Origin of the sequence: Maricaulis maris MCS10, assembly GCF_000014745.1 — a bacterium.
GTDB lineage: Bacteria > Pseudomonadota > Alphaproteobacteria > Caulobacterales > Maricaulaceae > Maricaulis > Maricaulis maris_A.
The window spans coordinates 2,451,586-2,507,017 of sequence record NC_008347.1 but is presented as its reverse complement, the minus strand read 5'-3'; the positions used below and the strand labels follow the sequence as shown (position 1 = coordinate 2,507,017).

Annotated in this window: 55 protein-coding genes (2 of these 55 running past the window's edge); 30 read left to right on the top strand and 25 right to left on the bottom strand. The window is 64.2% G+C overall.

What is annotated here, in order from left to right; all coding sequences use genetic code 11:
• Positions 1-1,471: the 3' portion of an EAL domain-containing protein gene (locus MMAR10_RS11930; RefSeq protein WP_150099773.1), read on the top strand. 1,094 nt of this gene lie to the left of the window's left edge; the window shows 1,471 of its 2,565 coding nt (coding positions 1,095-2,565); its start codon lies beyond the left edge, outside the window; its stop codon occupies positions 1,469-1,471.
• Positions 1,472-1,512: 41 nt separating this feature from the next.
• Here MMAR10_RS11930 and MMAR10_RS11925 read toward each other — a convergent pair whose 3' ends face one another.
• Positions 1,513-2,163 (bottom strand): 2-hydroxychromene-2-carboxylate isomerase, encoded by a 651-nt coding sequence (locus tag MMAR10_RS11925; protein ID WP_011644237.1) that lies wholly within the window; start codon positions 2,161-2,163, stop codon positions 1,513-1,515.
• 90 nt (positions 2,164-2,253) lie between these two features.
• Positions 2,254-2,802 (bottom strand): methyl-accepting chemotaxis protein, encoded by a 549-nt coding sequence (locus MMAR10_RS11920; RefSeq protein WP_011644236.1) that lies wholly within the window; start codon positions 2,800-2,802, stop codon positions 2,254-2,256.
• Between the two features lie 156 nt (positions 2,803-2,958).
• On the opposite strand from MMAR10_RS11920, the gene MMAR10_RS16385 reads away from it, so the two are divergent.
• Positions 2,959-3,888: a thermonuclease family protein gene (locus MMAR10_RS16385; protein ID WP_011644235.1), complete on the top strand. Its 930-nt coding sequence runs from the start codon at positions 2,959-2,961 to the stop codon at positions 3,886-3,888.
• A gap of 124 nt (positions 3,889-4,012) precedes the next feature.
• On the opposite strand, the gene MMAR10_RS11910 is transcribed toward MMAR10_RS16385, so the two are convergent.
• The 7 genes from MMAR10_RS11910 to MMAR10_RS11875 all read right to left on the bottom strand — a co-directional run bounded on the left by MMAR10_RS11910 (position 4,013) and on the right by MMAR10_RS11875 (position 11,137).
• A complete protein-coding gene (locus MMAR10_RS11910; RefSeq protein ID WP_011644234.1) occupies positions 4,013-4,930 on the bottom strand; it encodes an RNA polymerase factor sigma-32 in 918 nt (305 codons plus the stop codon).
• A 596-nt stretch (positions 4,931-5,526) separates the two neighbouring features.
• Positions 5,527-6,036: a CarD family transcriptional regulator gene (locus MMAR10_RS11900; RefSeq protein ID WP_011644233.1), complete on the bottom strand. Its 510-nt coding sequence runs from the start codon at positions 6,034-6,036 to the stop codon at positions 5,527-5,529.
• A gap of 220 nt (positions 6,037-6,256) precedes the next feature.
• On the bottom strand, positions 6,257-6,598 hold the full coding sequence (fdxA, locus tag MMAR10_RS11895; RefSeq protein WP_011644232.1) for a ferredoxin FdxA: 342 nt from the start codon (positions 6,596-6,598) through the stop codon (positions 6,257-6,259).
• Positions 6,599-6,673: 75 nt separating this feature from the next.
• Positions 6,674-7,123, bottom strand: a complete 450-nt coding sequence (locus tag MMAR10_RS11890) for a TerB family tellurite resistance protein (protein WP_011644231.1) — start codon at positions 7,121-7,123, stop codon at positions 6,674-6,676.
• Between the two features lie 16 nt (positions 7,124-7,139).
• Positions 7,140-7,469, bottom strand: coding sequence for an RNA-binding S4 domain-containing protein (locus tag MMAR10_RS11885; protein ID WP_011644230.1), 330 nt, complete (start codon positions 7,467-7,469; stop codon positions 7,140-7,142).
• A gap of 10 nt (positions 7,470-7,479) precedes the next feature.
• The gene (locus tag MMAR10_RS11880) at positions 7,480-10,257 is read right to left on the bottom strand and encodes a helicase-related protein (protein ID WP_011644229.1); all 2,778 of its coding nucleotides are present in this window, start codon (positions 10,255-10,257) and stop codon (positions 7,480-7,482) included.
• Between the two features lie 67 nt (positions 10,258-10,324).
• Positions 10,325-11,137, bottom strand: coding sequence for a DUF3108 domain-containing protein (locus tag MMAR10_RS11875; protein ID WP_150099772.1), 813 nt, complete (start codon positions 11,135-11,137; stop codon positions 10,325-10,327).
• A gap of 190 nt (positions 11,138-11,327) precedes the next feature.
• Between MMAR10_RS11875 and rpmB the strand changes: the two genes are divergently transcribed.
• Entirely contained in the window at positions 11,328-11,612 is a 285-nt protein-coding gene (rpmB, locus tag MMAR10_RS11870) for a 50S ribosomal protein L28 (protein ID WP_011644227.1), read from the top strand.
• 105 nt (positions 11,613-11,717) lie between these two features.
• A complete protein-coding gene (locus tag MMAR10_RS11865) occupies positions 11,718-13,457 on the top strand; it encodes an amidohydrolase (RefSeq protein ID WP_011644226.1) in 1,740 nt (579 codons plus the stop codon).
• Between the two features lie 801 nt (positions 13,458-14,258).
• Here the strand turns inward: MMAR10_RS11865 and MMAR10_RS11860 are convergent.
• Together MMAR10_RS11860 and cobT are read right to left on the bottom strand one after the other, a co-directional pair.
• A complete protein-coding gene (locus MMAR10_RS11860) occupies positions 14,259-15,152 on the bottom strand; it encodes an esterase-like activity of phytase family protein (RefSeq protein WP_041636966.1) in 894 nt (297 codons plus the stop codon).
• 133 nt (positions 15,153-15,285) lie between these two features.
• Positions 15,286-17,184 (bottom strand): cobaltochelatase subunit CobT, encoded by a 1,899-nt coding sequence (gene cobT, locus MMAR10_RS11855; RefSeq protein ID WP_011644224.1) that lies wholly within the window; start codon positions 17,182-17,184, stop codon positions 15,286-15,288.
• Between the two features lie 186 nt (positions 17,185-17,370).
• Here cobT and MMAR10_RS11850 point away from each other — a divergent pair, with 186 nt between their 5' ends.
• Both MMAR10_RS11850 and MMAR10_RS11845 read left to right on the top strand, forming a co-directional pair.
• Complete coding sequence (locus tag MMAR10_RS11850; protein ID WP_011644223.1) at positions 17,371-18,219, top strand: flagellin; 849 nt, start codon at positions 17,371-17,373, stop codon at positions 18,217-18,219.
• 66 nt (positions 18,220-18,285) lie between these two features.
• Positions 18,286-19,230, top strand: coding sequence for an NAD(P)/FAD-dependent oxidoreductase (locus tag MMAR10_RS11845; RefSeq protein ID WP_011644222.1), 945 nt, complete (start codon positions 18,286-18,288; stop codon positions 19,228-19,230).
• Here MMAR10_RS11845 and MMAR10_RS11840 read toward each other — a convergent pair.
• A complete protein-coding gene (locus MMAR10_RS11840; RefSeq protein WP_011644221.1) occupies positions 19,218-19,514 on the bottom strand; it encodes a metal-sensitive transcriptional regulator in 297 nt (98 codons plus the stop codon). The genes MMAR10_RS11845 and MMAR10_RS11840 overlap by 13 nt on opposite strands.
• Before the next feature lie 40 nt (positions 19,515-19,554).
• Here MMAR10_RS11840 and MMAR10_RS11835 point away from each other — a divergent pair, with 40 nt between their 5' ends.
• From MMAR10_RS11835 to MMAR10_RS11825, 3 genes are read left to right on the top strand one after another with little or no spacing between them, the layout of a single operon-like run.
• Entirely contained in the window at positions 19,555-20,916 is a 1,362-nt protein-coding gene (locus MMAR10_RS11835) for a TolC family protein (protein WP_011644220.1), read from the top strand.
• Entirely contained in the window at positions 20,916-22,295 is a 1,380-nt protein-coding gene (locus MMAR10_RS11830; protein WP_011644219.1) for a multicopper oxidase family protein, read from the top strand. Before MMAR10_RS11835 ends, MMAR10_RS11830 begins: the two co-directional genes overlap by 1 nt.
• Positions 22,292-22,642: a copper-binding protein gene (locus tag MMAR10_RS11825; RefSeq protein ID WP_011644218.1), complete on the top strand. Its 351-nt coding sequence runs from the start codon at positions 22,292-22,294 to the stop codon at positions 22,640-22,642. The genes MMAR10_RS11830 and MMAR10_RS11825 overlap by 4 nt, the downstream gene beginning before the upstream one ends.
• Here MMAR10_RS11825 and cobS read toward each other — a convergent pair.
• The 3 genes from cobS to MMAR10_RS11810 form a co-directional block, all read right to left on the bottom strand.
• Positions 22,639-23,625 (bottom strand): cobaltochelatase subunit CobS, encoded by a 987-nt coding sequence (gene cobS, locus MMAR10_RS11820; protein ID WP_011644217.1) that lies wholly within the window; start codon positions 23,623-23,625, stop codon positions 22,639-22,641. The genes MMAR10_RS11825 and cobS overlap by 4 nt on opposite strands.
• Positions 23,626-23,754: 129 nt before the next feature.
• A complete protein-coding gene (locus tag MMAR10_RS11815) occupies positions 23,755-24,174 on the bottom strand; it encodes a hypothetical protein (protein WP_011644216.1) in 420 nt (139 codons plus the stop codon).
• A 72-nt stretch (positions 24,175-24,246) separates the two neighbouring features.
• Positions 24,247-24,861 (bottom strand): J domain-containing protein, encoded by a 615-nt coding sequence (locus MMAR10_RS11810; protein WP_011644215.1) that lies wholly within the window; start codon positions 24,859-24,861, stop codon positions 24,247-24,249.
• A gap of 65 nt (positions 24,862-24,926) precedes the next feature.
• Here MMAR10_RS11810 and MMAR10_RS11805 point away from each other — a divergent pair, with 65 nt between their 5' ends.
• Together MMAR10_RS11805 and MMAR10_RS11800 are read left to right on the top strand one after the other, a co-directional pair.
• Positions 24,927-25,196 (top strand): BolA family protein, encoded by a 270-nt coding sequence (locus MMAR10_RS11805; RefSeq protein WP_011644214.1) that lies wholly within the window; start codon positions 24,927-24,929, stop codon positions 25,194-25,196.
• A gap of 52 nt (positions 25,197-25,248) precedes the next feature.
• Positions 25,249-26,037, top strand: a complete 789-nt coding sequence (locus tag MMAR10_RS11800) for a DUF3313 family protein (RefSeq protein WP_011644213.1) — start codon at positions 25,249-25,251, stop codon at positions 26,035-26,037.
• Between the two features lie 33 nt (positions 26,038-26,070).
• Here MMAR10_RS11800 and MMAR10_RS11795 read toward each other — a convergent pair whose 3' ends face one another.
• The 3 genes from MMAR10_RS11795 to MMAR10_RS11785 are packed head-to-tail and all read right to left on the bottom strand — an operon-like array spanning position 26,071 to position 28,996.
• Complete coding sequence (locus MMAR10_RS11795) at positions 26,071-27,360, bottom strand: HlyC/CorC family transporter (RefSeq protein ID WP_011644212.1); 1,290 nt, start codon at positions 27,358-27,360, stop codon at positions 26,071-26,073.
• Positions 27,357-28,460 carry a 3-dehydroquinate synthase gene (gene aroB / locus MMAR10_RS11790; protein ID WP_011644211.1) on the bottom strand — a complete coding sequence of 368 codons (1,104 nt, stop codon included), beginning with the start codon at positions 28,458-28,460 and terminating at the stop codon, positions 27,357-27,359. The genes MMAR10_RS11795 and aroB overlap by 4 nt, the downstream gene beginning before the upstream one ends.
• On the bottom strand, positions 28,457-28,996 hold the full coding sequence (locus tag MMAR10_RS11785) for a shikimate kinase (RefSeq protein ID WP_011644210.1): 540 nt from the start codon (positions 28,994-28,996) through the stop codon (positions 28,457-28,459). Before MMAR10_RS11785 ends, aroB begins: the two co-directional genes overlap by 4 nt.
• A 107-nt stretch (positions 28,997-29,103) precedes the next feature.
• Between MMAR10_RS11785 and MMAR10_RS17080 the strand changes: the two genes are divergently transcribed.
• From MMAR10_RS17080 to MMAR10_RS11770, 4 genes are all read left to right on the top strand, one after another.
• Positions 29,104-29,244, top strand: a complete 141-nt coding sequence (locus MMAR10_RS17080) for a hypothetical protein (protein ID WP_190273920.1) — start codon at positions 29,104-29,106, stop codon at positions 29,242-29,244.
• On the top strand, positions 29,228-30,856 hold the full coding sequence (locus tag MMAR10_RS17160; RefSeq protein WP_041636965.1) for a hypothetical protein: 1,629 nt from the start codon (positions 29,228-29,230) through the stop codon (positions 30,854-30,856). The genes MMAR10_RS17080 and MMAR10_RS17160 overlap by 17 nt, the downstream gene beginning before the upstream one ends.
• Complete coding sequence (locus tag MMAR10_RS11775) at positions 30,853-31,818, top strand: site-specific tyrosine recombinase XerD (protein WP_011644208.1); 966 nt, start codon at positions 30,853-30,855, stop codon at positions 31,816-31,818. The genes MMAR10_RS17160 and MMAR10_RS11775 overlap by 4 nt, the downstream gene beginning before the upstream one ends.
• A 92-nt stretch (positions 31,819-31,910) precedes the next feature.
• On the top strand, positions 31,911-32,882 hold the full coding sequence (locus MMAR10_RS11770; protein ID WP_011644207.1) for an acetyl-CoA carboxylase carboxyltransferase subunit alpha: 972 nt from the start codon (positions 31,911-31,913) through the stop codon (positions 32,880-32,882).
• 172 nt (positions 32,883-33,054) lie between these two features.
• Here MMAR10_RS11770 and MMAR10_RS11765 read toward each other — a convergent pair whose 3' ends face one another.
• Positions 33,055-33,471 (bottom strand): GNAT family N-acetyltransferase, encoded by a 417-nt coding sequence (locus MMAR10_RS11765; protein ID WP_049755732.1) that lies wholly within the window; start codon positions 33,469-33,471, stop codon positions 33,055-33,057.
• A gap of 49 nt (positions 33,472-33,520) precedes the next feature.
• Positions 33,521-36,388, bottom strand: a complete 2,868-nt coding sequence (gene secA / locus MMAR10_RS11760; protein ID WP_011644205.1) for a preprotein translocase subunit SecA — start codon at positions 36,386-36,388, stop codon at positions 33,521-33,523.
• A gap of 209 nt (positions 36,389-36,597) precedes the next feature.
• Between secA and MMAR10_RS11755 the strand changes: the two genes are divergently transcribed.
• Genes MMAR10_RS11755 through MMAR10_RS16700 form a run of 3 tightly spaced genes read left to right on the top strand, consistent with a single transcriptional unit; the run spans position 36,598 to position 38,149 of the window.
• Positions 36,598-37,521 carry a peptidylprolyl isomerase gene (locus tag MMAR10_RS11755; protein ID WP_049755731.1) on the top strand — a complete coding sequence of 308 codons (924 nt, stop codon included), beginning with the start codon at positions 36,598-36,600 and terminating at the stop codon, positions 37,519-37,521.
• A 50-nt stretch (positions 37,522-37,571) separates the two neighbouring features.
• The gene (mutT, locus tag MMAR10_RS11750; RefSeq protein WP_011644203.1) at positions 37,572-37,988 is read left to right on the top strand and encodes an 8-oxo-dGTP diphosphatase MutT; all 417 of its coding nucleotides are present in this window, start codon (positions 37,572-37,574) and stop codon (positions 37,986-37,988) included.
• Positions 37,988-38,149 (top strand): Flp family type IVb pilin, encoded by a 162-nt coding sequence (locus tag MMAR10_RS16700; protein WP_083759561.1) that lies wholly within the window; start codon positions 37,988-37,990, stop codon positions 38,147-38,149. Before mutT ends, MMAR10_RS16700 begins: the two co-directional genes overlap by 1 nt.
• Positions 38,150-38,163: 14 nt before the next feature.
• Here MMAR10_RS16700 and MMAR10_RS11745 read toward each other — a convergent pair whose 3' ends face one another.
• Positions 38,164-39,081, bottom strand: coding sequence for a methyltransferase domain-containing protein (locus tag MMAR10_RS11745; RefSeq protein ID WP_011644202.1), 918 nt, complete (start codon positions 39,079-39,081; stop codon positions 38,164-38,166).
• Positions 39,082-39,134: 53 nt separating this feature from the next.
• Between MMAR10_RS11745 and MMAR10_RS11740 the strand changes: the two genes are divergently transcribed.
• The 4 genes from MMAR10_RS11740 to MMAR10_RS11725 are packed head-to-tail and all read left to right on the top strand — an operon-like array spanning position 39,135 to position 41,446.
• The gene (locus MMAR10_RS11740; protein ID WP_011644201.1) at positions 39,135-39,902 is read left to right on the top strand and encodes a ComF family protein; all 768 of its coding nucleotides are present in this window, start codon (positions 39,135-39,137) and stop codon (positions 39,900-39,902) included.
• Positions 39,903-39,932: 30 nt separating this feature from the next.
• Positions 39,933-40,190 carry a glutaredoxin 3 gene (gene grxC, locus MMAR10_RS11735; RefSeq protein WP_011644200.1) on the top strand — a complete coding sequence of 86 codons (258 nt, stop codon included), beginning with the start codon at positions 39,933-39,935 and terminating at the stop codon, positions 40,188-40,190.
• Between the two features lie 5 nt (positions 40,191-40,195).
• The gene (locus tag MMAR10_RS11730) at positions 40,196-41,014 is read left to right on the top strand and encodes a carbon-nitrogen hydrolase family protein (RefSeq protein ID WP_011644199.1); all 819 of its coding nucleotides are present in this window, start codon (positions 40,196-40,198) and stop codon (positions 41,012-41,014) included.
• A 9-nt stretch (positions 41,015-41,023) separates the two neighbouring features.
• On the top strand, positions 41,024-41,446 hold the full coding sequence (locus tag MMAR10_RS11725) for a DUF1178 family protein (RefSeq protein ID WP_011644198.1): 423 nt from the start codon (positions 41,024-41,026) through the stop codon (positions 41,444-41,446).
• Positions 41,447-41,487: 41 nt separating this feature from the next.
• On the opposite strand, the gene ubiG is transcribed toward MMAR10_RS11725, so the two are convergent.
• Positions 41,488-42,252: a bifunctional 2-polyprenyl-6-hydroxyphenol methylase/3-demethylubiquinol 3-O-methyltransferase UbiG gene (gene ubiG / locus MMAR10_RS11720; RefSeq protein WP_011644197.1), complete on the bottom strand. Its 765-nt coding sequence runs from the start codon at positions 42,250-42,252 to the stop codon at positions 41,488-41,490.
• A 192-nt stretch (positions 42,253-42,444) separates the two neighbouring features.
• Here ubiG and MMAR10_RS11715 point away from each other — a divergent pair, with 192 nt between their 5' ends.
• The 6 genes from MMAR10_RS11715 to MMAR10_RS11690 all read left to right on the top strand — a co-directional run bounded on the left by MMAR10_RS11715 (position 42,445) and on the right by MMAR10_RS11690 (position 49,666).
• On the top strand, positions 42,445-43,662 hold the full coding sequence (locus MMAR10_RS11715) for an aspartate kinase (RefSeq protein WP_011644196.1): 1,218 nt from the start codon (positions 42,445-42,447) through the stop codon (positions 43,660-43,662).
• Between the two features lie 2 nt (positions 43,663-43,664).
• Entirely contained in the window at positions 43,665-45,956 is a 2,292-nt protein-coding gene (gene ptsP / locus MMAR10_RS11710; protein ID WP_011644195.1) for a phosphoenolpyruvate--protein phosphotransferase, read from the top strand.
• Positions 45,957-46,033: 77 nt separating this feature from the next.
• Entirely contained in the window at positions 46,034-46,891 is an 858-nt protein-coding gene (locus MMAR10_RS11705) for a helix-turn-helix domain-containing protein (RefSeq protein WP_011644194.1), read from the top strand.
• Positions 46,892-47,017: 126 nt separating this feature from the next.
• Positions 47,018-48,178: a flavodoxin-dependent (E)-4-hydroxy-3-methylbut-2-enyl-diphosphate synthase gene (gene ispG / locus MMAR10_RS11700; protein WP_011644193.1), complete on the top strand. Its 1,161-nt coding sequence runs from the start codon at positions 47,018-47,020 to the stop codon at positions 48,176-48,178.
• A gap of 31 nt (positions 48,179-48,209) precedes the next feature.
• A complete protein-coding gene (locus tag MMAR10_RS11695) occupies positions 48,210-48,569 on the top strand; it encodes an ArsC/Spx/MgsR family protein (RefSeq protein ID WP_041637665.1) in 360 nt (119 codons plus the stop codon).
• Entirely contained in the window at positions 48,566-49,666 is a 1,101-nt protein-coding gene (locus MMAR10_RS11690; RefSeq protein ID WP_011644191.1) for a threonine aldolase family protein, read from the top strand. Before MMAR10_RS11695 ends, MMAR10_RS11690 begins: the two co-directional genes overlap by 4 nt.
• Here the strand turns inward: MMAR10_RS11690 and MMAR10_RS11685 are convergent.
• Positions 49,648-50,763 carry a PDZ domain-containing protein gene (locus tag MMAR10_RS11685; protein ID WP_011644190.1) on the bottom strand — a complete coding sequence of 372 codons (1,116 nt, stop codon included), beginning with the start codon at positions 50,761-50,763 and terminating at the stop codon, positions 49,648-49,650. The two genes, MMAR10_RS11690 and MMAR10_RS11685, sit on opposite strands and share 19 nt — an antisense overlap.
• Positions 50,764-50,830: 67 nt before the next feature.
• Here MMAR10_RS11685 and MMAR10_RS11680 point away from each other — a divergent pair, with 67 nt between their 5' ends.
• Positions 50,831-51,412 carry a TIGR00730 family Rossman fold protein gene (locus MMAR10_RS11680; RefSeq protein ID WP_041636963.1) on the top strand — a complete coding sequence of 194 codons (582 nt, stop codon included), beginning with the start codon at positions 50,831-50,833 and terminating at the stop codon, positions 51,410-51,412.
• Between the two features lie 774 nt (positions 51,413-52,186).
• Here the strand turns inward: MMAR10_RS11680 and MMAR10_RS11675 are convergent.
• On the bottom strand, positions 52,187-53,695 hold the full coding sequence (locus MMAR10_RS11675) for a UbiD family decarboxylase (RefSeq protein ID WP_011644188.1): 1,509 nt from the start codon (positions 53,693-53,695) through the stop codon (positions 52,187-52,189).
• Between the two features lie 205 nt (positions 53,696-53,900).
• On the opposite strand from MMAR10_RS11675, the gene MMAR10_RS11670 reads away from it, so the two are divergent.
• Entirely contained in the window at positions 53,901-54,338 is a 438-nt protein-coding gene (locus MMAR10_RS11670) for a BLUF domain-containing protein (RefSeq protein ID WP_083759560.1), read from the top strand.
• 6 nt (positions 54,339-54,344) lie between these two features.
• Here MMAR10_RS11670 and MMAR10_RS11665 read toward each other — a convergent pair whose 3' ends face one another.
• Positions 54,345-55,432, bottom strand: partial view of a serine hydrolase domain-containing protein gene (locus MMAR10_RS11665; RefSeq protein ID WP_011644186.1) — the 3' portion only. The gene runs 319 nt beyond the window's last position; only the last 1,088 of its 1,407 coding nucleotides appear in the window; its start codon lies beyond the right edge, outside the window; the stop codon is at positions 54,345-54,347.

The window sequence follows — 55,432 nt, the reverse complement described above, 5'->3', positions numbered from 1 at the left end:
GTTCGATTTCACCGAACAGGAACTCGAGATCCAGCAATTGCGATCGGCCGGCCTCGAGCAGGCGCTCGCCCTGGCCCGGGCCCGGCAGAGCCGGAACCTGATGATCGCCTTCGGCATCGGAGCCGCGTGTCTGTGCCTGGCCGGCTTCGTGTATGCGAGAAGCCGGGTGGCGCGCGCCAAGGCACAGGCCCTGTCCGAAGTCCTCTACACGGATGCCAGTACCGGACTGCCCACCCATGCCGCCATGCTCCGCGACCTGGCTGAGATCACTGCCAAAACCGGTGCGGCGCCGGCCGTCATCGCGGTTCAGATCAAGCGCCGCAAGCATTTGTCCGGTGCCCTTGGCTATCACATCTATGCCCGCTTCGAGGCCGCCATCGCCGCGCGCCTTGCCGGTGGAAATTATCCGGTGACAGTGTACCGGCTCCTGCCCGGACTGTTCGGACTCCTGCAGCCATCCGAAGATACGCGCGACGCAAGTGTCGTGGCTCGCGATGTGACCGGATTGTTCGACACGCCGGTCCAGGTTGACGATCTCAATATAGACGTCGGCATCATCTGTGGCCTGGCGCAGGGCGAGGATGCGGAGACCGCCATTCGTCAGGCCCATCTGGCGATTGATCAGGCGCGCCGTCTCAATCTGACCCAAGCCGTGTTCGACAAGGACATGTACGGCAATCCCGCTGCGAACCTGTCATTGATGAGCGAAATGATGCGGGCGACGGAAAAGGGTGAGATGTCGCTCTATTACCAGCCAAAGCTGAAAGTTCGCACCGGGCGGTATGAATCCGTGGAAGCGCTCAGCCGCTGGTTCCATCCCGATCGAGGCTTCATTTCGCCGGATCAATTCATTCCACAAGCCGAGGAAACCGGGCATATCCGGCCCTTCACCGAGTGGGTTATCCGGCAAAGCATCGAGGATCAGAAACGTCTGCTTGCCGAAGGCAAGCCGATTGCCGTCGCCATCAATATCTCCGGCGCCCTGGTCGGCGATCCGGAATTCGCGCGCAAAGCCCGTTCCATGATTGTCGGTGCCAGCGGACCGATCACGCTCGAAATCACCGAGACAGCCGTGATGACCAATCCGGAGAAGGCGATCGAGCACCTCAATGCGTGGCGTGAATCCGGTGCCCGGATCTCCATCGATGATTATGGTACCGGCCAGTCCTCATTGGCTTATCTGCAGATGATCCCCAGCGATGAGCTGAAGCTGGACCGCCAGTTCGTGTCCAACCTGAATGCCAATGCGCGCGGCCGCATGCTGATAAAGTCGACCATCGACCTGGCGCACAATCTTGGTTTGGAGGTTGTGGCTGAGGGGGTCGAGACAGAGACGGATCTCGCCGCGCTGAAGCTCCTCGGCAGCGACTGGATCCAAGGTTATCACCTGTCCAGACCCTTGCCGATTTCCGAGCTGGCCGAGTTTCTGGCTGTGCCGGAAGAGACGATGCTGAGGTCTCAATCCTCCTGACGGCCCGGCGGGAAAGTGGTGCCTGTCTCGGGCCTACACTGTCACGGGCCTGCAGGCTGAACCCCGTCTTGCTTCAGGCGCCAGACAAGCAGGTCGATTCTGTCTTGTCCGAAGAAGGGCTCGCCCTTGTAGGCCAGGGTCGGGACACCCCAGTGTCCGGCGGCCGTGAGGGCGGCTTCATTGGCCATGAGGATGGCATCGAGGCGGTCCGCGTCGGTTTCGGCGGTCGAGATCAGGGCGCTCGCATCCAGGCCGCAGCCCGTCAGTGCGGTCTCAAGAACGCCATCCGCGGTCCAGTCCTCGCCGGTCCAGATTTTCGACGACATGGCGTGCAAGGCGGCGAGGCCGGCCCCGGTCTCCGCTGCGGCCAGTCCGATCCGTGTCAGGCGGTGGATATGCGGCTGGTCGGGCGCGGCGCGCTTGCGGTCGGCCTGCATCAATACCGGGTCGGGCGAGGGCAGGCCGATCGGCATGCCGAGATAGTCGGCCAGGCGCAGGACATCGGTGAGTAAATAGCCCATCCACATCGGGTCTTCACGTTCGAAGAAGTCCGGCTGGCGCAGGGCCAGTGGCCGGACCGGCCGGACATGGATGGTGATATCCCACTCCGCTTCCAGCGCCATGAGGCGCGGCAGGGCGAGATAGGAATAGGGGCTGCGAAAGGACCAGAACAGGTCGACAAGATGGGTCATGCCGGCAGTCTAGGCTGCACTGGCGCCCACACAAGCAAAAGGGCGGGGCCTTGCGGCGCCCGCCCTTGCTGTTCGGCTGTATGGCCGGGTCTAGCGGACCTGGTCGCGCAGCGTGTTGAGCTGGCTGGCCACTTCCTGGGTCGCCTGGGTCATCTGGTCGACGGCTTCCTTGCCGCGCGCCACCGACTGGCCGGAACCGCGAACACCGTCGAGGATTTCCTTGACCTCATTGTCGAGCGCCGAGATGCGCGAGGCAATGTCTTCGGTAGCCTTGGCGGTCTGGCCGGCCAACGCTTTCACTTCACCGGCAACAACCGCGAATCCGCGACCGGCATCGCCGGCACGGGCGGCCTCGATGGTTGCGTTCAGGGCCAGAAGATTGGTCTGGCTGGCAATCGCTTCAATCGTCGAAAGGATGGCGTTGATGCGCTGGGAAGCGTCGGTGAGGGCTTCGACCCGGCGCTCGAGCACCTGGCTCGATTCCTCGACCTGGTTCATCGCGTCACGGGCGACCTGTGCGGCCTCGGCACCCTGTGACGCGCGGGCAGCTGATTCGCCGACGGCTTCAGCGATGGCATTGGCGTCGGTGGTGGCGCCCTCATGGGCAGAAGCATCGTCGGTGTAAGCGTAGGCGTTCATCGGAGGGGTGTCCCTGATTGAAATGTCAGCCATCAGCATTAGCCACAGATGGTAAACGGAATGGTAAACGCCGGGGAATTTTCCAGAACAGGTAAGGGTGCCGTATTGCATCTTGCAACTTATAAGTGCATTATGGGTTTCTTCAAGGAGGCCGTTATGAGATTGCTCGTCCTGTCTTTGCTTTGTCTGGCAGCCTGTGGACCGTCGGCAGCGGTCCAGACCGGTCAATCCGGCGGCGAGGCGGCCTCTGGCGGAAATCCGCCGTCATCCACGCAAGCGCAGGATGTCTCACCATCCGGCCAGGCCGGCGAGGCCGGGTCTGCTGGCAATCTGTTGCCACGCGGTGGGGAACAAGGCGAGCGCGGGCGTATCCTGTCGACCTCCGGGGCACTCACGCTGGTGGTCGAGACTGCGGCCGGCCCGATAGAGGTCCGGCTCGCCGAGATAGACACGCCAGTGCCGGAGCTGACCCAGGCCTGGCTGGCGGACCATGTTGTCGGGCGGGAGATTGAACTGGTCTATTCCGGCCTGCGCCGGGACCGGTATGAGCGGGCCCTGGCCCATGTCCTCATGCCGGATGCGAATGTGGGCGAGGAGCCCGCGCAGGACGCTGCATGGCTGCAATATAGGCTGATCGATGCCGGGTTGGCACGTGTCATGAGCCATGCTGACAACCAGGCGCAGGCCGCCCTGTTGCTTCCCGTGGAAGCCGGTGCGCGTCAGGCCGGGCGGGGGCTGTGGGCCGACCCGGCGCATCAGGTGCGTGATCCTCACCCTGATGCCCGGGCCCAAGATGTCGGCTCGGCCCAAATTGTCGAAGGCCGCGTGCTGGACGCCGTCCAGCTCAATTCCGGACGCATCTATCTCAATTTCGGCAGCGACTACCGGACCGACTTTACCGTCCGGATTGACGCGGCGGACAGTCAGGCTTTCCTGGATGCGGGGCTGACGCCAGCGGCGCTGTCCGGCCAGCGCATCCGGGTCCGTGGATGGGTGACCGATGAAAACGGCCCGATGATCGCCCTGGATCATCCGGCCCGTCTGGAATTGCTGGGAGAAGACGCCAGTGCCGCGCGAGCGCGATGAGCCTGCACCGAATGATTGGCGAAGAGGCGGCAGGATTGCCGCCTCTTCCAGTACCAGCGAGTTATTCCTGTCCGCCTGCAGGCGTCGTGGTCACTTGGCCAGTCGGGCCGGATGGGTCGCCGGATCAGGCATCGGGAAGCAAGCCGGCTTCATGAGGGTCGCCGACGTTTGCGGTCAGATGGTCGCGCAACTTGGCGAGTGCGGCATTTTCAATTTGACGGACCCGTTCCTTCGAAATGCCCAGGCTGTCGCCGAGGCTTGCCAGGGTAGACCCGTCTTCACGCAATCGCCGTTCCCGGATGATGAATTGTTCCCGCGAGTTGAGACCATCAAGGGCCAGTCCGAGCCAGGCACTGCGGCGTTCGCTATCGGTCCGGTTCATGACTTCGGTCTCCGGAGCCGCGGTGTCGTCGACCAGGAAGTCCTGCCACTGGGAATCCTCGGCGTCGCCGACCGGGGCATTGAGAGAGCGGTCTGACGCACTCAACCGAAGTGCCATGTTCTCGACATCCCGTTCGCGTACCCGCAAATCCTTGGCAATCTTCTGACGATTGTCGGGCGTGATAGAGCTGCCGTCGAGATCACCGATATTCGCGCGTATCCGGCGCAGGTTGAAAAAGAGCGATTTCTGGGCGGATGTTGTTCCGGTTCGCACGATCGACCAGTTTCGCAGCACATAGTCCTGGATGCAGGAGCGGATCCACCAGGTCACATAGGTCGAGAAGCGTACATCGCGCTCGGGGTCGAAACGGTCGGCCGCTTTCATCAGGCCGATATTGCCTTCCTGGATCAGATCGGAAAACGGCAGGCCGTAACGCTTGAATTTGGCGGCCACGGCGATGACCAGACGCATATGGGCTTCGGTCAGTTCGTGGAGTGCCTTTTCGTCGCGATCATCTTTCCAGCGGCGGGCGAGATCGGCCTCGTCCTCGCGGGACAGCAGATCCCGGGCCATGGCCGATTTCACAAAACGCTGTTCGCCGGCATCGCGGGCGGCAGTCGGGTGGGCAGAACGTGCAGTGGCGGCCTTGGCGGTCGTCATGGTGGTCCTCCTTGGTTTCAGGAGGAATACGCCCGTACCGGATGTTCGGATCACATGGCGGGAAAGCCGGGCAGATCACGGGCGCATCATTTTCCCCGGGCGCAGACCCGGGGCCGACGAAACCGTCCAGCCCGCGATGAGCCTCGCGTCGGTCCCGGATCGCGCTGACGCGCGTCCGGGAAAAGTGGACGGAGGCGCTAAGAAGGATTGGCGCCGCGGCGCCCACTAAACCATACATCCCTTGCCGGGATGTCGCCGTATCCGGTTTTCCAGGTCAAGGGCCGCGCAGCGGCCGCTTCGCGGTTTCACCCTTGAGCTGGAAAACCGGATACGGCCCGCTGGCTGACAAGGAATTTATGGACGGCTCCCGCGCACCGTGCGCGAAAAATGGTGCGTGTCCCCATTTATTCGAGAAGCGGGGATGGTGAGGCGAGGGCGGCTTCCCGGGTGGTCGAGGTCCCCCGGATGTCCGCTTTGCGGCCACCGGGGGATGACGGCCAGATTGTGCGGAACGCGTTGAAAGCCACGCTCAAAACGAAAACGCCCGGCCAATCGGCCGGGCGTTTCGTGTCAGTCTCGCGATTTGGTCACCTGGATCAGGCGGCGACTTTCTTGGCGAGGGAGGTCGACAGCATTTCGCGGGCAGCCTCGTGCTCGATTTCCTCGACGGCAGCCAGTTCGCGGACCATGCGGTCCAGTGCCGACTCATAGAGCTGGCGTTCGGAATAGGACTGTTCCGGCTGGTCTTCGGCCCGGTGCAGGTCGCGAACGACTTCGGCGATCTGGATCAGGTCACCGGAATTGATCTTGGCTTCGTATTCCTGGGCCCGGCGGCTCCACATGGTCCGCTTGACCTTGGCCTTGCCCTTCAGGGTCTTCAGCGCGTCCTTGACGATCTTGTCGCTGGAGAGGGGCCGCATGCCGGATGCTTCGGTCTTGGCTGTCGGTACGCGCAGCGTCATCTTGTCCTGCTCGAAGGTGACGACATAAACTTCAATGTCGAAGCCTGCAACGCTGTCTTTTTCAACACCCGTCACCCGGCCTACGCCATGCGCGGGATACACAATAAAGTCGCCCTTTTTGAAAGACTTGTCGTTTTTCGTCATGGATGCTCTCTCGTTGGGCCTTGCTGCCACGGAAACACAAAAAGTCGCAGATCGCTCTCAAAGGAATTCCGGCACCCACCCGGCTCTGAGATCGAATTTTCTGCGCGCAAATCACCGTGTAGAAAGGCGGGCGGCGCGACAGGCGCCTCCCATCAATGTGTCCAACATAGCATAAAATTCGGCTATTTCCAAACGGTAGCGCTTGGTTAACCCGAAACGGCTAGTCGCCGCTTCCCGGTTTCTCGGAGAAATATTTCTCGTATTTGCCGGTTTCATCCGCCATCGCATCAGCGTCGGCCGGGGCGTCCTTGCGGAGCGTGATATTGGGCCAGGTCTCGGCGAATTTCGAGTTGATCGCCAACCACTTGCCGTCCTTGTCGTCCTCGGTGTCGGGCTTGATCGCCTCGACCGGGCATTCCGGCTCGCAGACGCCGCAATCAATGCACTCGTCCGGATGGATCACGAGAAAGTTCTCACCCTCGTAAAAACAGTCAACGGGGCAGACTTCCACACAGTCCGTATACTTACAGCGCACGCATGCGTCGGTGACAATATAGGTCATGTTGGCCGGGACTTCGTTTGGGACAAGGGCAGAGGCAGGGTTGCTGGCGGGACATGGGCCGCGAGGGCGTTTTTGTCAACGGGTACGCAGTCGCGCTTCTGCACGTGTGCGGGCAAAGATACGGTCCCGATCATCGACCGCCAGCAAGGGTCCGATACGCCGGATGAAGGCGTCCTCGAAGGGCGACTTCTCGCCATCGGCCAGGGCCACCAGCCATAATTGCTCGACCAGGGCGATCCGTTCCTGGCGGGACAGGCAGGCTTTGACAACCTTGGTGAAGCGGTGGTGGTCGACGGCGCTTTCGGCCAGCTCCTCGCCCTGCTCCAGGACATGCGCAACGCGCGCATCAGACAGGCCGAAGGCGCCGGTCAGGATGTCGCGAATCTGGTCCTGCTCGCAATCGGCATAGATGCCGTCGGCCAGGGCGGCTTCCACCAGCAATGTGCAGGCGGCGACATGCGGATCGGTTTCGGGCCGCAGATCGGCTTCGGCCGAGGCGAAGAAATTGCGGATGGCTTCAAACATGGCTCGCGTCCATTGGTCAGGCGGGTGTGCGTGTCTGTGCAGTCGGTCTTGTGGCGGCCTGGGCGTCATCGATCAGGCGATAGAGCGCCTGCGCTTCACTCGCCGGGCCGCGCCGCGTGCCCAGCGCCAGGATCTCCAGCCGCACGATCCCGCCATTGCGCGGCAGGGTCAATGTGTCGCCTGCGCGCACCAGTGTGGACGGCTTGCTGATCTTGCGGGTCAGACCGCCGCTGGTTATCCGCAGGCGTCCTTTCTGGACGATCGCGGTCGCGAGGCTGCGGGTCTTGAACTGCCGCGCCTGCCACAGCCAGACATCTATCCGGATTCCGGTTCCCGCTTCGCTCACTGCCCAGCCTTCATGCTTCTTTGTCCGTTGCTGGTTCGACAGCCGGCGCCTCCGGGGCCTCCGGGGCGGCTGTGGAGCCGGCCTCGGCCCGGGCATCGGCCTTCATCTGGGATGTCGCTTCGGCGGCCTGTTCCGGCTTGGCGTCGGCCTTGGCGCCCGCCTTGCGACGTTTGCGGGGCGGGCGGGGCTTGCGTTTGGGGGCTTCGGGCAGGGCCAGTGCCGCCAGCGCCGCGAACGGGCTGTCGGACAGGTCAACCGCAGCCGGCGCGGCGGCGACCGGCTTTCGGCCGCCCTGGTGCTGCCCATCTTTTTGCGACCCGCCCTGACGGCCCGCGCCGGGATGTTTGTTGCGACGCCGGTCCCAGCGTTCGCCTTCAGCCTTTTCCGGGTCCGGGCCCTGCTGGATGCGGCGATAGCCAAGCGCTGACAATGTGCCGCGCAAATCCTCCACCGAGCAGCCAAGAACCGCCGTCATGTCGGCGGTCAGCGGAAAGCCCTTGTCCTCGTCCTTGCCGGCTTCGCGCAGCGTGTCGGCCAGGCGTTCCAGCATGTCGAAGCGGACGGCGCGCGGACCGCAGGGATGGAAGCCGACGGCGGCATAGTCGGCCCGGGTGCGCGAGCGGTCATTGGCGATCGAGGTCAGACCCGGGGCCGGCATCCAGGCCAGGTCCGTCCGACCGGCCGCGACCGCGTGCAGCAATGCGTTGAGGCGCGCCGGTGCCGGTTTGACCAGTTCGGGGACATAGATCATGTGCTCACCGATGCGCACGCCGGCGGCGCGCAGGGCGCGTCGTTCGACCTGGGACAGGTTGCGGACATCATCGCTGACCGTCAGGCGGGCCAGGGCGCCGCCTGCCTCGTACAGACGCCAGGCGAGACCGCGGGCGAGACCGGGCATGTCGTCGGCCTGGCCGGCATCACGCAGCCGGAACAGCGGTGCCAGCCGGGTTTCGATATGGGTTGTCAGACTGGCTTCCAGGCCGGCCCGGGCGCGTGACTGGGCTTCCGGGGCGCCAAGGTCGCCGCCGATCAGCTTGATGGCGGGCTTGAGGGGCGTCGGGCCGGCAATGAGCTGGGCGACGGCTTCGCCGCCCACGCTGATCTGGCCGTCATCGGAGAAAGTAAGATCGTCCATGGTGATTGTCGCCAGCGCTCCCAGCCGTCGGTTTATTTCAGGGCGCAACGCGCGGAGCGCTGCCGATTTCAGGGTCCGGGCCGCGAGCTCGCGACCCTGGGCATCCGGTTTGAATGTAAGGCCGACCAGACGGCCGACGAAATGGCCTTCTACCGTAACCTCGCCATTGCTGGCGACCCCTGCCAGCAAATCTCTCTCATCGCGCAGCCCTTTCACAAGGGCGCTGGTGCGACGGTCAACGAAGCGCTGCATCAGGCGTTCGTGCAGGGCGTCGGACAGGCGGTCCTCGATTTCGCGGGTGACGCCGCGCCAATGGGCCGGGTCGCGGGTCCAGTCGGCGCGGTGGGCGGCATAGGCCCAGGTGCGCACATGGGCGAGCCGTGCGGCCAGGGCGTCGACATCGCCGGAGGTCTTCTTGAAGCGTTCCAGCTGACCGGCCATCCAGTCATCAGGCAGGCGCCCGCCGGGCCCGGTCAGGTGCAGATAGATCGACTTGATGAGCCGGGCATGGGCGTCGAGCGTCGCCTTGCGGAAGTCGGGCAGGCGGCAGGCATCCCACAGCCGGCGCACGGCGGCGGGGGAGGTGACGCGGTCGCGGATCTCGCGATCGGACGCCAGCACGCCCAGCGCCTTTTCGTCAGACGCCTCTGCGACCCGTTCCAGCAGGCGGTCGCGCGACGGTTTTCCGAGGGTGAACTGGAGCGCTTCCAGTGATCGTTCGTCGAGGTCGGGATTGCGCCATTGCAGCTTTTCAACCGGCGCGAAGCGGTGGCTTTCAATGGCTTCGACCAGATCGGGATCGAAAGGGCGGCAGTCGGCGGTCTCGCCGAACGTCCCGTCATTGCGGAAGCGACCGGCGCGGCCGGCGATCTGGGCCATCTCGGCGGCGGTCAGGCGGCGACGTCGGCGGCCATCAAACTTGCGGCTCTCGGCGAAGGCGACATGGTCAATATCCATGTTCAGCCCCATGCCGATGGCGTCGGTGGCGACCAGGAAATCGACCTCGCCGGACTGGTAGAGCTCGACCTGGGCATTGCGGGTGCGCGGTGACAGGCCGCCCATCACCACCGCTGCCCCGCCGCGGCGACGCCGCAGCAATTCCGCGATCGCATAGACCGCCTCGGCCGAGAAGGCGACGACGGCCGAGCGGCGCGGCAGACGGGTGAGGTTGGCGGGGCCGGCATAGGTCAGTTGCGAGAAGCGCTCGCGATAGGTGATCTCGGCCTCGGGCACGAGCTCGCGTACCATGCGATACATGGTGCCTGCACCCAGCAGCATGGTCTCCTCGGTGCCGCGGGCCCGCAACAGCCGGTCGGTGAAGACATGGCCGCGCTCGGTGTCGGCCCCCAGCTGGATCTCGTCGACGGCGACAAAGGCGACCCGTTTCTCCACCGGCATGGATTCGACCGTGCAGATGAAATAGCGGGCATTGGGCGGGACGATCTTCTCCTCGCCCGTGATCAGGGCGACCGCCGCTTCGCCCTTGGCCTTGACTACCCGGTCATAGATCTCCCGGGCCAGCAGCCGCAGCGGCAGGCCGATCATGCCGGAGGCGCGACCCAGCATGCGCTCGACAGCGAGATGGGTCTTGCCGGTATTGGTGGGGCCCAGGGCAGCCGTGACCTGGCCGGGCTCATTGCGGTGAAGCGCCATGTGGCTACTCCTCACACACAAGACCCGGTCCGGGCAATCCTGCGCGACCTTGCGGGCCGCGCCGGGATCAGTGTTCGGCGATCGAGCGGGCGACGATGGTCACACCGCCAAAGCCGGCATTGGTGCGAATCCGGACAGGGACATGGATGTCGCCGCCATGCACGGGGGCCATCCAGAAGGTGATCGGACGGGAGATGTCGTCCTCGGTCGGGAATTCATCGGCCTCATAGCCAGATACCGGCTCGTAATAGGCGTGACAGACCACGGCATCGCCTGTCCAGGCACGGGTGCGGACACGGTCCGTGCCGCCATCCTCGAAGCGCAGATTATAGCGTGCGCGGCCATCAAAAACCGGAAGGGTGCCATCGCAATGGGAGGTTCCGCGCTCAACCGCGCCCAATCCCATTGCCAGAAGGGTCGACAGCGGATCAGCGGCGCCGGCACGCTCCTCGTCGGTCGCCGGTGGCTCGCCCATCGAGCCAAAGGGCGGTTCGATGTCAGGCGTGGCGACGCCTTCAGGGAAATCGATCGCGACGACCCGGTTTTTCGAGCTGGCGTGGTTGAGATGGCTGTAACGCCAGGGCTGCAATTGTTCGCCTTCGCGATAGCCGCTCACACCGGCCTCGATGTCGGCATCGGTGAAAAGGGCGGCCAGTCCGGCGGCAGTGAAACGGGCCGAGGCCTGGTAGGTCTCGTCGGCAAACTGGCTGGACACGACGATATTGGCGACCTGGAACACCATGACCGAGCCGGCATACTGGACTGTGACACCCTGCATGGTGGCTGCGGAATCTGTGACGGCGGCGTCATCCGCCGCTGCGGTCGCGGGGACAGCCAGGGCTGCCATGGCCATCGCCCCGTAAATCCAAGTCTTTTTCACGCGGTACTCTCCCGATCTGAGCCCCCAAGGCCCTAACCCATATGGTGGTTCAACTGCAATAACTGATCCAAACCGGCTGCAAGATGAACGCGGCAAGCTTGACGGCCCGCAATACCTCCTTTATTTCGCCCGCTCTCGCACTGGTCGCAATACCGGTGCGCACGGATTTTTATATTTGAAAGGTGCGATTATGGCGCGTCGTTGCGAACTGACGGGAACTGGCGTTTTGACGGGAAACAATGTTTCTCACGCTCAGAACAAGTCCCGCCGCCGTTTTCTGCCGAACCTGTGCGATGTGACCCTGGCTTCTGAAAAGCTCGGTCGTGGCTTCAAACTGCGCGTTGCGGCCAAGGCCCTGCGCTCGGTTGACCATGTCGGTGGTCTGGACGTCTATCTCCTCAAGGCCCGTGACGAGAAGCTCTCGGACAAGGCCCTGAAGATCAAGCGCGACCTGAAGAAGGCCATGGCTGCCTAGGCACCGGACGGTCTGACGGATTTACAACGCCCGCGGCTTGCTGCGGGCGTTGTCGTGTCTGGCGACGCGATATAGCCTCCCGGCGACAAGCGGGGAGGCTTTCTCATGAGTGCCAAGACATGGATGATTTCGCTGGCCGTTCTGGCCGTGGCCGGGTGTGGCCAGACCGAACCGGTTGAAGCGGTCGATGAAGGCGGCGACGAAGCGCCAGCCAGCAATATTGCGGACCTCGTGATCTGGGGCGGCCCGATCTACACCGCCGTGGATGATCAGCCCATGGTTCAGGCCGTCGCCGTGCGCGGCAACCGGATTGCCTTCGTCGGTGACGACGCTGCCGCCCAGGCCTGGATTGGCGAGGAGACCCGCCTTGTCGATCTCAATGGCGGCGCGATGTATCCGGGTTTCACCGACAGCCATATCCACGTCTATAATGTCGGTCAGCGCGAGCGCACGCTCAATCTGGACGATGTGACCTCGGTGGCGCAGCTGGTCTCGCGTGTTGAAGCCGCGATTGCCGAAACGCCCGCAGGCGAAACACTGGCCGGTCGTGGCTGGATCGAGACGCACTGGCCGGAAGGCCGTTTCCCGACCCGTCAGGATCTGGACCCGGTCTCGCCGGACAATCCTGTCATCCTGCGCCGCGCCGACGGGCATGCCCTGATCGCCAACAGTGCGGCTCTGGACGCCGTGGGCATAACCCGCGACAGCGTCGCTCCATCGGGCGGGGAAATCCTGTTTGACGAGGCCGGTGAGCCGACCGGCCTCCTGGTCGACACCGCCATGGGCGCGATGTCCTCACTGGTCGAGGCGCCGTCTCCGGAAGTCGTCCGCGAGACCTATGCCGAGGGCGCGGAGCGTCTGGTCAGCCTGGGCTGGACCGGGGCCCATGACATGTCGGTGCCGTGGTCCATCGTGCCGATCATTGAAGACCTTGCGATCAGTGGCGAGCTGCCCCTGCGCAGCTATCTTTCGGTGGGGCCGGAAGGGTATGCGCCGCTGGCGGCCGGTGGGCACCGTGATGTCGCCAGCGGGCGTGTCATCACGCGCGCGGTCAAGCTCTATATGGACGGGGCGCTCGGTTCGCGCGGGGCGGCCCTTCTGGAGCCCTATGCCGACCGTCCGGAAACCTCCGGCCTCGCCATCGCGGAAGCCGACGAGACGATCGGCCTCTTCACCGACGCGCTGCGTCAGGGCATCCAGATGAATGTCCACGCAATCGGTGATCGGGGGAATCGCTACCTCCTGGACTGGGTCGAGGAAGCGCGCGCCCAGGTGCCGGAGGAAGAATGGGCGCTGGCTGATCCGCGCTGGCGTGACGAGCACAGCCAGATCGTCGATCCGGCCGATATTCCCCGCTTTGCCGAACTGGGCGTGATCGCCTCCTTCCAGCCCAGCCACGCCATCGGCGACTTGCATTTCGCACCGGACCGGCTGGGTGATGACCGTCTGGTCGGCGCCTATGCCTGGCAGAGCCTGCTCGATGCCGGTGCCCATCTCACCGGCGGTTCGGACGCGCCGGTCGAACAGGGTGATCCGCGGATCGAATTCTACGCCGCCGTGGCCCGCGCAGACCTGTCCGGTTTCCAGGGCGAAAACTGGCACGCGGAAGAGGCGCTCTCACGTGAGGACGCGCTCAAACTCTTTACCGCCTGGCCGGCCTATGCCTCCTTCCGCGAGGACGATCTCGGCACGATTGCCGTCGGCATGCGCGCCGACTTCACGGTCTTCTCCGCTGACATCATGATCATCCCTGAAGCGGAGATCCTCACCGTCGAACCTTGGATGACCGTGGTCGATGGCGAGGTGGTTTATGAGAGCCCGAACAGCTTTCATCACGGTGAGTAGGGCGCGAGGTCCTCGCCCGGACAAGGCGAGGTGGCTGGGCGCGTAGCGGCCAGACGGAGTGGGTGAGGGGAGGTTGGTGCCGGGACGCTGGCGCGTCTCACCCGATCCGACCCGAGGCTGCGCCTCGGCCCACCTTCCCCATCAAGGGGAAGGACCTGGATGCACGCTTTATCCCCGCTGCGCACGCCCTTTCCTTCTCCCTTGGGAGAAGGTGCGCGTAGCGCGGATGAGGGGGGATTCCTCCTGCATTCACCGGGATTTACCCCTAACCCTGGCCCTTTCCCAAGGGAGAGGGAAAATGCGCTCTGCGAAAAAATCCAGAAAACTTATCCCCACCCCCTCGGTCCCGACCGATAATCGCCCCGTTCCCACGTCACCTGAGGCCCGGATTGGTTATCCGGGGGCGTGGGGAGGACGGAGCTCGTCCGGTTGGGTGGAGTTGACCATCACCTGACCCGGCGTGGCCATTGGCAGGACGGCGGCACAAAGCTCGACCGTTTGATCCTGTCGGTTTCGAGACGGGACCCGTAAGGGACCTGAGTAAATCTCCGTGTGCGAGGTGCCCCCGGCGCCACCCACAAACATTTACATAGCTAGGCACCGGCAAGGCACCTCGCACCCCTCTACTGCCCAAACCGCCAGGCGATCTCGCCGTGGCGCGGGCAAGCCTGTCGATCACTTCAAACGCATGAAAGGAGCTGTTCGGGCGCGCCTTCCCGCCTGTCATCCGGGCATTGCGGTCTGACGCGCTTGCGTCGCCAGGCGGGCGGGAAGGCCGCTCAATGGGGAATAGGGGCGGGCCTAGTCGAGCTGGAAGGCCAGAAGCAAAGTCCGCTGGGAGCCGCTGTAATTATCGTCGGACATCAGCAGGAGGACGGTCCGGCCATCGCGTTCGGTGATGGCGAGGCCCTCGAAATTGTCGACTGTCATGCCGGCCTCCAATGTCCCGAGCAGTTCCGCTTCGATGGGGGTGCCGGCTTCCAGGGCGTCGACCGCAAAGCGCAGGATACGGATCCGGTTGCCGATGCCGGACTGCCAGAAGCGTTCAAGCGCGTAGACATGGCCGTCATGATAATCCAGCGAGGTCAGGCCATAATCCGGCTCGGCCGCCAGATCGGACCGGGACCAGTCCCCGTCCCGACGCAGCCAGAGCGGATAGACGCCGTCACTGCCATCCTCGATGCCCGCCAGCAGGGCGCCATCGGGCAGGGTGGTGAGCCCTTCCATGCCGCCATTATCGGTGAATTCGGCCGCACCCGGCGGCGCCGGAAACGCTTCTCCTACACTGTCCAGCTGGCTCCAGTCCTCACCCAGCGCATAGGTATTGATCCGGTGTTCGCGTTCGAAACTGACGGCGTAGGCGCCGCCACCCAGATCGGCGATGGCCTCGCTGTCGGCGGCCCGTCCGCCCAGCGGATCGCCGGTGCGGGAAAGGATGGGGGCGATCGAGAACCCGCCGACATGGAGGTTCCCGTCGGTCCCGCTCCAGTCGATATTGGCAGTTACCCAATAGGCGCTGTCGGACACGGCGAGGATGCGGGAACCATCGGCCGAAAGCGTAAGGGCCGAGAAACCGCCGAAGCGGTCATCCGGATGGTTCAGCACGACCCCGCCCAGATAGCTCAGCCGGTCCAGATCCGTCCGATCCGGTGATTGCTCATAGAGCGGAACGGCCTGACTGCCGGCTTGGGTCATCTCCACATCGGGCGAGCAGGCCGCCAGACACAGCGGGAGTAGGGGGAGAAGCAAAGAGCGCATGGGGCCGGCCTTGTTCGCAGCTACGAGGATAGGGCCTGTCTAGACCGGTGCGGCGGGACGGACCAGCCCCCTAGACTCGCCCGGCAATCGACGAGAAATCGACCCGGTTGAGACCCGGCTTGCCGCTGGAGAAGCCGGCTTTGCCGCCACCATCCTCGTCGAACAGCGCCGCCAGCTGGTCGGTCATGGCGCCGCCGAGTTGCTCGACATCATTGATGGTCACCGCGCGGCGATACCAGCGGGTGACGTCATGGCCGATGCCGATGGCGAGCAGCTCGACTTCCGAACGGGTCTCGATCATGGCGATGGTTTCGCGCAGATGGCGTTCCAGATAGCCGGCGGAATTGGCCGACTGGGTGCCGTCATCGACCGGGGCGCCGTCGGAGATCACCATCATGATGCGGCGTTGTTCAGGGCGGGCGGCCATGCGCTTCCAGGCCCATTGCAGGGCCTCGCCATCGATGTTTTCCTTGAGCAGGCCTTCGCGCATCATCAGGCCGAGATTGACCCGGGCGCGGCGCCAGGGCGTATCGGCGGCCTTGTAGATGATATGGCGCAGATCATTGAGCCGGCCCGGATGCGGCGGCTTGCCGTCGGCCAGCCATTTCTCCTTCGAGCGCCCGCCCTTCCAGGCCTTGGTGGTGAAGCCGAGGATTTCGGTCTTCACGCCGCAGCGTTCCAGCGTGCGGGCGAGGATGTCGGCGCATGCCGCCGCGACCATGATCGGACGGCCGCGCATCGAGCCGGAATTGTCCAGCACCAGGGTGACGATGGTATCGCGAAACTCGGTATCGCTCTCCTGCTTGTAGGAGAGCGGCAGGGTCGGATCGGCGATCACACGGGCGAGCCGCGAGCCATCGAGCACGCCTTCCTCGAGGTCGAATTTCCAGGCCCGTTCCTGCTGTGCCATCAGGCGGCGTTGCAGGCGATTGGCGAGGCGGCCAACGACCTGGTCGAGGCCTTTGAGCGTATTGTCGAGATATTTGCGCAAGCGCTCCAGCTCTTCGCTGTCACACAGGTCGGAGGCCTGGATGACCTCGTCGAACTCGCGGGTGAAGACCTTGTAGGACTTGGCATTGTCATCGCCTGACGGCTGCCAGTTCGGCCGCATCGCGGTCTGGGCCGAGCCTTCATCGTCCATGGCATCGATGCGGGTATCGGCATCGTCCGTATCGGCGTTGATTTCTTCCTCATCGCCGGCTGTTCCAGCCGCGTCCGGGGTATCGGGCTGGTCGCCCTGCTGGTCATCGCCCTCGGCATCGTCGCCGGTGCGTTCCTCGCGATCGACGCCTTCATCCTCGTCATCAGGATTTTCGGACTGTTCGGGATCGCCGCCCAGCTCGTCCGAAAGGTCGAGATCGTGGATGACGGTCCGCAACAGGTCGGCGAAGGCGGTCTGGTCGTCGGCGTTTTCGGCGAGCGCGTCGAGTGAGAGGCCGGCGACAGCCTCCATCTGGTCGCGCCATAAATTCATCAGCCCGTCGGCTTCTTTCGGTGAGGGTTGCCCGGTGATGCGTTCGCGGACCAGAAGGGCGAGGGCTTCCTCCATGGGTGCAGCCTGCCGGTCCTCGACCCGCTGCCAGCCTTTCTGCTTGCAGCGTATGGCAAGGGCGGCGTCCAGATTGCCGGCCATCCCGCGCATGTCACGGGCACCGAGGCCCTCGACCCGGGCCTGTTCGGCGGCGTGGAAGATGGCTCGCGCCGTGGCACCAGGCGGCAGGATGCGGGCGTGGGCGGCTTCATCGTGATGGGCCAGGCGCAAGGCCAGCGCGTCGGCGCGTCCGCGCACGGCAGCAGCGGCTTCGACCGACGGTTCGGTCCCCGGATTGGGCAGAACCATCCGGCCGCCTGACAGGCCGGCAATCTCGCCGCCAAAGCGAACGTCGAGGTCCCGGTCGCCGGCAATGGCGCGGGTGGTGATGGACAGGGCGCGCTTGAAAGCGTCGGGATCGGCAGGGGGCTGACTCATACCGGTAAACCTAGCGGATCGGGCGTGGAAATCGAGCCGTTCTGATCAACCTTTTCCAGTCGCCCGCGCCATCACCCAACCGCTGGCGTAAACGTCTCGCTAACCCAATCGTGGAAAACTGGAGCGAGGTCCCGTATAGGCAAAAATGCCAAGCCGGGCCGACCAGATGGTGGTGAGAGTCGACGAATGACCTTTTCGGTCCATTCCATGGCCTCAGTGAACTCCGCGCTGCAGCATATGAGCATGCTGCAATCGGAAAGTGCCAAAGTGCACGACCGGATCGCGACGGGGCTCAAAGTGGGCAGTGCCAGCGATAATGGCACGGTCTGGGCGACGGCCCAGGTCATGCGCTCGGACAATGAGTCCCGGCAGAGCGCCCTCACATCCATTGATCTGGGCACCGGCGTGGTCGAGACCGCGCTCGCTGCCGCCGAAGGCATTTCCGATTTGATGGTCGAAATGCAGTCCAAGCTCGTTGCCGCGACCGACACCACGCTGGATGAGCAGAGCTGGCGCAGCCTGATGACCGACTTCATCGAATTGGGCAATCAGGCGACGCGTCTGGCCGAGAATGCCAGTTTCAATGATCTCAACCTGCTGGAAAGTGGTGGCGGGGACCTGTCGGTCCTGATCGGCAAGGACCCAAGCAGCACCATGACCATCGCCGCCGAGGACCTGACCGATGGTGGCGGAATTTTCGACGCCGGACTGGCAGCCAACCTGCCGCAGAGCGATAACGCGATTGTCGCGACCCAGCCAACCAGCGCTGACGTCGTTGCGTTCGAGGCTTCGCTGGTCGATGTGACATCGGCTGTCTCCCGATTGGGTGTCGGTCTGCGGTCTCTGGAAATCCAGAAAACCCTGCTGGTCAAACAGATGGACGTGACCAGCGCCGGGATCGGCAATCTGGTCGATGCAGACCTTGGCCGCGAGAGCGCAAAATTGCAGGCGCTTCAAGTGCGGGAACAGCTGGGCATCCAGGCGCTGGAAATCGCCAATCGCTCGCCGCGCGTGATCCTGAACTTCTTCCAGTAAGGCAGGCTGCTTGCCGTCTCCGGCGTAGCGCCCTAATTGGGCTTGCAAGCAGGCGCGGGGTTCAGCGTGACATCAAGCATCGTAATCGGAGCCGGCATGGCCGGCCTGGCCTGCGCCCGGCATCTAGCGGATTCCGGCGAGAATGTCATTGTGCTCGACAAGGCGCGCGGCCTGGGCGGCCGTCTGGCCACCCGGCGGACGGAATACGGACCTTTCGACCATGGCGCCCAATATGTCACCGCCCGCGATGCCGGCTTCGCTGCCTGGCTCGATCAGGCTGCGGCGACGGGATTGGCTGCGCCCTGGGAACAATTGGGAATGGAGCAGACCTGGTGGGTCGGCGCGCCGGGAATGAGCAAGCTGGTCGCGCCATTGGCCGAGGGGCTGGAGATTCGCAATCCCTGTCGGGTTGAGACGGTGGGGCAAGACGGTGAGGGCTGGCTGGTGGCCTGCGAGAATGGTGAGATGTTTCAGGCAGACCGGCTCGCAGTCGCCATTCCCGCTCCCCAGGCCAAGACCTTGCTTTCCGGTGTCACGCCGCTGGCTGACCGGCTCGACGCCGTGCGTTACGCGCCTTGCTGGACCTTGATGCTCTCGCTGGCTGAACCGCTCGAACAGGCACCGCGCGTCTATCGCGCCTCGGATGGGCCCTGTGCGTGGATCGCCTGCGACTCGACCAAGCCGGGCCGGTCAGGTGAGGGCGAGAACTGGGTCATCCAGGCCGGTCCGGGCTGGAGCGACACCCATCTCGAGGAGGATCCGGAAACCGTTCACGGTTTGCTCTGTAGCGCTTTCGAATCCTGGGCCGGTGCCCTGCCGGAGATTCGGTCGAGTCAGGTCCACCGCTGGCGTCATGCGCGCGTCCTCAAGGCACTCGAGGCGCCCTGTCTTTGGGATGGCGAGGCCGGTATCGGTCTGGCCGGCGACTGGTGTCTCGGGCCTCGTGTCGAGGCGGCCTATCTGTCCGGCCGGGCACTCGCCGGGCGGATGCTGAAAACTCAGAGCCGATAGTGCTTGGCCAGCAGGCCTATAAGTTCGTCCATCTTCGCTCTTTGAGCGTCGGTATCGCCGCTTTCGATGGCATGGGCGACGCAATGGCCGGCATGATCACGCAGGATTTCGCCTTCGACTGCCGCCAGGGCCGATTTGACGGCTGACAATTGCGTGAGCACGTCGATGCAATAGCGGTCCTCTTCCAGCATGCGGCCAATACCGCGCACCTGACCTTCCACGCGCTTCAGGCGGGTCAGGGATTTTTGCCGGGCGGGCGTGAGCGGTATTTGGGTCTCAGACATCGAACTTGTATACCCCCGGGGGGTATGGTAGCGCAAGCGTATGAAACGAACGCGCTTCAATGCCCTGCCCGTCCTGGCAATCCTTCTTGCGGTTTCCGCCTGCGCAACGGTCGATCCGGCTGCCGTGCAGGCCAATGTGATGTCCAGCCTCGCCGAACGGAGCGGGCCGGTCGCCGACACGGTCCTGCCGCGCGAGGAAGGGACGGTCAGCGAAGACATGGCGGTCAGTCTGGCGCTGGCCAATAATCACCGTCTCCTGGCGCGCCTGAACGAGGCCGGCCTGGCCCGGGTCGACCAGGTGATGGCATCGCGCCCGGTCAATCCGCTGGTCGAGGTCATGACCTTGCCGGGTGATGGCCATGGCCGCGTCTGGGATGTGGATCTGCGCGCCTCCCTGCTGGGCATTGCTGCCACGCCCTGGCGAGCTGCGGCGGCGCAGGATCGCTATGAGGCCCGGCAGGCCGAGACCGTATTGGCGGCCCTGGACTTCGTTGCCGACACTCGCCGCGCCTGGGTCGATGCCGTCGCCGCCCGTCAGCGTCTGGACCTTCAGCAGCGCATCCGCGATGCCGCAGCGGCAAGCCTCGTTGTGGCTGAGGAAATCCGTGCGGCGGGCAATTCCCCGGCGCTCGAACTGGAGCGTGAACGAATCTTCGCCCAGCAGGCCGAGCTGGACTATCTGGAGGCGGAGCACGCTGCCCTGCAGGCCCGGCTCGCCCTGGGCCGTCAGCTGGGTGTTCCCGTTTCAGCAGACCAACTGCCCGTGCGGCTGGAGCCGAGACCGGCTCCGCTTGCGGCGATTGATACACAGGCCGCACTGAGCGCAAGCCTGCCCCTGGCCGCTGCTCGCGCCAGTGTCGAAGCGGCCGCCGGAGAGGCGGGGCTGGAGAACTGGGCCAGCCTTCTCGAACATGTCGAGCTGGGCGGCGTCTTCGAGCGCGAGGATGGTGACTGGTCCCGCGGCTGGATGCTGGAATTTGCCCTGCCGATCTTCGATACCGGCTCGGCCCGTCGCACAGCCGCACAACTGCGGACGGAACAGGCCATTCATCAACACGCCGCCCTGGCCTATGAGATCCGCAATGCCTTGGAGGCGGCCGAGGCCATGGCGATGTTGGCGCAACGGCGTGTCACCCATATTGAAGATGACGCCCTGCCGACCAGTGAGCGTCTGATGGATGCGACGATGCGCCAGTATAATGCCATGCAGGTCAGCGTCTTTGATCTGATGGCCGCTGTGCAGATGCGCAGCCGGACCGGTCAGGCCTATGTCGAGGCGCTGGCCGATTGGCACCGGGGGCGGATCGCGCTCGACCAGATCCGCGCCGGTGGCTCGCCCGCGATGGTCGCAGCCAGCGATAGCGGTGACACAGCCCCGACCCGGGGCGAGGGAGGCCATTGATGGGTATTTCCAGACGCGATGCCTTGCTGGCCGGGTCTGCCGGCCTTGCCGCGACGGGTCTCGCCACCGGTTCGGCCTCGGCCCAGCCGGTTGCGCCGCGGGCCCACAGCGCCTCGGTATCGCATGACCGGTCTTATTCACCGGGACGGCCGGGCCGCGATTACACGCCCGTGGTTACACCGGACGGGGCGACCTTGCCTTACCGGATTGTCGACGGGGTGAAGGTCTTTCACCTCATTCCCGAAGAGGTCGAGCACAGTTTCGCGCCCGGCCTCAACGCGAAAACCTGGGGCTATAATGGCCGCACCCATGGCCCGACCATCGAGGCAGTCGAGGGCGACCGGGTGCGGGTCTATGTCACCAATCGCCTGCCCGCACCGACGACCGTGCACTGGCATGGCGTCATCCTGCCCTCGGGCATGGACGGGGTGGGCGGTCTCAACCAGCGCGCCATCCATCCCGGCGAGACCTTCGTCTATGAGTGGACCTTCCGCCAGCACGGGACCTTCATGTACCACTCGCATCATGACGAGATGACCCAGATGGCGCTGGGCATGATGGGGATGATCGTGGTCCATCCGCGCCAGCCGACGGGACCGCGCCCGGATCGCGATTATGCCATCATGCTGTCGGAATGGGTGCTGCATCCCGGGGCCGAGCGGCCCGATCCCAATGCGATGGGCGATTTCAACATCCTGACCATGAATGCGCGCTGTTATCCGGGCACCTCACCCCTGGTCGCCCAGCGTGGCGAACGGGTGCGGATCCGCTTCGGCAATCTCTCAGCCATGGATCACCACCCGATCCATCTGCACGGCTATGCCTTCACCATCACCGAGACCGATGGCGGCGTGATCCCGGTCTCGGCGCGCCATCCCGACACCACCGTGCTGGTCCCGACCGGGTCGACGCGGACAGTCGACTTCGTCGCCGACAATCCCGGCGACTGGGCCATGCATTGCCACATGACCCATCACGTCATGAACCAGATGGGCCATGGCGTTCCCAATCTCACCGGCGTCAATGCCCGCCGTATCGACCGCGCCGTCGGCGCCCTCCTGCCGACCTATATGACGATGGGTCAGGACGGGATGGGCGAGATGGGCCAGCATATCGAGATGGGCCATATGCCGGTGCCGGAAAACTCCCTGCCCATGGTCGGCGCCCCGGGCCCGCGCGACTACATCACCATGGGCGGCATGTTCACCATTTTGAAGGTCCGCGACCGCCTGACCGGCGATGGCGATCCGGGCTGGTATGATAATCCGGAAGGCGAGGCCCGCCCGGCCAGCGCCGATGAACTCAGCCGCGACGGCATAGACACGACTGCTTCGGAGGCGCCCGCCTCCTCGAACCCGCATCAAGGACATCACCCATGATCACCCTTCTCGCCACCAGCCTCCTGCTCGCCACCGCCACCACTGCCAGCGATCATCATGGCAACCACGATCATCATGGCGGTCACGCCATGGCCGATGCCGAAGCGATGGCGCAATCAATCGTTTCCGCCGATGTGCGCACGGTCGACACAGAGGCCCGCACCACGCTCCTGCGCCATGAAGCCATGCCGGAACTGGGCATGGGCGCCATGGTCATGCCGTTTGCGATCGATGATGGCGTGGATATCGCGCTGTTCCAGCCGGGAGCCGCGCTGATGGTCACGGTGACGCGCCGTGACGGCGAATTGGTGGTGATCGCGGCGGAGGTGGACGAGAGCGCGGGTTAGGCCGCGCTCACACTCTTCACCGGCGCCTCCGGCAGATCCACACCAAACACCCGCTGATACATCTCCGCGATGACCGGGCGTTCCAGCTCGTCGCACTTGTTCAGGAAGGTGAGGCGGAAGGCCATGCCGAGATCGCCGAAGATTTCCTGGTTCTCGGCCCAGGTCAGCACGGTGCGCGGGCTCATCACGGTGGAGATATCACCATTGATGAAGGCTTCGCGGGTGAGGTCGGCAACCTTGACCATGTCCTCGACCTGTTTGCGGCCCTCGTCCGAGCCGGCCAGTGACTTCATCTTGGCCAGCACGATGGCGTTCTCGGTCTCGCGCGGCAGATAGTTCAGCGTGGCGACAATCGACCAGCGGTCCATCTGGCCCTGGTTGATCTGCTGGGTGCCGTGATAGAGGCCGGTCGTATCGCCGAGGCCGATCGTATTGGTGGTCGCGAACAGGCGGAAGGACGGGTGCGGCCGGATGACCTTGGTCTGGTCCAGCAGGGTCAGCGAGCCCGAGGCTTCCAGCACCCGCTGGATCACGAACATCACGTCCGGACGGCCGGCGTCGTACTCGTCGAACAGAAGGGCGACCGGGCGCTGCAGGGCCCAGGGCAGGATGCCTTCCTGGAATTCGGTGATCTGCTTGCCATCTTTCACCACGATGGCGTCCTTGCCGACCATGTCGATACGGCTGACATGACTGTCCAGATTGACCCGGACCATCGGCCAGTTGAGGCGCGCGGCGACCTGTTCGATATGGGTCGACTTGCCGGTGCCGTGATAGCCCTGGATCATAACCCGGCGATTGAAGGCGAAGCCGGACAGGATGGCGCGCGTCGTCGCGGGGTCGAAGACATAGTCCGGATCGAGGATCGGCGTGTGTTCGTCCGGTGTCGAGAACATCGCCACCTCAAAGCCGGGATCAAAGCCGAACAGGGCCTGGCAGTCGGCTTTGGCATCAGGCACGGAAAGGGGGAAACTATCGCTCATCGGACCGGTCTTTATGGCTGGACGCGCCTGTTCTTGTCAGCGACGGGGCTGCGGCGCGTGGGAGGTGACGTACCGGAGGTATCGCACGCCTGACGCGGCTTCAAGTCAATGCCGGGGACTGCATACGATTTAGATCAGTCGGCGGCCCCGTGTGGCGAAGTGGGTGAGGGTGATCGCCAGCATTTCCAGCAGGATGACAATCATCCCGAACTGCCCGGAATAATACTGGCCATCGGTGATTTTCAGCCAGACGATGATGTGGATAAGGCTGCCTGCGATCATCAGGTGCAAGCCCAGCCTGCGCTGCAAGGCCACACCGGTCATGCCGGCCAGCCAGGCCAGGCTCATGGCAGCGAATCCCATGATCTCGCTGGGGGCGGACCGCCGGATGGCCGTGCCGACATCGAGATTGCCGATCTGTGGATGCCACAGTCCGGAAAACGTGCCGACGATCATCATCAACCAGAGCATCATGTAGAGCAGGGGGAGGCCGGCGAGACCGATGGACAGCCACCGGATCGGCAAGCCTGGTCCGGAATTGTCAGACATTGGCAGTAAAACTCATTGCTGTACGGACCCAAAATCGCCCGGGAAGGCAAAGAAGGTGTTTGGCGTGCGGCGTTAGGCCATCCCGGCGCTTTTGAGGATCTGGTAGGAGGCGATGACCCGGCCCAGCTGCTCCTCGCTGGAGCGGTCGCCGCCATTCGCGTCCGGGTGCAATTGCTTGACCAGCTCGGCATAGCGCTTGCGCACGGTTGACGGATCGACATCGGGTTCCAGGGACATGGTCTCCAGGGCCTTCGTCTGCAGCCGACCCATGGATTTTTCGCGCGGCGCTTCCTTGTGAGGGTCCTTGCGGTCTCCGAACATGCCGTAGGGATCATTGAAGCCGTCGGCAAAATCGCGACTGGCCCTGGCGGCCTTCGCCGAGGCGGAATGGGTGTTCTTCCAGCCCCAGGTCGGACGGTGACCATAGGCGGCGCTCTCGCGGAAGGACTGGGCCGCGTTCTCGCTCATGCCCTCGAAGAAATTCCACGACTTGTTGTATTCCGAAGCGTGGCTCTGGCAGAACCAGTAGAAATCATTCAGCCGGTCATTGGCCTTGGGAGCCCGACTATTGCCATGCTTCTTGCAGCCCGGCCATTCGCAGACACGCTCTTCCGGCGCCGGCTGGTCCTTGGGCGGCTTGATGCGGATGTCTTTGAACCGCGGTTTGTAATTGTAAGCTTCCGACATGATCCCCAATTATGGTCATGCGTCTGTAAAGCGGCAATGAAGCCGGTGAACAAAGAGGTGTGAAAATGGTTGATGTTGCAGTCCGGATCGAGACCAAGCTGCAAAAAGCGTTCACACCCAGTGCCTTGACGGTCACTGATGATAGTCATCTGCATGCAGGTCATGCTGGCGCCCGGCCGGGTGGCGAGAGCCATTTCACGGTTGATATCGTCGCCAGCCGCTTTGACGGCCTGTCTCGGGTTGCCTGTCACCGCCTGGTCAACGAGGCGCTGGCCGAGGAATTGGCCGGCCCGGTGCACGCACTGGTGATCCGGGCGCGGGGTACCAGCGAATAATGACAGGACGCTCCCGATTTCGGGACCTTTTGCGTCTGGTTCAGGGGATGACATGAACATTGTTTGCCTGGGCCGCATTGCCCGACAGGTCTTCGTGCCGATTGGTCTCGCGGTCGCGATCTCAGCCTGTTCGACCCGCTTTGACGCGCCATCCTCGCTGTCATCCTCCGAACAGCTGATCGCTGGCGAGCGCCGCCTGCTCGCGGTTGAGGAATATGCCGACCGGCCGGCCCTGGCCCGTATGGAACGACTCTATCTCCCACCGGTCGCGCTCGCGGTCGGTGCTGATATCGACCCGGACATCACACCGGCTCGGCTCGATGATGTCCGCCGCCAGCTGTCACGGGATTTGTGTCAGCGCCTGGCCCGGGCCGGTTTTGATATCCGTCCCGTGGCCGATCCGTCCGGCGACGAGGTCGACGGTGAGGTCAGTGCGTCGATCCAGGGACTGCGACGCAATAATGTGGCGACGACCGGACTGTCGCGCCTGATAGGCGTTGCCGTTCCGGGGCCGCTCAATCCGCGCGTCCCGTTGGGCATCGGGGCATTGGGGATGGAGGCCGAGATCCTGGACCGCAATGGTCAGCAGGTTGCGGCGATCCGGTGGGCCTCACAAAACCACCTGGCATCAGGTGGCGGCGTAACGACGATTCTCGATGGTCCCGACGCGTTCTCGGACCTGGCCGACGTGATGGACCTGTCGAGTGTCTTCGCCGACGCCCTGGGTGATCTCGTCGAGGAGGCCCGCGCCGACAACGAGACCGACAGGGCTGAAACGCCGCGCGGAACCTGTGATGCCTACCGAGACCTGATCGCGGGCGAGGCTGCTGACGGGTCCTGATCTGCGCCCGTCTACTCATGCGGGCGGATCAGCCTAGCTGCCATTCACCACAACATCATCCGGGCTCACCGAGACCCTTAGCTTGGTGATCTGGTTGCGGCGGCGTTCGACGACTTCAAAACGGGCGCCGTGGAAGCCGAAAACCTGACCGCGTTCCGGTATGGTCTGGGCCTCATGGATCACCAGGCCGGCAATGGTAACGGCCTCTTCGTCCGGCAATTCCCAATCAAGCGCCCGGTTGAGATCGCGGATCGGCAGGTCGCCATCGACCAGCCAGACGCCGTCGCCGTCAGGCTGGATGCCTTCCACCGCCACGTCATGCTCGTCTTCGATCGCGCCGACGATTTCCTCGAGGATGTCCTCCAGCGTCACGAGGCCCATCAAGGCGCCGTACTCGTCGACCACCAGGGCGAAGTGCTCGCGCTTCTCGCGGAAAGCGTTGAGCTGGTCGAGGACCTCGGTGGTTTCCGGCACGAACCAGGCGTCCCGCCGCAAGGCGTCGATATCAATGACAGAGGCATTGCCGTCAGCCTCGTGAAGGGCGCGGGCAATGTCACGGACATGCAGGATGCCGATGATATTCTCGGTATCGCCCTTGTAGATCGGCAGGCGGGTATGGGGCGAGTGAAGTGCCTCGGTGACAATCGCTTCAGACGGTTTGTCAGCGTCGATCATCACGATGGATTTGCGGTGTACCATTATGTCATCGACGGTCAGGTCGCGCAGGTCGAGCACGCCGCCGAGCATGTCGCGGTCATCCTTGACCACCCCGCCTTCCTCGTGGTGCAGCGCGATCGCGCCGCGAAGCTCGTCATGTGACGACAACACCGGACCATCCACATTGGCGCCGAACAGGCGCAACACATTGCGGACTACGAACTGGACAGCTCCGACCAAGGGCGCAAATACGCGCACCACGATCAGGATAGGCCTGGAAACAGCCAGCGCGAAACGTTCCGGATTGGACAGGGCGTAGGTCTTCGGCATCACCTCGGCAAAGACGAGGACGAGAACCGTCATGACCAGGGTGGCCCAGACCACACTATTGCCGCCCAGCAGGGTCTCGAACAATTGCCCGGCGATCATCGAGGCCAGGATATTGACGAGATTATTGCCGAGCAGGATCGAGCCGAGCAGGCCTTCGCCGTCCGAAATCAGGATGTTGACCCGCGCTGCGGCCGGATCCTTGTCGCGTTCGAGCTGCAACATTCGGGCGCGTGATGTGGCTGTCAGCGACGTCTCCGAGCCGGAAAAGAAGGCTGACAGCAAAAGCAGGCCGACAATGGTGAGGGCCGGTCCGATGATCGTCCAGTCGAGGCTCATGAGAGCTGGGTCTCCATAAAGGCGAGAAGGTCGGCTTCGTCGGCCGCCGGGTCAATGAATGCTGCGCCGATGGCGCGGGCGAGGATGAGGGTGATGCGGCCGTCGCGGTTCTTCTTGTCGTCGCGCATCCGGGAAACGAGGCTGGCGGCATTCCAGTCGCTGTGCGCAAGTTCGGCGGGACTGGCCGGCAGCCCGACCGCGCGCAAATGGGCCGCGACGCGTGCCGCGTGGTCGGCGCTGCAATCGCCGCGATGGGCGGAATAGGCAAAGGCCAGCGCCGTGCCGACCGCGACCGCCTCGCCATGCCGGATCACATCCTTGGGCGCATCGGCTTCAAAGGCATGGCCGAAAGTATGGCCCAGATTGAGCAGGGCGCGGACGCCTGTTTCGCGTTCGTCCTCGGCGACGATCCGGGCCTTGAAGGCGACCGCCGCTGCAACAGCCTGATCCAGGTCGGCACCGTCCAGCACGCCAGCGCCAGCGGCTTCCAGCTGCGCGAACAGCGGGGCATCACCGATCAGCGCGGCCTTGACGATTTCCGCATAGCCGGCACGGCGCTCGCGGTCCGGGAGCGTTGCCAGCAGATCGCGATCGGCGATCACCAGCTTTGGCTGGTGGAAACTACCGGCGAAATTCTTGCCGTGGGTTGTATTGATACCGGTCTTGCCGCCAACCGAGCTGTCGACCTGGGCGAGCAGGGTGGTGGGAATCTGGATGAAGTTGACCCCGCGCTTGGTCACCGCCGCCGCAAATCCGGTCAGGTCGCCAATGACACCGCCACCCAGCGCGATCACGGCTTCGGATCGCTCGATATTGCGATCGAGAAGCGCGTCGACGACCTGTTCCAGCCCGGCCCAGCTCTTGGATGTTTCGCCGGGGGCGATAATGACCGGCTCGACACGCAGGCCCAGCCTGCTCAGCTGTGCGGTCACGGCGTCGAGATGCAGGTCGGCGACATGCCGGTCGGTCACCAGGATGGCCCGGCCGCGCGGGAAATGGGCGACCAGTTCCGGACCGGCTGCGGAAAGGGCGCCCGCGCCGACCAGCACGTCATAGGCCCGGTCTCCCAAGCCGACGGTGACCCGCAGAATGTCACTCACGTCCTTGCCTCCCGGCCTTCCAGTGCCTGCAATATGCTGTCGAGCGTGATCTGGTGTGACCCGCCCGACGCATCGACATGGATATCGGCCTCTGCATACGCGGCTTGCCGCTTGTTGAGCAAGGTCCTCAGCACGGTTTCCGGGTCTTCGTCGCGCAGCAGGGGGCGCGTGTCGCGGCGGGCGACGCGCTGCACCAGTGTCTCGACATCAGCCTGCAGCCAGATCGAAGTCGCCATCGCCTTGACCCGTTCGCGGGTTTCGTCGTCAACAAAGGCACCGCCGCCAAGCGCCAGTACCATGGGCGGCTCCTCCAGCAGGCGGGCGATGACCTTGCGCTCTCCATCGCGGAAAGCGTGCTCACCGAAATCTTCGAATATCTCCGACACGCTGCGTCCGGCGGCCTTCTCGACTTCCTCGTCGGCATCGCGAAACTGCAGTTTCAGGGCATGCGCCAGGCGGCGACCGACAGTGGTCTTGCCAACTCCCATCAATCCGATGAGGACGAGCGATTTCCGCGGTTTGAAGGCGTAGGACATGCTAGCGGTATAAACGGTCTGGAAATCGCCGCAATCAGGGTTAGGCTCGCACGCTGATCGACCCGCAGCTGTGTGGCGGGTTTTCAAAGGATTGAGGAGTCGGATTCATGCGTGGTTTTCTGGTGGGTGTGGCGGTTATCGCCGGTCTCGTCGCGATCGGATTCGGCACGCTGGTCATGATCGCCAATGGCCTTGAACCGACCCGGGAGAATGTGCGTGTCGAGCTGGAAGATGATTTCCCGCGCTAGCCTGCTGGCAGCGCTGCTGGGCGGAGCCGCCTCAGCCCAAAATCCAATAGAGGTCGAACGCCTTGATGCGCTTGATCCGCTCGAGGTCTCACTGACCACGCGCGGCCTGGATGAGCGTCAGTGGGCCGGAACCGGTCGCGACATGGCGGAAGCTGTACTGATGCGCCTGCCCGGTACCGGCGATGGTGGTTATGCCAGCGAAGCGCTCGGTGAAACCGCCCGCCTGATCCTGCTCTCCGGTGGACAGCCGCCGGCTGGTGGGCGTGGAGACGCCCGACTGGCCGAACTTCGGGTCGACCGGCTGCTGGCAGCGGGGGGCGCCTATGATGCCTTTGACCTGCTCGAGCGCACACCGAATGTGAATCGCCGCCCGGAGCTGGCCCGCTGGCATGCCGAGCTGGGCTTTGCCACCGGCGAGAGCGAACGGGCCTGCCAGACCGCCAATGCCCTGATCGAAAACCGCGATGCGCCGGACTGGTTGCGCCGCCGCGCTTTCTGCCTGGCCCTGGAGGGGCAGGGCGCCGCGGCCGAGCTTACCGCCGAGCTGGCCCGGGCCCATTCCGAGGATGATGATTTCGACGCCCGCCTGTTTGCCTACACCCTGGCGACGCCGGTCGCCGATACGGTCGGGCCGGCTGACAGCGGTCTCGACCTGGCCATGGCGCGGGCCCTGCTCGATCAGGAAGCCGACATGCCTCCGATTGCTGACACGGCTCCGGCCTGGCTCATCGCCCTCGGCCATCGTCCACCCTACGAGACACCCTACATCACCGATGCCGCCGCCGCCCTTGAAGCGGCGCTGGAGCTGACCGGTCGCGAACGTCATCACGCGCTCGAAGATGTCCTCGCACACGGCGAGGATCGGGAAGTGGCCGCCCTGGCGCTGGGGCACCTTCTGGCCGATACGAGCAGTGCCGCGCGTTTTATCCATGTGGCCCGCCATCATGGCAGCGAGGTGGAAACCCTGCCGGTAAACGAAGCGACGCTGGCACATGGCTATGACATTGCCCTGGCGTCGATGATCGTTGGCGATTTGCGGGCCGCTGCCCGTTGGCGCAACGCGCTGCTGGACGGCCCGCCTCGCCGCCCCACGCCATCAAATCTTGCCGGTCAGCCGATCGTCGAGATGGCGGATGGCCGGCTGGCCTATGCGGATGGAACGCCGGTCGAGGCCGTGCAACCGGAATGGGTTCCGCCTTCGCCGCAGCGCATGGTCACGCTCGACCTGTCATTGGCGATCGCGCGCGATGCCCTGTCCGGCGGCAATTTCGACGCGGTGTTCGCAGCCTGGCTCGAGAGCCAGGGTGAGGCGGCGCTCGGTGAACAATTGGCGCTCGCCGAGCTGGGAGCCGGGCAACCGAACACCTCCCGGATGGCGGTGCTCGGCCGTGAAACCGTTGCCGCTGCACCGGAATGGCCGGTGATGGAGATGGCAATGCGTTCAGGCGCCCGGGCCGAAACGGCTCTGCTGGCTGTCAGCCTGCTCAATCGCCCGGAGACTTCGGCGGACCCTGTGGTGTTCAGCCGGTCCATAGCGGCGCTCGACGCAGCCGGCCTTCGCGACAATGCGCTGGCACTGGTGCTGGAGCGTGTGATCACGAGGTCGCGGTGAGCCAAGCGCCGTCCGGTGCCGGCCATGCCAATGGCGTCCTGATCGAGCTGTTTCTCGACATGATGGCCGCCGAGCGCGGTGCGTCGCCCAACACGCTCGATGCCTATCGCCGCGATCTGGTCGATGTCGCCGCGCGCCTTTCCAGCCGCAATCTGGAAGCGGCGACCACGCCGGATCTCGAGCATGTTCTGGCCAGCATGGCGGCCGATGGTCTGGCGGCTTCGACCGCAGCCCGGCGTCTGTCGGCGATCAAGCGCTTCTATCGATTCCTGCTGTCGGACGGGGTGCGCGAGGACAATCCCGCGACGCCATTGCGGGCCCCGAAACAGGGCCGTCCGCTTCCGAAAATACTCACCGAAGATGATGTCGACCGCCTGTTCGACGCGGCATCCGGACTGTCCGGTCCGGCCGGGTTGCGCACCCGGGCTCTGATGGAGCTTCTCTATGCCGGGGGGCTGCGCGTGACCGAGCTTGTCTCCCTGCCACTGGGCGCCTTCGTTCGGGCCGAACGCTGTATCCAGATCACCGGCAAGGGTGGCCGTGAGCGCCTGGTGCCGCTGACCGAGGCGGCGCTCGAGGCGGTTGCCGCCTACAAGGTTGTCCGCGAGGCTCATCTGCCGGTCGACCGCACCAAGTCGGGCAAGGCGGCGCGATACCTGTTTCCGTCGCGCACGGCAAAGACCGGTCACCTGACCCGCGAACGCTTTGCGCAAATCCTGTCCGAGCTCACCCTGGCGGCCGGGCTCGACCCGGCGAAAGTCTCGCCCCACGTCCTGCGGCATGCCTTTGCCACCCATCTGCTGGCGCGCGGTGCCGACTTGCGCAGCGTGCAGATACTGTTGGGCCATGCCGACGTCTCCACGACACAGATCTATACCCATGTGCTTGACGAGAGACTGAAATCGCTCGTCCAGTCCGCTCACCCGCTGGCCCGCAGGACTGATGACGACCAGCTGGATTGACGTATGCGTAAGCACGGTTTTTGAGACTTGTGGCGCCGGGACCGGGTGGTTAGGTTGCCTCCCACTTTGGTGTTCACAGGCGTTGGCAGGGCATGTCCGACCCCACACGTACCTATCTCGATTTCGAACGGCCGCTGGCCGAATTGGAAGCCAAGATCGAAGAGCTCGAATCCCTCGCGGGTGAAGACTCTCCGGACATGGCGGAAGAGACTGCGCGCCTGCGCCAGAAAGCGGCCGAGCAACTCGCCGCGCTCTATTCCAAGCTCGATCCCTGGCGCAAGACGCTGGTCGCCCGTCATCCCGAACGGCCGCATTTTCGCGATTACCGCAAGGCGCTGATCGAGGACTTCGAGGAAATGTGCGGCGATCGCCGTTTCTCCGAAGACGCAGCCATCGTTGGCGGTCTGGGGCGTTTCCGGGGGCGTTCTGTGGTCGTGATCGGCCATGAGAAAGGCCACGACACCGAATCCCGCATCAAGCACAATTTCGGCATGGCCCGCCCGGAAGGCTATCGCAAGGCGATCCGCCTGATGGACCTGGCCGAGAAATTCGACATGCCGGTCCTGACCTTTGTCGACACGGCAGGCGCCTATCCCGGCCTCGGCGCGGAAGAGCGCGGCCAGTCCGAAGCCATTGCCCGCTCGACCGAGCGCTGCCTGACACTGGGTACGCCGCTGATTTCCACCATTACCGGCGAAGGCGGGTCCGGCGGCGCCGTGGCCCTGGCCAGCGCCAATGTTGTGATGATGCTGGAGCACTCGATCTATTCGGTGATCTCGCCGGAAGGCTGTGCCTCGATCCTGTGGAAGGATTCGGCCCGGGCCAAGGACGCCGCCGTGGCCATGAAGGTGACCGCGCCGGACTTGCTGGCGATGAAGATTGTCGACCAGGTCATCCCCGAACCGATCGGCGGTGCCCACCGCCACGCCGCCGCGACCATGACCTCCGTCGGCAATGCCATCGAGAAGCATCTCGGTGAACTGGAACAGATGGACGCCAAGGCCCTGCGCCAGCAACGCCGCGAACGCTTCCTGGCGATCGGCCGGACCTTGCCGGGGGGATAGTCGGTCGCGGCACTTCTTCGCAGGATTTGGCCAGGAAAACGAACATCCAGGTCCTTCCCCTTGATGGGGAAGGTGGGCCTGTGCGCAGGGCTGGGTCGGATGGGGTGAGACGCGCAAGCGTATCGGCACCGGCCGTCCATCACCCACTCCGTCAACGGCCGCTGGCGCGTCCCTAGAGCACCACTTCCAGCCAGGGCAGCTCCCGCCCCTTGAAGACGTCGCTCGGTCGCATGGCCACGCGTTTTGCGCCCATGTGGATGTAGGCGGCTTCGGCATAGGGGTCTGAGAGGATGGTCATGACCGTCTCGCCGCGGGCCTTGAGCTTGGCCTTGGCGTCTTCGAACAGGTCGCGGCCGACGCCCTTGCCGATGGCTGCCGGCGTGATGAAGAGGAGGTCCAGCGTGCCGTGATGGCCGCCCGGATCGATCTGGCAGACGCCGAGCATCGTGCCGTCATCAAGCTCGGCGACAGTCGTCAGCCCGGCCTCGATCGCTTCGGTGGTGACCTTCAGATAGGGCGCGACCTCGGCCATGAAGACCTCGTCATAGCCCCAATGCGCCTTTGACTTCAGGCACAGGTCTGACAGCACGTCCTCCTCGCCGCTACGGGCGGGACGAAGGCATACCTCGCTCACCGGGTCAGGCCGTCGGAGCGCCGTCGATGGCGCCGTGACACTGCTTGTATTTCTTGCCGGAACCGCACGGGCAGGGGGCGTTGCGAGCGACGCGGCCCCAGGTTTCCGGCTTGTTCGGATGGGCCGGTGTCGAAACGCGGCGCTGGGTCGGAGCGACTCGCGGTGCGACCGGGCCATCGCCCGGATCGGCCATCTCATTGCGGCCGGTGCGCGGATCGATATGGGTTGCGGTCAGGCCTTCCGGCTCCTTGGGCGGCGCCGGTGCGCGCTCGAAGCGGATCAGCATCAACTGCTTGGTCACTTCGCCACGCAGATTGTCCATCATGCGCTCGAACAGGTTGAAGGCTTCGGTCTTGAATTCGTTCAGCGGGTTGCGCTGGGCGTAGGAGCGCAGGCCGATCATCGAGCGCATGGCATCGAGGTTTTGCAGGTGCTCGCGCCAATTGATGTCGATGGCCTGCAACAGGATCGATTTCTCGATCCGGCGCATCAGCTCGGGACCGGCATTGGCAGCCTTTTCGGCATAGGCCTTGTCGGCGGCTTCCGACACGCGTTCGAGGATTTCCTCGTCGGCAATGCCTTCCTCGTCGGCCCAGGCCTCGACCGGCAGGTTGAGACCGAAGGTTTCCTGCAAGGCTTCCTTGAGGCCGCTGATGTCCCACTGGTCGGCATAGGCTTTCGGCGGGATATGGGCACTGACCAGATCTTCCGCGGTCGACTGGCGCATGTCCTTGATGACGTCGGCGACGTCATCGGAGACCATGAAGTCGATGCGCTGTTCGAACACCGCCTTGCGCTGGTCATTCATCACGTCATCGTATTTGAGGACGTTCTTGCGGATGTCGAAATTGCGCTGCTCGACCTTGCGCTGCGAGGTCTCCAGTGCCTTGGACATCCACGGGTGCTGAATCGCTTCGCCTTCCTTCATGCCCAGCGTGCGCATGATGGTGTCGAGGCGTTCCGGCGCGAAGATCCGCAGCAGGTCGTCCTGCACCGAAATGAAGAATTTCGAGCGGCCCGGATCACCCTGACGACCGGTCCGGCCGCGCAGCTGGTTGTCGATGCGGCGGCTTTCATGGCGCTCGGTGGCGAGCACGTAGAGGCCGCCAGCGTCGAGCGCATGGCGTTTCTTCTCGGCGATTTCGGACTTGATGGCGTCGGCCTGGCGGTCGATCTCGGTCTGGGTTGGGGTCTTGCCGGCGGCTTCCTGTTCAGCTTTCCAGGCGTCGAGGCGCATGTCGGCATTGCCGCCGAGCTGGATGTCGGTACCGCGGCCGGCCATATTGGTGGCGATCGTCACCGCGCCCGGCACGCCGGCCTCGGCGACGATGAAGGCTTCCTGCTCGTGATAGCGCGCATTGAGCACCTGGTGCTCGATCGGGATCAGCTTGAGCATTTCCGGCAGGGTCCGCTCGACCGGGCGGGCCGATTTCTCGAACTCGGCCTTGGCGGCTTCGTCTTTTGGATAGAGATGGCCCAGCATCTTCTTGAACAGGGCCTTGTCGCTCATCAACCGGTCGATGATTTCCGACTTCTCGATCGAGGCCGTACCGACCAATACCGGCTGACCGCGCTGCTGGCAGTCAACAATCTCGTCGATAATGGCGGCGTATTTTTCTTCCAGCGTGCGGTAGACTTCGTCTTCCTCGTCGATCCGGGCGATCGGCTTGTTGGTCGGGATTTCCATCACCGCCAACTTGTAGATGTCGAAGAATTCGTCGGCCTCGGTCAAAGCCGTACCGGTCATGCCGGCCAGCTTGTCATAGAGGCGGAAATAATTCTGGAAGGTGACCGATGCCAGCGTCTGGTTTTCCGGCTGGATGTCGGTGCCTTCCTTGGCCTCGATCGCCTGGTGCAGGCCATCGGACAGGCGACGGCCCGGCATCATCCGGCCAGTGAACTCGTCAATCAGGACAACGGCATTGTCCTTGATGATGTAATCCTTGTCGCGCACGAAGATCTTGTGCGCCTTGAGGGCCTGGTTGACGTGGTGAACGGCCTGGATGTTCTCGACATCATAGAGATCGCCCTCCGCGAGCAGCTCTCGCTCATTCAGCAGGCGTTCGATCTCTTCATTGCCCTCCTCGGTCAGGAGGATGGAGCGGGCTTTCTCGTCGATCTCGTAGCAATCCTCGCCGAGAAGCGGGATCAGCTCGTTGATCGTCTTGTAGAATTCGGTGCGATCCTCGGTCCGGCCGGAGATGATCAGCGGGGTGCGCGCTTCATCGATCAGGATCGAGTCGACCTCGTCGACGATGGCAAAGCCGTGCCCGCGTTGCACCATCTCCTCGGTCGAGTACTTCATGTTATCGCGCAGATAATCGAAGCCGAGTTCGTTATTGGTCGCGTAGGTGATGTCGCAGGCATAGGCCGCGCGGCGTTCCGGATCGGTCATGCCGTGGGCGACCACGCCGGTGGTCAGGCCGAGTTGTGCGAACACACGGCCCATCCATTCGCTGTCGCGAGTGGCGAGATAGTCATTGACGGTGACGACGTGCACGCCCTTGGCCGGCAGGGCGTTGAGATAGCAGGGCAGGGTGGCGACCAGCGTCTTGCCCTCACCGGTCTTCATCTCGGCGATCGAGCCTTCGTGCAGCACCATGCCGCCCATCAGCTGGACGTCATAGGGGCGCAGGCCCAGGGCCCGCTTGGCGGCTTCGCGGACAGCGGCGAAGGCCTCCGGCATCAGCGCGTCCAGTTTCTCGCCCTTGTCCAGGCGTTCGCGGAACTCCACCGTCTTGGCCTTCAGCGCATCGTCGGACAAGGCCTCGAAGTCGGGCTCGAGCGCGTTGATTTTCTCGACCATCGGCCGCAGGCGGCGGATTTTGCGGTCGTTCTCGGTTCCGAAGATCTTGCGGGCAATGGAGAGCATCTGGATCAGGCTTTGCGAACTACAGGGCAGCTGGTGTCCGGCGCCCGAGATTCGTTCCGTTCGCCGGGGACGACAGCATTGCTTTGAAACGTCAGGGTGACTTAAGGATGAGGGGTGTAACTGTCAATCAAGCGGCGCGGCGGATCAAGCCCGCTCCTTTAACAGATGGAGCGCTATAGGTGTCTGTTTTCAGGGTCTTTTGCATTTTGGTGCTGACTGCAACTGGCACAGCTTGCGGTCCCGAACCGCGGCGGACCGCCGATGATTTCGAATCCGGGCAGCCGGTCCTGTCTCTCGATGAGGTCGATCCGGTGGTCGCGCGGGTCGAGAGGACGATGATCCGGCGCTCTGATGTCGAGCGTGAAGCGCTGGCCCAGGACGGTGAGGAAGCATCCCCCGTGCCGGCGATGGGCAGCGCCGAGTTTGACCGTGTACTGGAAGAATTGATCGACCAGCGGCTGTTGGCGCTGGAAGCGCGCCGGCGGGGGCTGCACCAGTCCGAGGAAGCTCGGCGGCGCCTGGCCCTCGCCGAAGAGCGTATTCTCGGCAATGTCCTGGTCGAAACCGTGATTGATGATGCGGTCACCGACGAGACGATTCAGCGCATCTATGAAGAGCAGGTCCGATTGATACCGCTCGGCGAGGAAGTGCGTGCCCGTCACATTCTGGTGCAGACCCAGGAGGAAGCGGTGGCGATCAAGGCCCTGATCGACCAGGGTCGCGATTTCGCCGAACTTGCCGTGGCAATGAGCGAAGACCAGGCAACGCGCCTGGAGGGCGGTGATCTGGGCTATTTTTCGCGCGAGGGCATTTTGCCGGCTTTCGGCGCGGTCGCCTTTGCGACCCCGGAGGGTGCGGTTTCCGAGCCGTTCCGGACCGAGTTCGGATGGCATTTGCTGACCGTTGTGGATCGTCGTCGCCAGCCGCCGCCATCGCTTGAGTCGCTGCGCCCCAACATAGCCCGCTTCTATACATTCGATCAGCTGGAAGCCCTGATTGATGGCTTGCGGGATCAGGCGGAAATCGAGCGGGCCGATCTGACGCTGGTGCTTGCGCCGGCGCCTGAGGGTGGCGAAGAAGGCGGGGTGTCGATTAGTGATGATGACAATCTCGATCCGGACGAACCCCAGTAGGCGGGCATTAACCGTGTTTCTGCACCCGCCCTTAAGGGAGATATGGGACCATGACTGCTCGTAGCCCCAAACCGGTGCTCTTTGTCGCTGCCTGTGCCTTGCTGGATGCCGATGGTCGCATCCTCATCGCCAAGCGGCCGGAGGGAAAAGCCATGGCGGGGTTTTGGGAATTCCCGGGCGGCAAGATCGAGCCGGGAGAGACGCCGGAGCAAGCCGTGGTGCGTGAATTGCGCGAAGAGCTGAGTGTCGAGCCGTGCGAACGGTGCCTGCACCCCTTTGCCTTCGTCTCGCACCCCTATGACGACTTCCACATCGTCATGCCGCTTTTCCTGTGCCGCACCTGGGACGGCTTTCCTCACCCCAATGAGGGCCAGGAACTGGCCTGGGTCCGCAAGGAACGTCTGCGCGACTACCAGATGTCCGGCGCCGACGTGTCTCTGGCCGCCGAGCTGAGAGATCGTCTTTGATGCGCGCCCTTGTCTCCCGCTTCCTCCGCGAACAGAGCGGTGCCACCTCGATCGAGTATTCGTTGATCGCCGTGGTCGTCTCGATCATCTTCATCGCCGCCCTGGCGGTGATCGGACCGGCCGTCAGCGACATGCTAAACAGCGCCGCGGCGCCCTTCTAGGTGCTCGGTCGGGATTAGCGCCCGGCTTTCTCACCCAGCGATTTTTCCTGAACACCCAGTGCATCGGCGAGCCGGTGCGTGGCCGACCCCGGCCGTTTCGGCTTGGGCTGGTCGGGATGCGGGGCCCAGCCGGCGGCGTGGACAATCTCGAAAGTGGCGCGGATGCGACCATCCGGATCGGCAAAGCGCTCCGCATAGATCTGGCCGGCTCGGACAAACAGCGCGCGGGCCGCCGGATTGCGCGGCCGGTCGGTCAGCACCGACGTTTCGCCCATGCCGCGCAGATCCGCCATCAGGGCGAAAATGGTGTCGTAACGCACGGTGATGCGGTCGACATCGGCGACCGGCATGGCAAAGCCGGCCCGCTGCAGCAAGGCCGCCATGTCGAAGGTGCCGGCCAAGGGCGATACGCGCGCCGCAGCGCCGCCGGTCAGCTCGCTCTCGGCCGCCATCACGCATTGGCGCAGTTCGGTCAGGGTTGAGCCGCCCGGTAGGGCGCAGGCGAAGAAACCATCCGGCTTGAGCGCGTGATTGATCTGGACCAGAACGCCCGGCAGGTCATTGGTCCAGTGCAGGCCCCAGGGCGCCAGGACGAGATCGAGGCTTTCGGAGGCGAAGGGCAATTGCTCTTCGTCCAGCGCCAGGGCCGGTCGCTCCAGCGTGGCGACGACAGAAGGGGACAGGTCGGATCGGCACCACCAGCCAACCTTGCCGGCCAGCAGCTCAGACGTCGCTTGCGTCGCCAGGCCTGGGCCGCCGCCGAGGATCGCGGCGCGGTCGAAATCGCGCATGATGCTGGCGATCCGGTCGCCCATATCGTCGAAAGCGCGTTGCGCGAGGAAGTTGTGTTCTGCCAGAATGCCCGCGATCCGGTCGCGGCGGCGGCGCAACAGTGTGCGGTCAAACAGGGCGGGCGGAGCGGCGGTCGTCATGGGGCGGATATGCCCGCCAGGGCGGCGCAGGGAAAGGGGAGGAGACAGAAAAGATGGCGGGTGTGCTGGTATCCGGACTGAACGAGGCCGGTCGCCGCCTGGCCGATCTGGCCTGGCCACCGGTCTGTCCCCTGGCCGGCGATACTGTCGATCGGGCGGGGCATCTGACGCCGCAGGCCTGGTCGCGCCTGACCTTTCTCGATGCACCCTGGTGTGACACGTGCGGCTGGCCCTTTCCCTATCCGGCCGGGTCGGGCGGCGCGTCGCTGGCCGTTTGTGCCAATTGCATCGCCAATCCGCCGCGCTTCGACCGCGCCCGCGCCCCTCTGGCCTATGATGCGCGGGTCAGCCCTCTGGTGGTTGGCTTCAAGCATGGCAGTCGGCGCGAGATGATCGGCCAGTTCGGTCGCTGGATGGTCCGTGCCGGCAAGGACTGCCTGGACGAAGCAGACGCCATCATCCCGGTCCCGCTGCACTGGCGCCGCCTGGTCGTGCGCCGTTACAACCAGTCGGCCCTGCTGGGCCATGTCCTGTCGCGCGAGAGTGGCGTGCCGATGTGGACGGATGCCCTGTTGCGGCAAAGAGCCACGCCGAGCCAGGCCGGGCGGACGGCTCGGCTGCGACGGCGCAATGTCGCGGCGGCCTTCACGGTTCCCGATCGCAATGCAGTTGCCGGGAAACATCTGGTTCTGGTCGATGATGTGATCACCACTGGCGCAACCGTGTCGGCATGCGCATATCAGCTGAAACGGGCCGGTGCCGCCTCGGTGCGTGTTGTGGCATTGTGCCGGGTAGTCCGCGAAACCGATCCGACGGTATGAGCGGTGCGCAGTGACTTCTGGAGTGAGTGCATGACTGACATTACGATCTACACCCGACCCATGTGCGGCTATTGCGCCCGCGCTGTGTCCCTCCTGAAACAGAAGGGCGTGGCATTCACCGAGATCGACGCCGGTTTCGATCAGGCCAAGCGCCAGGAAATGATCCAGCGGTCCAATGGCGGTCGCACCTTCCCGCAGATCTTCATCGGCGACATGCATGTCGGCGGTTGTGATGACCTGATGGCGCTCGAGCGCGGCAACAAGCTCGACGCCCTGCTCCAGGCCTGATCCGCATGGACGTCGCCCTCGTCCAGATGCGCTCGGGCATCGACCCGGCGGAAAACCTCGCCACAGCCAGCGCGCTGATCCGCGCCGCCGCTGCGGACGGGGCGAGATTTGTGGCGACACCGGAGACAACGCATCTGGTGCAAAAGGATGCCGACGCCGCCTTCGCGGTGATGTGCACGCCCGACGATGATCCGGCGATCCCGGCCTTCGCCGCCCTAGCGGCCGAACTCGGCATCTGGCTGTTGATCGGCTCACTGGCCGTGCGTATCGGCGAACGCCGGGCCGCCAATCGTAGTTTCCTTTTCTCTCCGGCGGGCGAGATCGCGGCGACCTATGACAAGGCCCACATGTTCAATGTCGGGCTGGGTCAGGGCGAGACCTATCGCGAAAGCGATAATTATCAGGCCGGGGACCGGCTTGTGGTGCATGACATTGCCGGCGCGAAGCTGGGCCTGTCGATCTGCTATGATGTCCGTTTCGCCTATCTCTATCGCCGCCTCGCCCAGGCCGGCGCCGAAATCCTGACCGTCCCGGCCGCCTTCACCAAGCCGACCGGGCGTGCCCATTGGGACGTTCTGCTGCGAGCCCGGGCGATCGAGACAGGCAGTTTCGTGCTGGCGCCGGCGCAGGGTGGTTTGCACGCCGATGGACGCAAGACCTGGGGACACTCCATCATCATCGGACCCTGGGGCGAAACCGTCGCCGAACTCGAGCATGACAATCCCGGACTGCTGCGCGCCAGCCTCGACCTGCGCAAGGTCGCCGAGGCCCGCCGACGGGTTCCGGCGCTTGAGCATGACCGTACGCTCACAGGCCCGCTCTGAGGCAAGGCCATGATCCGCTATGCCCTCCTGTGTGATGACGACCATGATTTCGAGGCCTGGTTTTCGGACTCGGCGGGTTTCGACGACCAGAATGCCCGCGGCCTGGTGGAATGTCCGCAGTGTGGCTCGACCCGGATCCGCAAGGCGCTGGCCGCGCCGGCGGTTGCCACATCGCGCAAGCGCGAGGCCAGTCCAGAGCGTCAGTTCGGCGAAATCGCCTCGAAAGTGCGCGCCCACATCCGCAAGAATTACGATTATGTTGGCGAGGATTTTGCCAGCGAGGCGCGGGCCATCCATGACGGCGACAAGCCAAAGCGCCTGATCTATGGCGAGGCATCGGCTGACGAGACCAAGGCGCTGAGTGATGACGGCGTGCCGGTCACCCCGCTGCCGGACGCGCTGGCACCGACACCGCCAAAGAAGGCGAACTAGTCGCGGTCGCTCTGGCGCCGTCTGTCCTACCGTTGTGAAAATCAGCCAGCCGGCTTTTCCGCGACCATCATGTAGTTCACGGCAGTGTCCTCGCCGAGCGAGAACTGGTCGGTGAGCGGGTTGTAGCTGACGCCCACCGGTGCGCGCAGGCTCATCCCGCCTTCGCGCAGCGCGGTGCGGATCTGAGACGGTTTGACCAGCTTGTGGAAGCGGTGCGTCCCGCGCGGCAGCCAGCCCATCACCCATTCGGCGCCGACAATGGCGAGGGCAAAGGCTTTCGAGGTCCGGTTGATCGTGGCGCAGATCATCAACCCGCCTGGTTTCACCAGTCTGGCGCAGTCGACCAGGAAGGTGTGCGGATTGGCGACATGTTCCATGACCTCCAGATTGAGGACCACATCAAATGGTGCCTCGTCCTGCTCGATCAGTTGTTCGGCGACGCCATGCCGGTAGTCGATCTCCAGACCCTGCTCGTCAGCGTGGACACTGGCGGTCTTGATATTGGCTTCGGCCGCATCGACGCCGGTGACATGTGCGCCCAGTCGAGCCATCGGTTCGCAGACCAGGCCGCCGCCGCAGCCAATGTCGAGAATGCGCAAACCCTCGAACGGGCGCTCGCCGGACAGGCCGAAATGATCGCAGATCGTGTCGCGCATGAAGCCCAGGCGGATCGGGTTGAACTTGTGCAAGGGCTTGAACTTGCTGTCCGGGTCCCACCACTCGGCCGCAATGCGGGAGAATTTCTCGACTTCCTCCGGATCAATGGAGGGACGGTTGAGCGTGTTGGGCGCGGCGGCGCTGGTCATGAATTTCTCCTCGCGGGCGAAGCCGCGGCTGATTGCGTTCAGGCGTTGCACGACGGACGCTTCGCGCTTACCTAACCGCCAGCGCGACGCCCCGCAACTGCCTCAATATGGCCCCAACGGTGCGTCTTATCGAGCCGGGTGCGACGTTATGGTCGTGCCGGACTCACCGGGGAAGCGCGAGGGACAGGTTGCATGACGCGCGTCGTGGCGAAATTCGGTGGCACGTCGGTCGGGACGATCGAGCGAATCCGCCACGCGGCCGGCCTGGTCGCCGACGCCGCCCGGCGCGGCGAAACCATGACCGTTGTCGTCTCGGCCATGGCCGGTGAGACCGACCGCATTCTCGGCCTCGCCGGCGCCTTCGGCAGTGGTCTGGGTGACCGTGAAACCGATGTCGCCCTGGCGGCCGGCGAGCAGGTGTCCTCGGCGCTGATGGCGCTGGCCCTGCGCGAAGCCGGCCTTGAAGCGCAGTCATTCCTCGGCTGGCAATTGCCGGTCATCACGGATGGACCGCCGGGTGCTTCGCGCATTGCGGGCATGGATGTCGCGGTTCTCGAAGCGGCGATCGATGCTGGCATCATTCCGGTGGTTGCGGGCTTCCAGGGCATTACCGAGACGGGTGAGGTTCGCACGCTGGGCCGCGGCGGGACTGACCTGTCAGCTGCCGCCCTGGCCGCGGCGCTGCAGGCTCGGTGTGACATCTATACCGATGTTGACGGCGTCTACACGACTGACCCACGGGTCGAGCCTGACGCTCGCCGCCTCGACACGATCAGCCATGACGAGATGCTGGAACTGGCCGCCCAGGGCGCCAAGGTGTTGCAGACCCGGTCGGTGGAATTTGCCAAGGCTCGCGGCGTGCCGATGCGGGTCCTGTCCTCCTTCCTCGAGGCGGGAGCAAGCCGCGGCACTGATGTGGTGTCCGAACAGGCGATCGCTGAACGCCGGCTGGTGTCCGGTGTCGCCTATGCCCGCGACCAGGCCCGCATTGCCCTGCATGGCGCGTCGAACCGGTCGGACATGGCGGCGCGCTGTTTCGCCAGCCTGGCAGAAGCCGAAGTCGGCGTTGACATGATCGTCCAGGCCCATGCCCGACAGCCCGGTACCGTGACGTTGGAGTTTTCCATCGCTCACCGTGATCTGGATCGCGCGCAAGCGGTGCTGGAAGATGCCATGACCGGGGTGCGGATATCGGCCGAGACCGGTTTGGCCAAGGTGTCAGTGGTTGGTGCAGGTCTTCGCCAGCGAGCTGACGTTGCCCGGTCCCTGTTTGCGGTGCTGGGAGATCAGGATATTGCGGTAAAGGTCCTCGCCACCTCCGAGATCAAGATCTCGGCCTTGATCGAGAATGACGCCGTTGAACGCGCAGTCCGGGCCTTGCATGCGGCCTATGGTTTGGATCAGGTGTAGGCATGGATGACATGACGACAAAATCCGCCCGCGATCCGCGCAACCTGCTCAAGCGCATGCGCCTGCTCATGGCGGTGCAGGAGAATGCCCAGGCGCGTCTCGACCATCTGACGGCGCTGATCGCCGAAGAGGCCGGTTGGGATGTGTGCTCGATCTATCTGGCCCGCCCGTCCAACGCACTGGAATTGTGCGCCACATTCGGTCTCAAGCGCGAAGCCGTCCACTCGGTCCGCCTGCGACCCGGCGAGGGCCTGGTTGGCCTTGTGGCCCGCCGCGCGCGCCCCCTTGCGACGTCCAATGCCCGCCAGCACCCGTCTTTCTCCTACAAGCCGGAAACCGGTGAGGAGCCATTCGATACCTTCGTCGGTGTTCCGATCCTGCGCGGCGGACGCATGGTTGGTGTCCTGACGGCCCAGACCTCGGTCGAGCGCCAGATTGCGGCCGATGAAATAGAGACGCTGCAGACCGTCGCCATGGTGTTGGCCGAGATCGTCGCCTCCGGCGATATTGTCGATGCCGCCGAAATGGCCGGGCTGGATGTGCGCCAGTCGCGCCCGGAACGCTTCCAGGGCGGAGCCTATTCCGGCGGCGTTGCACAGGGCGTCGCGGTGTTGTTCGAGCCCCATGTCGAGTCGACCCGCCTGATCGCTGATGACCCTGCCGGCGAGGAAGAGCGCCTGGAAACGGCCATCAAGTCGCTGCGCAGTGCGATCGACGAGATGCTGGAAGGTGGCCGTATCCCCTTTGGTGGTCCGACCCGCGACGTGTTGCAGGCCTACCGCATGTTCGCCCATGACCGTGGCTGGATGGAAAGACTGCGCGATGCGGTGCGCCGTGGCCTGACCGCTGAGGCTGCTGTCGAACGGGTGCGAAACGAGAACCGCGCCCGGCTGATGAAGGCTTCGGACCAGCTGTTCCGCGAGCGCCTGCATGATCTGGAAGATCTCGCCAATCGCCTCTTGCGTCATCTGGACGGGAGCGGTGCGGCGCTCGAACTGCCGGACAATGCAATCATCATCGCTCGCAATATCGGCCCGGCCGAACTTCTGGAGTTTGATCGGGACAAGCTCAAGGGCATAGCACTGGAGGAGGGTTCCGCCTCGTCCCATGCAGCCATTGTCGCAAAGGCGCTGAGAATTCCACTGGTCGGGCGCCTGGAAGGCGCGCTTGACCGGGCGGAGAATGGTGACCCGGTCATCCTTGATGGCGAGTTCGGCGTTCTTCACATCCGGCCCGAACCGGAGGTGGTGGAAACGTATGAAGTTCGGGTGGCCGCCCTGTCGGAGCGCCGCCAGGCCTATGCCGAATTGCGCGGCCCCTCAGTCACCGCGGATGGCCAGCGCATCGGTCTTCACATGAATGCCGGCTTGTTGATCGAACTGACAGCGCTCGAGGAAACCGGCGCCGACGGGGTCGGCCTGTTCCGGACCGAGTTCCAGTTCATGGTCGCGGAAACGCTGCCGCGCCTGTCAGCGCAGGCCGCTGTCTACAAATCCGTCCTTGATGCCGCGGGTGAGAAGCCGGTCATATTCCGCACGCTGGACCTGGGCGGTGACAAGGTGGCGCCGTTCGCGCCCTCGACCGTCGAGGCCAATCCGGCGCTGGGCTGGCGCGCCATTCGCATGGGTCTGGATCGGCCGGGCCTGCTGCGCTACCAGCTGCGCGCCCTGATCCTGGCGGCCGCCGGACGGCCCCTGAATGTGATGTTCCCGATGATCGCCGCGCCCTGGGAAGCCCGGGCGGCTCGCGAGATGCTGGACCGGGAGCTGAATCATGCCCGTCATGCCGGTCATGAAATGCCCTCTGATGTCCGCTGCGGCATCATGCTGGAAACGCCGGGCATGGCCTGGGCGCTCCATCACGCCATCGACACGGTCGATTTCGTGTCAGTCGGTGCCAATGACCTGATGCAGTATTTCTACGCCGCGGACCGCCAGAATACGCGTGTCTCGGAACGGTACGATGTTCTTGCCCCTGCCGCCCTGGATCTTCTCAAACATGTCCGCGACCTGTGCGCGGAGCACGACACGCCGATCTCGGTTTGTGGCGAAATAGCCGCCAAGCCGCTGGAAGCTGCGGTGCTGATCGGGCTTGGTTATCAAAGTCTTTCCATGGCCTCGGGAAACATCGGACCGATCAAGAAACTGGTCTCCGGTCTCGACGCCGGCAAACTTGGCACCTGGCTTGCGAGCCATCTTCAATTGCCCGTGGACAGTTTGCGCCCGCTCCTCATAGAAGCAGGAGAAAAGGCCGGATTGCCTCGCGAGGCCATTGATAATGGACGAGCAATTTGATCTTATAAGAAAGTGTTAGGGAATTTTTCCTGACCGCGCTTTGAGTGACGATCGCTCCGGCAAGGATGAGCGGCGGTATGGTGATGGTGAGTCAGACGCCCAGTACGGACTTCGTGCCCGTTGATGCCGTCTATTCAGATGACGGTGTCGGCTATGTGCATCTGTCATCCGGCGAACGCCTCCGCGAAGCCCGCCAGAAACTCAATCTCTCGATCGCACAGGCCGCCGAACGCACCCGTGTTCGCGCCGACTATCTGGAAGCCCTTGAAACCATGGATCCGCGCGGCCTGCCTGCTCGCGCCTACACCATTGGCTATCTGCGCACCTATGCCGGTTTCCTGAGTCTTGATGCCGCCGGCATGGTCGACCAGTTCAAGCGCGAGGTCGACACTGAAACCGGTCGGGCCCAGCCAAGCGCAGCGGCCAAGACCCGAGAGCCCATCAAACTGCCCCGCGGTGCCTTTGGCGCCCTTCTGATCCTCGCGGCGGTCGCCGGTACGGCGTGGTGGTATTCTGAACAATTCTCAAGCGGTACAGGCCTGACCAACATGCCATCGCCGCCGGATGCGGCACCGGATTGGGCCCGTGCCGATTTCCAGACCGGGCGGGTTGCTGTCAGCGTTGACGATATCTGGTCCGGACTGCCCCTGGGCGAGGCCGCGACGGCGTCCGGCCAGGTGGTCATGCGGGCCGTTTTGCCAACCTGGCTGGAAGTTAGGGATTCATCCGGTCGCATCCTGTTCGCCCGGGAACTGGCGGTTGGTGAGGTCTATCGGGCGCTGGAGCCGGGCCTGACCGTGTCCGCCGCCAATGCCGGTGCGATCGAGATTGAGCGCAATGGCGAACTGGTCGGCCTGTTGGGCGATGCCGGCATGCCTGTTGAGGACTTGCCTGTGATGGCGCAAGCCGATCCGGTTGACGGGGCGCCGCAATAGGCCGCCGCAGCAATACGCCGCAGTCTTTTACCATTCACCCGGTCGCACACCCGACACATTGACGCTATATCCAGCCGGTATCGCGGCGTGTCCCTGTCAGACAGGTCCGTGAAGGGAAGGTGTCCGATGTCACAATCCAGCTCCGATCCGCGCAGTGTTCGCCCGTGGCGGATGATTGACCGTCGCAAGAGCCGCAAGATCAAGGTTGGCCCGCTTGAGGTCGGCGGTGATGCGCCGATCAGCGTGCAGACGATGACCAATACCCCCACCTCCGATGCCGGTGCCACGATCGACCAGATCCGGCGCTGCGAGGAGGCCGGTGTCGATCTGGTGCGCGTGTCCTGCCCGGACGAGGACTCAACCGCAGCCTTCAAGACGATTGCCAAGGCGGCCAAGGTGCCGCTGATCGCCGACATCCATTTCCACTACAAGCGTGGCATCGAGGCTGCCGAGGCCGGCGCCGCTTGCCTGCGTATCAATCCGGGCAATATCGGCTCGATGGACCGGGTCAGGGAGGTCGTCCAGGCCGCCCGCGATCATGGCTGTGCGATCCGGATCGGGGTCAATGCCGGCTCGCTCGAGCGTCACCTGCTGGAGAAATATGGCGAGCCCTGTCCCGAGGCGATGGTCGAGAGCGCGCTGGACCATGCCCGCATTCTCGATGATCTCGATTTCCGAGATTACAAGATTTCGGTGAAGGCCTCCGATCCCTTCCTCACGGTTGCGGCCTATCAATCCCTGTCCGAGGCCACTGACGCGCCCTTGCATCTGGGGGTCACCGAGGCCGGGGGCACGCGGATCGGCACGGTGAAATCCTCGATCGGCATCGGCTCGATGTTGTGGGCCGGGATCGGCGACACCATTCGGGTCTCACTGTCGGCGGAGCCGGAAGAAGAAGTCCGGGTCGGCTTCGACATTCTCAAATCGCTGGGGCTGCGAACCCGCGGCGTCAATATCATCGCCTGCCCGTCCTGCGCCCGCCAGGGCTTTGACGTGATCCGTACGGTGGAGACGCTGGAAGCCCGGCTGGCCCATATTTCAGAGCCGATCTCGCTGTCCATCATCGGCTGTGTGGTCAACGGGCCGGGCGAAGCCCTGATGACCGATCTGGGCTTTACTGGCGGCGGTGCCGGGCGCGGCAAGATGTATGTGTCCGGACGCCCGGACCACAATGTCTCCAATGAGGAGATGGTCGATCATATTGTCGAGATGGTTGAAGACCGGGCTGCCGAGATTCGGGCTTCGGAGTTGTCCCCGGAGGGTGACTCGGTCGAGGCTGCCGAATAGGCGTGTTGTGCTGCAAAAGCAGGAGTTTGATGTGACGGGACTGACGGTTTACGGCCTGAAAAACTGCGACAGCTGCAAGAAGGCCGTTTCGGCACTCAACGCGGCCGGGTTGGCCCACACTTTTGTCGATATCCGTGAAGAGGCGGACCGGGTTGTCAAAGTCCCGGACTGGCTCGATGCCGTAGGCGCGAAAGTGCTCGTCAACACGCGCTCCACAACCTGGCGCAACATGGCCGAGGAAGACCGTGAAATCGCCGCGGAGGATCCGGCGGGGGTCCTGATTGCCAATCCGACGCTGATCAAGCGCCCGGTCATCGAGGCGGGTTCAACAGTGCTTGTGGGGTGGTCGACGACCAGCCTGGATGCCCTGCTGGCCGGCGCATCGGAATGAGCGACTCATTGAGGGCGCGTTGCGACCTTGACCTGACTTTCCCCTTCCATCACGAGACCCATCCGGCCGACCGGTTGATGCGGGTCGCATCCTGGATGCGCGAGCAGGGCCTGGGGGGCGAGGCCTATCTGACCGGCGCGTCCGTGGACCGGCTGGAATCCCGGATGGCAGAGCTACTGGGCAAGCCGGCTGCGGTCTGGTTTCCGACCGGCACCATGGCCCAGGGCGTTGCTGCCCGTCTTCACTGCGAGGCCAGCGGCGACAACCGCCTGGCGCTGCACCCGACCTCTCATCTCGCCCTGCATGAGGAAGAGGCCCATGTGCACCTGCACGGGCTGGAAACGCTGGGCATGGGTGAGTGGTCGCGCACCCTGCGATCAGACGACCTGCCCGCCGCCGCAGGCTGCGCCTTCATCGAGCTGCCGCAGCGACACAATGGCGGGGCGCTGCCGAGCTGGGACGAGCTGGTCGCCCTCAAGGCCCTGGCGGTCTCGCGCGGCATTCCCCTGCACATGGATGGAGCGCGCATCTGGGGGCTGCCAGAGGCCTGGCCCGGTCATGACTGGCCGGAGATCTGTGACGGTTTCGCCTCGGTCTATGTGTCCTTCTACAAGGATCTCGGCGCCTCGGGCGGGGCTGTCCTGGCCGGTGATACGGATTTCATAGACGCGGCGCGCCTGTGGCTGGCCCGGATGGGCGGACGTCTTGTCTCGGCCTGGCCGATGGTCCCCGACGCCCTTTACGCGCTGGAACACCGCCTGCCGCTGCTGCCGCGATTTGTCGAACAGGCCCGCCGGATCGCGGCCGACCTCGGCGACTGTCCCGGTGTCAGCATCACGCCTGACCCGCCTCAGGTGAACATGATGCATGTCCGGCTGGACTGTGATGTGGCGACAGCCGAGGCGGCTCGTGATGCGGCGGCCGAGGCGACCGGTGTCTGGCTGGGCAACCGCTTCTGGCATTTCGACGCCGATCCGGTTCCGGCGCTGGAAATCGCGATCGGTGAACGTGCGCTCGCCGCCGACCCGGCCCGGATCGTCGCGGCCATCCGCGAAATGTCAGCCTTTCTGCAGGGCGATCAGTCGACCAGCGCGTAAAGGTCCAGTGTCATCTGCAAGGTTTCGCCGTCGCGGATCAGACTCAGATCCAGCCTCGCCGGCGGTTCGCCCCCCATCTCACAACTGCGGGTTCGCATCTGCGTGCCGTTGAAATGAGTGATGAAATCGCCGCTCTCGACGCCGGCATCAAAGGCGGGCGTATCGGCGATCACGGTGGCGACCCGCATGCCGTCACCTTCAGGGACCAGGACCATGCCGTGGGTCACCATCGGTTCGAAGGTGATCGGTGTGTCCGGGTCATTGCGCGTGACGCGGACCCGGTCATTGCGCTGGTCAAAGGTCCAGCTGAAATGACGCATCGCCTGACCGCCCAGGATTTCCGTCTCCGGCGTTGACTGGATGACCGGTTGTTCCAGCTCGTGGCCACCAATCCACAGACTGCCACTCATCCGCGCTGAGGAGCGGCGCTCGACCTCGGAGAAGCGGACTGCGGCGCCGGTGGCGCGCGGTGGCCGGACGGTGTCGTAGCGGTGGATATTGCGCAGGATGATCGGGCTCAGCGCGGCGCCGCTGTCGATCAGCAGGCGGCGGCTGCCGGTTGGAAAGCCGACCTGCAACCAGGGCCGGGTGTCCGGTCCCCTGGATGAAAACACCGTCTCGCCGTCGGCGCGGGGCAGCTCGCCGGACACGATTCGCATCTCACTGTTGGCGTAGTCGAGGGTCAGCAGCACGGCCGAAAACGCGTCAAATTCCAGGATGCCGTCGATCTCGCGGCCCAGGGCGATGGAGAGGTGATCGAGGTCGCGGATGCGGGCCCGCAGGCCGGTCAGTCTCAGATCGCCGATGGTCGAGACACCGAAATTGGCCCGGACTCCCCTGGCCAACCTTTGCCCGGAGACCCGCTCGACACTGTCCGGGTCGACAAAACTGGCCGAGGCGCCGGTGTCGTAGAGGAACCAGAGTGTCCGCTCGTCGGCAGTCTCGCCATCGCGTACTTCCAGCGTCACCGGGACGAAGAAATAGCCGCGACACATCTGCGAGGGCAGGACGACCGGCTCGGCAATCTGGGCGCCAGCCGCCGCCAGCGGCTTGCCCAGCGCGAGCAGCGCGATTATCAGGATTGTGATCCGTTTCATCCTTGGCTCCCGCAATTCTGATCGCAGGATAGGGCAGGAGCGCGTGTTTCCAAATTCTGGACCTGTCATGAAATCCATTTGTGTGTATTGCGGCTCCAATGCCGGCAAGGATCCGGCCTTCATCGCCGCCGCCGACCGGCTCGGCGAAGTGCTGGCGCTGCGCGGGATCGGAATGGTCTATGGTGGCGGGCAGGTCGGTCTGATGGGACGCATTGCCGATGCGACCCTCGCCGCCGGCGGCCGCGTCGTCGGGGTGATCCCGGAATTCCTGGCCCTCAAGGAAATCGCCCATATGGGACTTTCCGAACTCCACGTCGTGCGCTCCATGCATGCCCGCAAGGCCAAGATGGTGAAGCTGTCGCAGGCCTTCATCGCCATGCCCGGCGGCATCGGCACGATGGAGGAAATGTTCGAGGTCTGGACCTGGGCCCAGCTCGGTCAGCACCGTAACCCGGTCGGCCTTTTGAACGTCAATGGCTATTATGACGAGCTGGTGGCCTTTCTCGACAAGATGACCGACCAGGGCTTCCTGGCTCCGGAACATCGCGGCGCATTGATTGTCTCGGACCGCGTGACCTCGCTGCTGGATGCGTTCGAGCGCTACAGGGCGCCCAATTCCGATGTCCGCCTCAAGACCGGCCAGACCTGAGCGAATGTCGTTCTGAACACCCTCGACCCCAAGCACCGACATCGCCACGACGAGCTCGCCTGGCGTTTTGGGCAGTAGAGGGGTGCGAGGTGCCGTTCCGGAGCCTTGCTATGCGAGTGTGTATGGGTGGCGCCGGGGGCACCTCGCACACGGAGATTTACTCAGGATCGTTACCGACCCCGTCTCGAAACCGGCTGGGAGAGGCAGTCGAGCTTTGTGCTGCCGTCCAACCGATGGCCACGCCGGGTTGGTCTGGCGGTGATTCCAGGCAACCGGACGAGCTCCGTACTCCCAACGCCCCCGGATCACCAATCCGGGCCTCGAGTGACGCGGGACAGGGGGATTATGCGGTGGGTCTGATGGGCGGGGATAAGTTTTCTGGATTTTTTCGCAGAGCTCACTTTCCCTCTCCCCTGGGAGAGGGCCAGGGTGAGGGGTAAATCCCGGTGGGCGCAGGAGAAATCCCCCTCATCCGCGCTGCGCGCACCTTCTCCCCAGGGAGAAGGAAGGGGGTGCAGGAGGGGGGATAAGCTGCCTCTCCCCGGCCGGGGAGAGGTCCCGGAGCGCGGCAGCGCGCAGGGGGTGAGGGGCGCGCCGCGACGCGGCGCCAGGGAAAGGTTTTGAATGGGCGCCGACGCGCCGCCCCTCATCGGCCCTTCGGGCCACTTCTCCCCGGTCGGGGAGAAGCGAGGGCGGTGCATTCTTCAAGCGTGATAGTCCGTCATCCCGGACGCAGGCCCGTCGCCCGGGGTGACAAGCGAGCGGCGACCGAAGTCACCCCAGCTCAATCCCCAACTCGCCCCAGATCGCGTCCACCCGCGCCTTCGTGGCGTCATCCATGTCGAGTTTTTCGCCCCATTCCCGCGTCGTCTCATGACCCGTCTTGTTGGTCGCATCAAGCCCGATCTTCGAGCCGAGGCCGGAGACCGGGGAGGCGAAGTCGAGATAGTCGATGGGGGTGTTTTCGACGGTGACGATGTCGCGGGCCGGATCCATGCGGGTCGAGACGGCCCACATCACGTCTTTCCAGTCGCGCGCGTCGATATCCTCGTCCACGACGATGATCCATTTGGTGTACATGAATTGTCTGAGGAAGGACCAGGCGCCCATCATCACGCGCTTGGCATGGCCGGCATAGGCCTTCTTCATGCTGATCACGGCGATGCGGTAGGAACAGCCCTCGGGCGGCAGCCAGAAGTCGAGAATTTCCGGGAATTGCTGCTGCAATAGCGGGATGAAGACCTCGTTGAGCGCCTCGCCGAGGACGGCCGGTTCGTCCGGCGGACGGCCGGTATAGGTGGTCAGGTAGATCGGGTCCTTGCGCATGGTGATGGCGCTGATCTGGAACACCGGAAAATGCTCGACGGAATTATAATAGCCGGTGTGGTCGCCATAGGGGCCTTCCGGGCCGTACTCGTCGAGCAGGACATGACCTTCCAGGATGATCTCGGCTTCGGCGGGGACTTTGAGCGGAACCGTCTTGCAATCGACCAGCTCGGCCTTCTTGCCGCGCAAAATGCCGGCGAACTGGTATTCCGACAGCGTGTCGGGGATGGGCGTGACGGCCGCCAATATGGTGCCGGGATCGGCACCCAGGACGACGGCGGCGGGCAGCGGGTCCGGCTTCTTGTCCTTCCAGCGCTGATAATGCTGGGCGCCGCCACGATGCTTGAGCCAGCGCATCAGGGTGCGGTCCTTGCCGAGCTTTTGCATGCGGTAAATGCCGAGATTGAAATCGTCCTGCTTGTCGTCCGACGGTCCCTTGGTGACCACCAGCGGCCAGGTGATCAGCGGCGCCGGTTCGCCGGGCCAGCAGGTCTGGATCGGCAACCGGTCGAGATCGATGTCGTTGCCTGTGAGGACCACGTCCTGGCAGGGGGCTTTCTTCACAGTCTTCGGCCGCATCGACATCACGGTTTTGGCCAGGGGCAGGAGTTCGGCGGCTTCCTTGAGACCGCGCGGCGGTTCCGGCTGGCGCAGGAAGGCGAGCAGCTCGCCGACTTCGCGCAATTCCTCACCCGTGGTGCGCGCCTGTCCGCCCAGCGTGACCGCCTGGGCAACGCGTTTGACGGTGCCGAACAGGTTCACCAGGCAGGGCATTTCGCTCTTTTCGCCGCGCTCATTGATGACGTTTTCAAACAGGATGGCCGGCCCGCCAGCATGCAGGGTGCGCTTGTGAATCTCGGTCATTTCCAGCTCGGTCGAAACCGGCGTGGTGACCCGCACCAGATCGCCCTCGGCTTCCAGCTGGTCGATGAAATCACGAAGGGATTTATGGGCCATGGCCGTGGTCCTGCATTGTTGTGTGTCTGAAACTGCAATTTCGCCGCTGAAAGTCCAGCCCGCTTTCCGTCGCAGGCTCAGGGAGATGGCGGGAAGCGCTGACAATTTGAGGCAATATCGCGAAAAATGCCGGCCAATTCATTGAAAGAAGCTTCAGGTCTGGCGCTTAGAGGGCGACACATAATTGCTCCAACCGGATGTCCGCATGCTGCACAGAATGGTCCTCGCTGCCCGATCAAAAATCGACACTGGTCCCGGCGCACTCAACGGCGCGTTCGGGTCAGTTCTGGCAAGCTGCATGCGGACCAGTGTGGCCGAAGGCGTGACGGGTGGCATGGTGGTCGAGGCCGGACATTTCCTGGAAGTCCTGGAGGGCGGTGACGAGGCGCTCTGCGCCTATCATGACCGGGCCGCCAATGATGACCGGGTGGACGGGCTGCAGGTGCTGGAATTCGTTCCGGTCCTGCGGCGTGAATACGCGACCTGGGCCGTCGCCGTGTCCAAGCCCGGCGTGACACAGCCGGACCTGATGGTCGCCATCAATGAAAAGCGCGCCGGCCCCTTTGCCGTCAGCCAGCATGTAAGGCGGGTGTTGAAGACCGGCGTACTCGCTGAAACCCCGCCGCTCTGCGTGGCGGCCTAGCGGATATCACTGATCGGGTTCGGGCAGCGATTCCGGCGCGTCTGGCTCAGCCGCGGGCGGCTGCAAGGCGGCCCGGACGGCATTGGCGAGCCCGCCGGTCCGTGAGTTGACACCGGTTGTGGCGCCAAAGCGCACGATGACCAGCTCCTGCTGCGGCATGACATAGCCCCATTGGCCCTGGAAACCGCTCATCATGATGGTTTCCGGCGGCAGGGTGCTGCGCTCATTGGGCAACCAGAAGCCCATCCCGTATTCGCCATTGGACCCCGGGGTCGGCTCGGCGACGATCGAATACCAGTCTTCCGGCAGCAGGCGCTCGCCATCGACGACGCCATTGTCGAGATAGAGCTGGTTCAGCCGGGCCCAGTCATGGGCCGTGGCATACATGTAGGACGAGCCCTGGAAGACGCCGTTCTCGCCCGGCTCCATGATCGCCGAATAGATGCCCAGCGGCTCGAATATCCGGGCGCGAAGTCCTGCGACCTGTTCGGGCAGGCTGTCGCCCAGCAGGCGCTGCATGGTGTCGGTGGCCAGGATGGTATTGCCGCTCATGTACTGCCAGTGCTCACCGGGCGCATGCAGGCGTTCGCGGGTAGCGGCGTAATGCGGCATGTCGGACTGGGTGAACAGCATCTCCGAATTGGGGTCCATGCCGGTATTGGTCTCGGCGATGGCGAGGCCGCCGGCCATGCGTAGCAGGCTTTCGATGGTGATCTCCGACAGGCGGATATCGTCGATTTCGGCAAGGGCGGGGACGGCGCCTTCAGCCTCTATGTCGAGCAGGCCGTCATGGACCAGCGTACCGGCCAGCGTGGTCATGGCGCTCTTGGTCATGGACCAGCCGTGGAAGCGGGTCTGCTGGCTGGCGCCGGGTGCATAGTGCTCGGCGACCAGGCGGCCCTGGTGCAGCACCGCGACAGCCAGGGTCTGGCGACTGTCGTCCTCGCTGTCGTCAAAGGCATCCATCACCGCGGCGTCCAGGGCCTCGGTGTCGAACCAGGCGTCGCGGTGGGTGGTGTCGAGCGTCATCGGCTGGAAGTCGCGCGTGACCGGGACAGTCAGGTCGGGGTCGAAATCGCCCGAACCATGGACCA

What these genes read in the sequence shown, in the direction of transcription:
- MMAR10_RS11835 (WP_011644220.1), top strand. Translation starts at nt 19,555, where the DNA reads ATGAAACGAACGCGCTTCAATGCCCTGCCCGTCCTGGCAATCCTTCTT.
- MMAR10_RS11745 (WP_011644202.1), bottom strand. Translation starts at nt 39,081, where the DNA reads ATGACGACCGCCGCTCCGCCCGCCCTGTTTGACCGCACACTGTTGCGC.
- MMAR10_RS11910 (WP_011644234.1), bottom strand. Translation starts at nt 4,930, where the DNA reads ATGACGACCGCCAAGGCCGCCACTGCACGTTCTGCCCACCCGACTGCC.
- MMAR10_RS11865 (WP_011644226.1), top strand. Translation starts at nt 11,718, where the DNA reads ATGAGTGCCAAGACATGGATGATTTCGCTGGCCGTTCTGGCCGTGGCC.
- MMAR10_RS11840 (WP_011644221.1), bottom strand. Translation starts at nt 19,514, where the DNA reads ATGTCTGAGACCCAAATACCGCTCACGCCCGCCCGGCAAAAATCCCTG.
- MMAR10_RS11825 (WP_011644218.1), top strand. Translation starts at nt 22,292, where the DNA reads ATGATCACCCTTCTCGCCACCAGCCTCCTGCTCGCCACCGCCACCACT.
- MMAR10_RS11690 (WP_011644191.1), top strand. Translation starts at nt 48,566, where the DNA reads ATGAGCGACTCATTGAGGGCGCGTTGCGACCTTGACCTGACTTTCCCC.
- MMAR10_RS11795 (WP_011644212.1), bottom strand. Translation starts at nt 27,360, where the DNA reads ATGAGCCTCGACTGGACGATCATCGGACCGGCCCTCACCATTGTCGGC.
- MMAR10_RS11900 (WP_011644233.1), bottom strand. Translation starts at nt 6,036, where the DNA reads ATGACGAAAAACGACAAGTCTTTCAAAAAGGGCGACTTTATTGTGTAT.
- cobS (WP_011644217.1), bottom strand. Translation starts at nt 23,625, where the DNA reads ATGAGCGATAGTTTCCCCCTTTCCGTGCCTGATGCCAAAGCCGACTGC.
- cobT (WP_011644224.1), bottom strand. Translation starts at nt 17,184, where the DNA reads ATGAGTCAGCCCCCTGCCGATCCCGACGCTTTCAAGCGCGCCCTGTCC.
- MMAR10_RS11680 (WP_041636963.1), top strand. Translation starts at nt 50,831, where the DNA reads ATGAAATCCATTTGTGTGTATTGCGGCTCCAATGCCGGCAAGGATCCG.
- MMAR10_RS11860 (WP_041636966.1), bottom strand. Translation starts at nt 15,152, where the DNA reads ATGACCCAAGCCGGCAGTCAGGCCGTTCCGCTCTATGAGCAATCACCG.
- MMAR10_RS11725 (WP_011644198.1), top strand. Translation starts at nt 41,024, where the DNA reads ATGATCCGCTATGCCCTCCTGTGTGATGACGACCATGATTTCGAGGCC.
- MMAR10_RS11850 (WP_011644223.1), top strand. Translation starts at nt 17,371, where the DNA reads ATGACCTTTTCGGTCCATTCCATGGCCTCAGTGAACTCCGCGCTGCAG.
- MMAR10_RS11810 (WP_011644215.1), bottom strand. Translation starts at nt 24,861, where the DNA reads ATGTCGGAAGCTTACAATTACAAACCGCGGTTCAAAGACATCCGCATC.
- mutT (WP_011644203.1), top strand. Translation starts at nt 37,572, where the DNA reads ATGACTGCTCGTAGCCCCAAACCGGTGCTCTTTGTCGCTGCCTGTGCC.
- MMAR10_RS11805 (WP_011644214.1), top strand. Translation starts at nt 24,927, where the DNA reads ATGGTTGATGTTGCAGTCCGGATCGAGACCAAGCTGCAAAAAGCGTTC.
- ispG (WP_011644193.1), top strand. Translation starts at nt 47,018, where the DNA reads ATGTCACAATCCAGCTCCGATCCGCGCAGTGTTCGCCCGTGGCGGATG.
- MMAR10_RS17160 (WP_041636965.1), top strand. Translation starts at nt 29,228, where the DNA reads ATGATTTCCCGCGCTAGCCTGCTGGCAGCGCTGCTGGGCGGAGCCGCC.
- MMAR10_RS16700 (WP_083759561.1), top strand. Translation starts at nt 37,988, where the DNA reads ATGCGCGCCCTTGTCTCCCGCTTCCTCCGCGAACAGAGCGGTGCCACC.
- MMAR10_RS11785 (WP_011644210.1), bottom strand. Translation starts at nt 28,996, where the DNA reads ATGTCCTACGCCTTCAAACCGCGGAAATCGCTCGTCCTCATCGGATTG.
- grxC (WP_011644200.1), top strand. Translation starts at nt 39,933, where the DNA reads ATGACTGACATTACGATCTACACCCGACCCATGTGCGGCTATTGCGCC.
- MMAR10_RS11730 (WP_011644199.1), top strand. Translation starts at nt 40,196, where the DNA reads ATGGACGTCGCCCTCGTCCAGATGCGCTCGGGCATCGACCCGGCGGAA.
- ubiG (WP_011644197.1), bottom strand. Translation starts at nt 42,252, where the DNA reads ATGACCAGCGCCGCCGCGCCCAACACGCTCAACCGTCCCTCCATTGAT.
- MMAR10_RS11890 (WP_011644231.1), bottom strand. Translation starts at nt 7,123, where the DNA reads ATGTTTGAAGCCATCCGCAATTTCTTCGCCTCGGCCGAAGCCGATCTG.
- fdxA (WP_011644232.1), bottom strand. Translation starts at nt 6,598, where the DNA reads ATGACCTATATTGTCACCGACGCATGCGTGCGCTGTAAGTATACGGAC.
- MMAR10_RS11815 (WP_011644216.1), bottom strand. Translation starts at nt 24,174, where the DNA reads ATGTCTGACAATTCCGGACCAGGCTTGCCGATCCGGTGGCTGTCCATC.
- MMAR10_RS11670 (WP_083759560.1), top strand. Translation starts at nt 53,901, where the DNA reads ATGCTGCACAGAATGGTCCTCGCTGCCCGATCAAAAATCGACACTGGT.
- MMAR10_RS11740 (WP_011644201.1), top strand. Translation starts at nt 39,135, where the DNA reads ATGGCGGGTGTGCTGGTATCCGGACTGAACGAGGCCGGTCGCCGCCTG.
- MMAR10_RS11880 (WP_011644229.1), bottom strand. Translation starts at nt 10,257, where the DNA reads ATGGCGCTTCACCGCAATGAGCCCGGCCAGGTCACGGCTGCCCTGGGC.
- MMAR10_RS11800 (WP_011644213.1), top strand. Translation starts at nt 25,249, where the DNA reads ATGAACATTGTTTGCCTGGGCCGCATTGCCCGACAGGTCTTCGTGCCG.
- MMAR10_RS11920 (WP_011644236.1), bottom strand. Translation starts at nt 2,802, where the DNA reads ATGAACGCCTACGCTTACACCGACGATGCTTCTGCCCATGAGGGCGCC.
- MMAR10_RS16385 (WP_011644235.1), top strand. Translation starts at nt 2,959, where the DNA reads ATGAGATTGCTCGTCCTGTCTTTGCTTTGTCTGGCAGCCTGTGGACCG.
- MMAR10_RS11675 (WP_011644188.1), bottom strand. Translation starts at nt 53,695, where the DNA reads ATGGCCCATAAATCCCTTCGTGATTTCATCGACCAGCTGGAAGCCGAG.
- rpmB (WP_011644227.1), top strand. Translation starts at nt 11,328, where the DNA reads ATGGCGCGTCGTTGCGAACTGACGGGAACTGGCGTTTTGACGGGAAAC.
- MMAR10_RS11770 (WP_011644207.1), top strand. Translation starts at nt 31,911, where the DNA reads ATGTCCGACCCCACACGTACCTATCTCGATTTCGAACGGCCGCTGGCC.
- MMAR10_RS11925 (WP_011644237.1), bottom strand. Translation starts at nt 2,163, where the DNA reads ATGACCCATCTTGTCGACCTGTTCTGGTCCTTTCGCAGCCCCTATTCC.
- MMAR10_RS11685 (WP_011644190.1), bottom strand. Translation starts at nt 50,763, where the DNA reads ATGAAACGGATCACAATCCTGATAATCGCGCTGCTCGCGCTGGGCAAG.
- MMAR10_RS11830 (WP_011644219.1), top strand. Translation starts at nt 20,916, where the DNA reads ATGGGTATTTCCAGACGCGATGCCTTGCTGGCCGGGTCTGCCGGCCTT.
- ptsP (WP_011644195.1), top strand. Translation starts at nt 43,665, where the DNA reads ATGGATGACATGACGACAAAATCCGCCCGCGATCCGCGCAACCTGCTC.
- secA (WP_011644205.1), bottom strand. Translation starts at nt 36,388, where the DNA reads ATGCTCTCCATTGCCCGCAAGATCTTCGGAACCGAGAACGACCGCAAA.
- MMAR10_RS11715 (WP_011644196.1), top strand. Translation starts at nt 42,445, where the DNA reads ATGACGCGCGTCGTGGCGAAATTCGGTGGCACGTCGGTCGGGACGATC.
- MMAR10_RS17080 (WP_190273920.1), top strand. Translation starts at nt 29,104, where the DNA reads ATGCGTGGTTTTCTGGTGGGTGTGGCGGTTATCGCCGGTCTCGTCGCG.
- MMAR10_RS11705 (WP_011644194.1), top strand. Translation starts at nt 46,034, where the DNA reads ATGGTGATGGTGAGTCAGACGCCCAGTACGGACTTCGTGCCCGTTGAT.